The sequence below is a fragment of the Paenibacillus eucommiae genome, from assembly GCF_017874215.1.
Lineage (GTDB): Bacteria > Bacillota > Bacilli > Paenibacillales > NBRC-103111 > Paenibacillus_AI > Paenibacillus_AI eucommiae.
In genome coordinates this window covers 1-57671 of sequence record NZ_JAGGLB010000015.1, presented here as the reverse complement: position 1 = coordinate 57671, position 57671 = coordinate 1, and the positions used below count along the sequence as shown (strand labels likewise).

General features: G+C 43.4%; 54 protein-coding genes, 3 tRNA genes and 1 pseudogene (1 of these 58 running past the window's edge). 39 read left to right on the top strand and 19 right to left on the bottom strand.

What is annotated here, in order from left to right; all coding sequences use genetic code 11:
* From J2Z66_RS21060 to J2Z66_RS21045, 4 genes are all read left to right on the top strand, one after another.
* A protein-coding gene (locus J2Z66_RS21060; protein ID WP_209974035.1) for an ABC transporter substrate-binding protein crosses the window boundary here: on the top strand, window positions 1-108 show its final stretch. It extends 1383 nt beyond the left edge of the window; the window shows 108 of its 1491 coding nt (coding positions 1384-1491); its start codon lies off the left edge, out of view; the stop codon is at window positions 106-108.
* A 21-nt stretch (window positions 109-129) separates the two neighbouring features.
* Window positions 130-2265 carry a hypothetical protein gene (locus tag J2Z66_RS21055; RefSeq protein ID WP_209974032.1) on the top strand — a complete coding sequence of 712 codons (2136 nt, stop codon included), beginning with the start codon at window positions 130-132 and terminating at the stop codon, window positions 2263-2265.
* A 628-nt stretch (window positions 2266-2893) separates the two neighbouring features.
* Window positions 2894-2970 (top strand) — tRNA-Met (locus tag J2Z66_RS21050).
* A 17-nt stretch (window positions 2971-2987) separates the two neighbouring features.
* Window positions 2988-3061: transfer RNA gene (locus J2Z66_RS21045), tRNA-Ile, on the top strand.
* Between the two features lie 366 nt (window positions 3062-3427).
* On the opposite strand, the gene J2Z66_RS21040 is transcribed toward J2Z66_RS21045, so the two are convergent.
* Window positions 3428-4096: an SOS response-associated peptidase gene (locus tag J2Z66_RS21040; RefSeq protein ID WP_209974030.1), complete on the bottom strand. Its 669-nt coding sequence runs from the start codon at window positions 4094-4096 to the stop codon at window positions 3428-3430.
* Window positions 4097-4301: 205 nt separating this feature from the next.
* Here J2Z66_RS21040 and J2Z66_RS21035 point away from each other — a divergent pair, with 205 nt between their 5' ends.
* The 4 genes from J2Z66_RS21035 (at window position 4302) to J2Z66_RS21020 (ending at window position 7770) form a co-directional block, all read left to right on the top strand.
* The gene (locus J2Z66_RS21035) at window positions 4302-4919 is read left to right on the top strand and encodes an anti-sigma factor (protein ID WP_209974028.1); all 618 of its coding nucleotides are present in this window, start codon (window positions 4302-4304) and stop codon (window positions 4917-4919) included.
* Between the two features lie 100 nt (window positions 4920-5019).
* Window positions 5020-5946, top strand: a complete 927-nt coding sequence (locus J2Z66_RS21030; protein WP_209974026.1) for an alpha/beta hydrolase family protein — start codon at window positions 5020-5022, stop codon at window positions 5944-5946.
* Window positions 5947-6075: 129 nt separating this feature from the next.
* Window positions 6076-6252, top strand: coding sequence for a hypothetical protein (locus J2Z66_RS21025; protein WP_209974024.1), 177 nt, complete (start codon window positions 6076-6078; stop codon window positions 6250-6252).
* Between the two features lie 225 nt (window positions 6253-6477).
* Complete coding sequence (locus J2Z66_RS21020; RefSeq protein ID WP_209974021.1) at window positions 6478-7770, top strand: polysaccharide deacetylase family protein; 1293 nt, start codon at window positions 6478-6480, stop codon at window positions 7768-7770.
* A gap of 99 nt (window positions 7771-7869) precedes the next feature.
* On the opposite strand, the gene J2Z66_RS21015 is transcribed toward J2Z66_RS21020, so the two are convergent.
* Window positions 7870-8757, bottom strand: coding sequence for an AraC family transcriptional regulator (locus tag J2Z66_RS21015; RefSeq protein ID WP_209974019.1), 888 nt, complete (start codon window positions 8755-8757; stop codon window positions 7870-7872).
* A gap of 241 nt (window positions 8758-8998) precedes the next feature.
* Here J2Z66_RS21015 and J2Z66_RS21010 point away from each other — a divergent pair, with 241 nt between their 5' ends.
* On the top strand, window positions 8999-10258 hold the full coding sequence (locus J2Z66_RS21010) for a Gfo/Idh/MocA family protein (protein ID WP_209974016.1): 1260 nt from the start codon (window positions 8999-9001) through the stop codon (window positions 10256-10258).
* A 146-nt stretch (window positions 10259-10404) separates the two neighbouring features.
* On the opposite strand, the gene J2Z66_RS21005 is transcribed toward J2Z66_RS21010, so the two are convergent.
* Window positions 10405-11298, bottom strand: coding sequence for an AraC family transcriptional regulator (locus J2Z66_RS21005; RefSeq protein ID WP_209974015.1), 894 nt, complete (start codon window positions 11296-11298; stop codon window positions 10405-10407).
* Between the two features lie 628 nt (window positions 11299-11926).
* Here J2Z66_RS21005 and J2Z66_RS21000 point away from each other — a divergent pair.
* The 10 genes from J2Z66_RS21000 to J2Z66_RS20955 all read left to right on the top strand — a co-directional run bounded on the left by J2Z66_RS21000 (window position 11927) and on the right by J2Z66_RS20955 (window position 27944).
* The gene (locus tag J2Z66_RS21000; RefSeq protein ID WP_209974013.1) at window positions 11927-16687 is read left to right on the top strand and encodes a DUF4838 domain-containing protein; all 4761 of its coding nucleotides are present in this window, start codon (window positions 11927-11929) and stop codon (window positions 16685-16687) included.
* Between the two features lie 652 nt (window positions 16688-17339).
* Window positions 17340-18602, top strand: coding sequence for a Gfo/Idh/MocA family protein (locus J2Z66_RS20995; protein WP_312894683.1), 1263 nt, complete (start codon window positions 17340-17342; stop codon window positions 18600-18602).
* 2 nt (window positions 18603-18604) lie between these two features.
* Entirely contained in the window at window positions 18605-20023 is a 1419-nt protein-coding gene (locus J2Z66_RS20990; protein WP_209974011.1) for a N,N-dimethylformamidase beta subunit family domain-containing protein, read from the top strand.
* Window positions 20024-20073: 50 nt separating this feature from the next.
* The gene (locus J2Z66_RS20985) at window positions 20074-21687 is read left to right on the top strand and encodes an ABC transporter substrate-binding protein (RefSeq protein WP_245375724.1); all 1614 of its coding nucleotides are present in this window, start codon (window positions 20074-20076) and stop codon (window positions 21685-21687) included.
* A 156-nt stretch (window positions 21688-21843) separates the two neighbouring features.
* Window positions 21844-23862: an ABC transporter permease subunit gene (locus tag J2Z66_RS20980; RefSeq protein WP_209974007.1), complete on the top strand. Its 2019-nt coding sequence runs from the start codon at window positions 21844-21846 to the stop codon at window positions 23860-23862.
* A 118-nt stretch (window positions 23863-23980) separates the two neighbouring features.
* A complete protein-coding gene (locus tag J2Z66_RS20975) occupies window positions 23981-24811 on the top strand; it encodes a carbohydrate ABC transporter permease (RefSeq protein ID WP_209974005.1) in 831 nt (276 codons plus the stop codon).
* A 41-nt stretch (window positions 24812-24852) separates the two neighbouring features.
* A complete protein-coding gene (locus tag J2Z66_RS20970) occupies window positions 24853-25602 on the top strand; it encodes an SDR family NAD(P)-dependent oxidoreductase (RefSeq protein WP_209974004.1) in 750 nt (249 codons plus the stop codon).
* Between the two features lie 133 nt (window positions 25603-25735).
* Window positions 25736-26446: a YHYH domain-containing protein gene (locus J2Z66_RS20965; RefSeq protein ID WP_209974002.1), complete on the top strand. Its 711-nt coding sequence runs from the start codon at window positions 25736-25738 to the stop codon at window positions 26444-26446.
* A gap of 430 nt (window positions 26447-26876) precedes the next feature.
* Window positions 26877-27122, top strand: a complete 246-nt coding sequence (locus J2Z66_RS20960) for a YolD-like family protein (RefSeq protein WP_209974000.1) — start codon at window positions 26877-26879, stop codon at window positions 27120-27122.
* Between the two features lie 378 nt (window positions 27123-27500).
* Window positions 27501-27944, top strand: a complete 444-nt coding sequence (locus J2Z66_RS20955; RefSeq protein ID WP_209973998.1) for a J domain-containing protein — start codon at window positions 27501-27503, stop codon at window positions 27942-27944.
* A gap of 132 nt (window positions 27945-28076) precedes the next feature.
* On the opposite strand, the gene J2Z66_RS20950 is transcribed toward J2Z66_RS20955, so the two are convergent.
* A complete protein-coding gene (locus tag J2Z66_RS20950) occupies window positions 28077-28658 on the bottom strand; it encodes a TetR/AcrR family transcriptional regulator (RefSeq protein ID WP_209973996.1) in 582 nt (193 codons plus the stop codon).
* Window positions 28659-28865: 207 nt separating this feature from the next.
* Window positions 28866-29060 (bottom strand): DUF6199 family natural product biosynthesis protein, encoded by a 195-nt coding sequence (locus tag J2Z66_RS20945; protein ID WP_209973995.1) that lies wholly within the window; start codon window positions 29058-29060, stop codon window positions 28866-28868.
* Window positions 29061-29779: 719 nt separating this feature from the next.
* Between J2Z66_RS20945 and J2Z66_RS20940 the strand changes: the two genes are divergently transcribed.
* On the top strand, window positions 29780-29974 hold the full coding sequence (locus J2Z66_RS20940; RefSeq protein ID WP_209973993.1) for a hypothetical protein: 195 nt from the start codon (window positions 29780-29782) through the stop codon (window positions 29972-29974).
* Window positions 29975-30293: 319 nt separating this feature from the next.
* Window positions 30294-30366: transfer RNA gene (locus tag J2Z66_RS20935), tRNA-Val, on the top strand.
* Window positions 30367-30515: 149 nt separating this feature from the next.
* Here J2Z66_RS20935 and J2Z66_RS44125 read toward each other — a convergent pair.
* Window positions 30516-30749 (bottom strand): annotated as a pseudogene (locus J2Z66_RS44125) (tyrosine-type recombinase/integrase); the annotation flags it as partial.
* Window positions 30750-30800: 51 nt separating this feature from the next.
* Between J2Z66_RS44125 and J2Z66_RS20925 the strand changes: the two are divergent.
* The 3 genes from J2Z66_RS20925 (at window position 30801) to J2Z66_RS20920 (ending at window position 32278) form a co-directional block, all read left to right on the top strand.
* Window positions 30801-31235, top strand: coding sequence for a hypothetical protein (locus J2Z66_RS20925; RefSeq protein WP_209973991.1), 435 nt, complete (start codon window positions 30801-30803; stop codon window positions 31233-31235).
* Between the two features lie 358 nt (window positions 31236-31593).
* Window positions 31594-31719: a hypothetical protein gene (locus J2Z66_RS43500; RefSeq protein ID WP_281068870.1), complete on the top strand. Its 126-nt coding sequence runs from the start codon at window positions 31594-31596 to the stop codon at window positions 31717-31719.
* A 25-nt stretch (window positions 31720-31744) separates the two neighbouring features.
* Window positions 31745-32278 (top strand): hypothetical protein, encoded by a 534-nt coding sequence (locus J2Z66_RS20920; protein WP_209973989.1) that lies wholly within the window; start codon window positions 31745-31747, stop codon window positions 32276-32278.
* Between the two features lie 131 nt (window positions 32279-32409).
* Here J2Z66_RS20920 and J2Z66_RS43495 read toward each other — a convergent pair whose 3' ends face one another.
* Together J2Z66_RS43495 and J2Z66_RS43860 are read right to left on the bottom strand one after the other, a co-directional pair.
* Window positions 32410-32532, bottom strand: coding sequence for a hypothetical protein (locus tag J2Z66_RS43495; protein WP_281068869.1), 123 nt, complete (start codon window positions 32530-32532; stop codon window positions 32410-32412).
* A gap of 582 nt (window positions 32533-33114) precedes the next feature.
* On the bottom strand, window positions 33115-34302 hold the full coding sequence (locus J2Z66_RS43860; protein WP_312894681.1) for a DedA family protein: 1188 nt from the start codon (window positions 34300-34302) through the stop codon (window positions 33115-33117).
* A 226-nt stretch (window positions 34303-34528) separates the two neighbouring features.
* Here J2Z66_RS43860 and J2Z66_RS20905 point away from each other — a divergent pair, with 226 nt between their 5' ends.
* From J2Z66_RS20905 to J2Z66_RS20875, 7 genes are all read left to right on the top strand, one after another.
* Window positions 34529-35179: a carbohydrate-binding family 9-like protein gene (locus J2Z66_RS20905; RefSeq protein ID WP_209973987.1), complete on the top strand. Its 651-nt coding sequence runs from the start codon at window positions 34529-34531 to the stop codon at window positions 35177-35179.
* A 78-nt stretch (window positions 35180-35257) separates the two neighbouring features.
* The gene (locus tag J2Z66_RS20900) at window positions 35258-35650 is read left to right on the top strand and encodes a YhfM domain-containing protein (protein WP_209973985.1); all 393 of its coding nucleotides are present in this window, start codon (window positions 35258-35260) and stop codon (window positions 35648-35650) included.
* A 70-nt stretch (window positions 35651-35720) separates the two neighbouring features.
* Window positions 35721-36614, top strand: coding sequence for an AraC family transcriptional regulator (locus J2Z66_RS20895; RefSeq protein WP_209973983.1), 894 nt, complete (start codon window positions 35721-35723; stop codon window positions 36612-36614).
* Window positions 36615-36794: 180 nt separating this feature from the next.
* Window positions 36795-38309 (top strand): alpha-glucosidase/alpha-galactosidase, encoded by a 1515-nt coding sequence (locus tag J2Z66_RS20890; RefSeq protein WP_209973981.1) that lies wholly within the window; start codon window positions 36795-36797, stop codon window positions 38307-38309.
* Between the two features lie 221 nt (window positions 38310-38530).
* Window positions 38531-40411, top strand: a complete 1881-nt coding sequence (locus tag J2Z66_RS20885) for an MHYT domain-containing protein (protein WP_245375715.1) — start codon at window positions 38531-38533, stop codon at window positions 40409-40411.
* Between the two features lie 72 nt (window positions 40412-40483).
* Window positions 40484-41506 carry an aromatic acid exporter family protein gene (locus tag J2Z66_RS20880; RefSeq protein WP_209973979.1) on the top strand — a complete coding sequence of 341 codons (1023 nt, stop codon included), beginning with the start codon at window positions 40484-40486 and terminating at the stop codon, window positions 41504-41506.
* A 122-nt stretch (window positions 41507-41628) separates the two neighbouring features.
* A complete protein-coding gene (locus J2Z66_RS20875; RefSeq protein WP_209973977.1) occupies window positions 41629-41838 on the top strand; it encodes a hypothetical protein in 210 nt (69 codons plus the stop codon).
* A 14-nt stretch (window positions 41839-41852) separates the two neighbouring features.
* Here J2Z66_RS20875 and J2Z66_RS20870 read toward each other — a convergent pair whose 3' ends face one another.
* Entirely contained in the window at window positions 41853-42284 is a 432-nt protein-coding gene (locus tag J2Z66_RS20870; protein WP_209973975.1) for a universal stress protein, read from the bottom strand.
* 164 nt (window positions 42285-42448) lie between these two features.
* Here J2Z66_RS20870 and J2Z66_RS20865 point away from each other — a divergent pair, with 164 nt between their 5' ends.
* Together J2Z66_RS20865 and J2Z66_RS20860 are read left to right on the top strand one after the other, a co-directional pair.
* Entirely contained in the window at window positions 42449-43057 is a 609-nt protein-coding gene (locus tag J2Z66_RS20865) for a hypothetical protein (protein ID WP_209973973.1), read from the top strand.
* A gap of 197 nt (window positions 43058-43254) precedes the next feature.
* A complete protein-coding gene (locus J2Z66_RS20860) occupies window positions 43255-43440 on the top strand; it encodes a hypothetical protein (RefSeq protein WP_209973971.1) in 186 nt (61 codons plus the stop codon).
* 146 nt (window positions 43441-43586) lie between these two features.
* Here the strand turns inward: J2Z66_RS20860 and J2Z66_RS20855 are convergent, their stop codons facing one another.
* The 4 genes from J2Z66_RS20855 to J2Z66_RS20840 all read right to left on the bottom strand — a co-directional run bounded on the left by J2Z66_RS20855 (window position 43587) and on the right by J2Z66_RS20840 (window position 47006).
* On the bottom strand, window positions 43587-44027 hold the full coding sequence (locus J2Z66_RS20855) for a CBS domain-containing protein (protein ID WP_209973969.1): 441 nt from the start codon (window positions 44025-44027) through the stop codon (window positions 43587-43589).
* Window positions 44028-44169: 142 nt separating this feature from the next.
* A complete protein-coding gene (locus tag J2Z66_RS20850) occupies window positions 44170-45792 on the bottom strand; it encodes a sensor histidine kinase (protein WP_312894679.1) in 1623 nt (540 codons plus the stop codon).
* A 182-nt stretch (window positions 45793-45974) separates the two neighbouring features.
* Complete coding sequence (locus tag J2Z66_RS20845; RefSeq protein WP_209973967.1) at window positions 45975-46211, bottom strand: DUF3892 domain-containing protein; 237 nt, start codon at window positions 46209-46211, stop codon at window positions 45975-45977.
* A gap of 45 nt (window positions 46212-46256) precedes the next feature.
* Window positions 46257-47006, bottom strand: a complete 750-nt coding sequence (locus J2Z66_RS20840) for an MBL fold metallo-hydrolase (protein WP_209973966.1) — start codon at window positions 47004-47006, stop codon at window positions 46257-46259.
* 152 nt (window positions 47007-47158) lie between these two features.
* Between J2Z66_RS20840 and J2Z66_RS20835 the strand changes: the two genes are divergently transcribed.
* On the top strand, window positions 47159-47659 hold the full coding sequence (locus tag J2Z66_RS20835; RefSeq protein WP_312894678.1) for a CcdC family protein: 501 nt from the start codon (window positions 47159-47161) through the stop codon (window positions 47657-47659).
* 12 nt (window positions 47660-47671) lie between these two features.
* Here J2Z66_RS20835 and J2Z66_RS20830 read toward each other — a convergent pair whose 3' ends face one another.
* Entirely contained in the window at window positions 47672-47839 is a 168-nt protein-coding gene (locus tag J2Z66_RS20830) for an aspartyl-phosphate phosphatase Spo0E family protein (protein ID WP_209973964.1), read from the bottom strand.
* A gap of 122 nt (window positions 47840-47961) precedes the next feature.
* On the opposite strand from J2Z66_RS20830, the gene J2Z66_RS20825 reads away from it, so the two are divergent.
* From J2Z66_RS20825 to J2Z66_RS20815, 3 genes are all read left to right on the top strand, one after another.
* Entirely contained in the window at window positions 47962-48861 is a 900-nt protein-coding gene (locus tag J2Z66_RS20825) for an alpha/beta hydrolase (RefSeq protein ID WP_209973962.1), read from the top strand.
* A gap of 73 nt (window positions 48862-48934) precedes the next feature.
* Window positions 48935-49564: a stalk domain-containing protein gene (locus J2Z66_RS20820; RefSeq protein ID WP_209973960.1), complete on the top strand. Its 630-nt coding sequence runs from the start codon at window positions 48935-48937 to the stop codon at window positions 49562-49564.
* A gap of 123 nt (window positions 49565-49687) precedes the next feature.
* Window positions 49688-50002, top strand: coding sequence for a DUF1292 domain-containing protein (locus tag J2Z66_RS20815; RefSeq protein ID WP_209973958.1), 315 nt, complete (start codon window positions 49688-49690; stop codon window positions 50000-50002).
* A gap of 73 nt (window positions 50003-50075) precedes the next feature.
* Here the strand turns inward: J2Z66_RS20815 and J2Z66_RS20810 are convergent, their stop codons facing one another.
* Together J2Z66_RS20810 and J2Z66_RS20805 are read right to left on the bottom strand one after the other, a co-directional pair.
* Window positions 50076-50495, bottom strand: a complete 420-nt coding sequence (locus tag J2Z66_RS20810; protein ID WP_209973956.1) for a DUF1885 family protein — start codon at window positions 50493-50495, stop codon at window positions 50076-50078.
* 109 nt (window positions 50496-50604) lie between these two features.
* Window positions 50605-52074 carry an aminotransferase class I/II-fold pyridoxal phosphate-dependent enzyme gene (locus J2Z66_RS20805; protein ID WP_209973954.1) on the bottom strand — a complete coding sequence of 490 codons (1470 nt, stop codon included), beginning with the start codon at window positions 52072-52074 and terminating at the stop codon, window positions 50605-50607.
* Between the two features lie 190 nt (window positions 52075-52264).
* Here J2Z66_RS20805 and J2Z66_RS20800 point away from each other — a divergent pair, with 190 nt between their 5' ends.
* Both J2Z66_RS20800 and J2Z66_RS20795 read left to right on the top strand, forming a co-directional pair.
* A complete protein-coding gene (locus tag J2Z66_RS20800; RefSeq protein ID WP_209973951.1) occupies window positions 52265-53512 on the top strand; it encodes an MFS transporter in 1248 nt (415 codons plus the stop codon).
* Between the two features lie 31 nt (window positions 53513-53543).
* Entirely contained in the window at window positions 53544-54710 is a 1167-nt protein-coding gene (locus J2Z66_RS20795) for an MFS transporter (RefSeq protein WP_209973949.1), read from the top strand.
* 27 nt (window positions 54711-54737) lie between these two features.
* Here J2Z66_RS20795 and J2Z66_RS20790 read toward each other — a convergent pair whose 3' ends face one another.
* From J2Z66_RS20790 to J2Z66_RS20780, 3 genes are read right to left on the bottom strand one after another with little or no spacing between them, the layout of a single operon-like run.
* A complete protein-coding gene (locus tag J2Z66_RS20790; protein ID WP_209973947.1) occupies window positions 54738-55397 on the bottom strand; it encodes a TetR/AcrR family transcriptional regulator in 660 nt (219 codons plus the stop codon).
* Between the two features lie 30 nt (window positions 55398-55427).
* Window positions 55428-56462: an ABC transporter permease gene (locus J2Z66_RS20785; RefSeq protein WP_209973944.1), complete on the bottom strand. Its 1035-nt coding sequence runs from the start codon at window positions 56460-56462 to the stop codon at window positions 55428-55430.
* Entirely contained in the window at window positions 56459-57187 is a 729-nt protein-coding gene (locus J2Z66_RS20780) for an ABC transporter ATP-binding protein (RefSeq protein WP_209973942.1), read from the bottom strand. The genes J2Z66_RS20785 and J2Z66_RS20780 overlap by 4 nt, the downstream gene beginning before the upstream one ends.
* Window positions 57188-57671 lie beyond the last annotated feature (484 nt).

Below are 57671 nucleotides of genomic sequence, written 5' to 3'. Positions count from 1 at the left end.
AAGCTGTGGCAAACACAGGGTGATGCCATGCTGAAGCAAATGAGGGATAATCCGAACGGAGCGATAAATGGCGGTGGTGGCGGAGTTTCCACGGAGATAGCAAATTAACGTGAGAGGATTGAAAACAACATGAGAAATTTACGATGGATGAGACTAGCGGCGGTTGCCCTAACAGTCACATTAAGTGTGGGTTCATTAGCACCAACGTTTGCTGCTCCCGGGGTCGCAGTCAAAGCTTCGCCGATTGGCAAGGTTGCCATCACAGGGAACAGCTATTTTGATCTGAAGCAGATCCAGGTGATGCCTGAACAAAATGGCAAGCTAGCTACCTTTACGATAACAGTTCATAACAAGGGCAACAATGAACTATTGTTTATAGACTACTGGGTGCGATTAAAGAGCAAATCGGGCAATCAGTTCACAGTCAAGCTGCTTCCCTCAGATAAGGATAAGAATCGGGTATCCCCTGGATCAAGCACGGATATTACCTTTTATGCAACTGTCAATGAAAACACCAATCTACAAGACCTTGTTGTACAATTTATTAAATGGGATTTCAGCAAATCTAATTTCGAAACTGTGATTGGTGAAATCTCTGTGCCCGCAACCTATTCGAATGTTACCCCTGTCAATCGTGCCGCAATTATTTCTGTTGGCAAGACTGATATTCAAGCATCCGTAAAGAAGCTGGTAAGCACCAAAAACGAAAAATACCACGTTTCTACTGTTCATCTGGATCTGGAAAATGTTGGTTTGAATTCATTAACGCTTCCTAACTATTCATTCTCAATTCGTACGGCTGGGGGATTAATGTACCCGCTTGATGCCAAGGAAGCAAAGGATTTGATCATAAATCCCAAAGAAACGAAGGAAGTTAAGCTTACAGGTTCCATTCCCCTTGCGGTAGCTGCAGAGGGATGGCAGCTTGTGGTTACAGAGAGTCTCACCGAACCTAAAATGACGATGCTTGTTGCCACACTCCAGCTTCCTAAGGCTAGCCAGGAGCAGCAGCAAGGAGGGGGAGTTAAGGGTAAAGCTTATACCTTCACCAATAAAGACGGTGTCTACACGGCAATATTTAATGGTCTGTATCGTCTGCCTTGGGAAGATGATGATATCCTGACAGCCGATCTGACTTTATCCAATAAAGGAACCGGGTCGCTGCCTATTCCCAAGCTTACAGGTTATTTTATGCTGGATGGTGGGGTAAAGGTTGAAGCTAAGTTAATTCAAACTTCCAAGATTATTGCTTTGGGTGCGAACAGCGCTGTTAGCTTTCAATTTGCTGCGAAAATTCCATACACGTATGCATTCTCCAAGGCGAAGCTGGTGCTTCAGGAGAAAGAAGTTAGTGAGAAGGAAGGTGAAGCGGCAGTAACCAAGGATGTGCTGGATTTCTCCAGTAATTCAGAGGTGCAGGCTATTCCCTTCATAGATAATCAGCAATTTTATACACTTGACGATATCGGCCGCAAGGCGAAATTTACGACAAAGAGTGTAGCTACTTATACGGGTAAAACTTCAGATACCTATACGGCTCAAGTAGAAGTAGAAAATCTGGAGAAGCGGTTTACTGGAATTTCACGGTTAGTTGCTCATTTCCGTACACCGGATGGCACTATTTTTCCTGCAACGATTACTGAAATTAAAAATAAAATCAGTCCAAGCGGAAAAGCCTTGCTGAATGTTTGGGCTAATCTGCCTAAAGGCTATGAGACAGCAGAGATGCAGCTCCTGATGGGAGAAGCGATTACAGAAGGTAAACTTACTGAGGGAGAAGCTAAGCCTGATTCTTATGTAAAGCCGGTCGCATTCTGGCTGCCAGCTGAGAATAAAGAGGTCAAGGAAGTGCTTAAGGATGTCCAAGTGTTCCCTTATGCCATTTCTCTTAACCGGATCGGCACTTCTATTGTAGGTAATGAATTGACCCTTAAATTTAATTATGAGCTCACGAAAGATCTTTTAACTGAAACGAACACTGAGGGGCGTAAGCTGGTGCTTACCTTCGAAGACGCGGATGGTAATAAATCCTTCGAGAAATCGTATGAGGTTAAGGATTTCAATCCTTCCGAGGGAGAGCAAATAGACCCCAATAAGCTAATCATTGGCAAGCATGAGGAATTTAAAATCATTGTTCAGGACGAAGGTCTAATCTACAAGCAGCAATTCCTCAAAAAGTATAGTGTCAGCTTGTATGATGAATTCCAAGGACAACGCAAGCTGTTGGCCAGCCAAAAGCTTGATTGGTTTATTTATTCAGAGTAATAGGACCTACTATAGGTAAGGCCGCGGGAAAGCTTCTTATTCCCGCGGCCTTTTATTTATAGGAAGCGGGATTAAATAGGGTTTCCAAGTATCTTCAGCTGCAGTCTCAGCCCTTCAAAGCCCTTCTATGCCTGTTATTCTGCCTTCCTCAACCAAAGCCTGCCACCTTTACTCAATGTGCTCCGCGCGGCTGTAGGGCTGCTTAAACACGCATAAACGTACAATCCACACCGCGTGTTGACGTCTTACAATTGTCATTTAGCATGAAAACCTGATTATTTATGGTGTCGATGTGGTAAGAAGGCCATCTTTTGGATAAGATAGAAAAACCATTGTTGGATACCATTACAAATAAACGGAGTGAAAGCATATGCATTGGGTCTATTGGGCAAAACTCTATGAATCCAAATTTCAGGCAGGATGTTTGGCTAAGCGTATGGAAGAGGATTGGTGGATATATGGCTACGAAAGCCCTCACGAGGTAGAAGTCTTTAAATCAAAAAAAGGTCGCTTTGGAGTCAGGTACAGCCTCTGATGAAAGGTGATTATTGAAGTTGGAAATTTATGCTTGACTTTCAATATGGATATGGTGTATATTTATTTTTGTCGCTGTTGAAGGTGACTTCGTCGCGGGGTGGAGCAGCCCGGTAGCTCGTCGGGCTCATAACCCGAAGGCCGCAGGTTCAAATCCTGCCCCCGCAACCAAATTATCTTCTAAATATGGGCCCTTAGCTCAGTTGGTTAGAGCGGTCGGCTCATAACCGATTGGTCGGGGGTTCGAGTCCCTCAGGGCCCATACAAGAAAACCCTTATTTAGAAGGGTTTTTGTTATTTTTATAGACTTGTAGGATTGCATATTTCACAAAAGGTATTCGGATTCTCTTATGAGAAGTGTGCTTCATCATTCACGCCTTCACCCCGCTGGCAACAGGCTAGCGGGGATCTTCCGTTTACAATACTACCATGCAAACGTGCATAATATGATTACCAAGAGAATGTAAAGCACTAGGATTTCAGCAGTGTTTGTGCGATGAGAAAGTACATTTGACATACTTCCCACTCCTTTCATCGTAACTCTTAGTATTACATTACCAATATACACAAGTTTTTTAATATTGATTGGACGTTTGCAAGGGAATGGAGCACATTTTTTTAGATGAAGCTATAGAGGCTCTATGCACTCCTTAAAATCATGCTTAACGTTACCTACTTTTGCAGAAACAGGATAAGCGCTCATTTCATCTGCTGGGTAGGGCTGCAATAGCTCCAATAGCTGCTGCACATTCTGATTATTTCTTTGTAGCCAGAGTTGCTCAGCTTCTTGACGTAATATGACCGGCATTCTTTCATGAATGTCCTGCATGAGGCTATTTGGGGTTGTAGTAATGATCGTGCAGGTGCTGACTTTGTGTCCCTCTGGATTTATCCATGTATCATAAAGCCCGGCGAAAGAAAAGACCGACTCATTTTTGAGTACAATGCGCATAGGCTGCTTTGTATTTCCTTCTTTTTTCCATTCATAGAAGCCGTCGGCTGGAATGATACATCGTTTGCGGGAGACTAACTGTTTGAAGGATGCTTTTTCTAAGATGGTTTCTGCCCGGGCATTGATCATTTTAGAGCCGATTTTCGCATCCTTAGCCCAGGATGGCACTAATCCCCATTTCATTTGTCCAAGCCTATTCCTTTCTCCATCATGGATCACCGCCATTATTTCTTGCATCGGTGCAATATTATATCGCGGAATGATATGCTGGGGATTTGACAGATTAGCCAAATATCTTAGCATCAGTTCCTCTATAGTTACAATTAAAGTATAACGTCCGCACATCGCGTAACCTCCTTGATCAATAGTTCAATTTTCTTCATATATTCCTTCTTATATACTAAATTGTATCATAGCCATTTGCTATTGTGCTTGATACTAGTAGGTGTTCGTAAATTTGCAATATAGTTTATAATATAAGAACATAGAAGCTAGATGTAATTGGGTGCTGCAGTCGTGTCGGGAATGGATTATAGAAGGAGGGAATCAAATGGAGGAGCAGGATTTGAATGAGCGTAAGCGCAAGTCGAAAGAGTTATCCGAGCTAGATGAATCTATGGAGTCTGAGGAAGCTTTGGAAGAAGCTGTAGAAGAGGTTGTGGCCGAAATTAAAGCGCATACCTCTGCAAGGATCTACCCTGGCTTTCGCAATTGGAGCTTGGTCTCAGTGGCTATAGTTATGCTTATTCTAGGGGGCTATATGCTAGGTGAGCAGAATGGCAGATCTAAGGTTGCTGAAGATACAAGCGTCGCTGAGAGTGCTCAAATCCCTTGGGAGCTTCAAAAGAAGACCGAACTTCGCCTTGTTGATCCAAGTGTGTCAAAGGGGGCAGGCAACGTCTTACTTATGCAGCGGGGAGAAAGCACGCAAGTTGTTCTGCATGTAAGTGGTCTTCCTGCCACACAAAGCAGTGAGTCCTATCGGATGTGGATGGGCAATGAGGGCAAGTTCTGGAGCGGCGGCAGCTTTCTAGTCAACAAAGATGGCGAAGGCATGCTGCTGTATACATTAACTAATGGACAAGTATTTAGTTCGGTTAAGATTACTCTGGAGCCGGATAAGTCATCGAATCAACCGCAGGGACGTGAGCTGCTGATTGCCCCATAATAGAGAGCTGAGCGGATTTGCACACTCAAATAATGAAACTGGCAATAGTATCGCTAAGATTATAAAATATATAAGCGTGATCTAATCGAGGAGGAAACGTATGTCAAAACCATTTCGTCTCATGATGGATGAGGACCGTATCGTTAGAGGAGATTATTTTGCAGCGAGGACGCAGCCCGCTGTAGCTACAGTGGTGCTTTGTCATGGATTTAAAGGTTTCAAAGATTGGGGAATGTTTCCCCATGCTGCCGCTGAACTGGCGGATACATTCGATGTTATCACGATTAATTTTTCCTATAATGGCGTTGGGGAAGGCCTGCTTGATTTCACAGAATTAGAGAAATTTGCTGTGCAAACTTATTCGCGGGATCTGGAGGATTTAGGCACTGTGGTTCGGCTGATCCGTTCGGGGGCTTTCAGAAGCCACTTTGTACAAAATCAGGTTGTAGAAGGTATCGTGGAATTTCAAAAAGCTCAAATTGAGGAGCAGGATGAGCAAATTGTTCACGTGAACGAGGAAGCCAGGGAAGCACTGTTTCTAATAGGCCATAGCAGAGGCGCAGGCGTTTGCTATATTTATGCTTTAGATCATCCCGGTGAAATTGATGGCGTTATAAGCTGGAATGGGATTTCCGATGTCGATTTGCTCAATGAAGAGATGAAAAAAGAAATGAGAAATAGCGGAAGAGCTTTTACATATAATGGACGTACCAAGCAAAACATGCCGCTGGATGTTGAGATTCTGCAGGATATGGAAGCTAATCGGGAGAGGTTCGATCTTCAGGCAAGAATTGTTGGGGCTTCCTTCCCCATTGTTCTGATTCAAGGCACCGAAGACGGACGCTTTTTGCGTGAAGGCTCTGAACGATTAGTAGCGCTTAACCCGGAAATAGAATGGATACACATACAAGGCGGCAATCATACATTTGGTACTGTACACCCATTCCAGGGAGAAACGGAGCCGCTTCGCGAAGCCTTACAGAAGACGAGGTTGGCGATAACAAGAATTTTGTCATCCCAAATCTGATTATTAATCTTGAGAGTAATGAATAGATTCGAGTTATTCAAACACCCCCTCACTGTTACATACTTGAACCACAATGCGGTTATGGTTGATTTTGGGGTTTGAAACCGTAGCTCCGAGGGGTATGAATGAATGCAATATTTCATTTATCATAATGGAAAAAAGCTTAGCAAAGCTATGACTAAAGAGGAGGCCATTATGGAATTGTTTAATTTGAGAGGATCTTTTACAGATTTAAGTATATTAATAGTGGATGAGGAAACCGGGAAAATAAAAGGAGAAATTAAAAATAAAAAAAGAAAAAAGTAGTGGATTTTATTTTGAAGTTATATTTTTTTATTCCCCGTTTGTTAATCAAACCCACCTTGCATAAGTGCTGTCCGTGCCGCACATAGTACAATAACATTCATTTTACAAGTGTCCCTTTTAAGTCTCTGGAAAAGAATGAGTAAAACGAACCAAAGCGCACTTCAACATGTTATAATATAATCATACACCCTAAAGAGATTTTTTTATTATACTGGAGGGAAGACCGTGCGAGGAGTTATCTTAAGCTTTCTTACGATGTACATGTTTATTCCTTGGGTATTAACCCGTATGCTCGGTTTGGGGGTTTTCCATAAAGGCAAGACTCAACGAGAAGTGGCGTTCACGTTTGATGATGGCCCGGATCCTCGATACACACCTACGCTATTGGATATTTTAAACAAGCACAACGTGAAAGCAACTTTTTTTGTTCTTGGTTCCAAAGCAGAGAAGTATCCAGAAATTATTCAGCGAATTCATCAAGAGGGGCATCAAATTGGCATTCATAATTACTACCATCACTCCAATTGGCTAATGACTCCATGGGGAGTAAGACAAGGCCAGGTAAACCGCTCCGCGGATACGATTGAAGCCATAACCGGCACGCGTCCTGCTTATTATAGACCACCTTGGGGCATATTAAGTTTAGGAGACTTTTTTCTAAAAAAGGATTTTGTACTTGTTCTATGGTCATTGATGGCTTGGGATTGGAACAGTCGTGTCAGCAGCAAGCGATTAAGAAAGAAACTCAGTACAATTACAGATGGCTCGATCATCTTATTGCATGACAGTGGCGAGACACTAGGGGCTGACGAGAATGCTCCTGAGCTTATGTTGCGGGCATTGGATGAAGTGCTGCTTGATTTAAACAACCGAAAATTCAAATGTGTTCGAATTGATGAGATGATGGAGAACTCTAAGAAACCTAAGAAGGGGGAGCGAGCCTTAGGTATGAGTCGATTCAAACAGTTGCTCGTAGCCTCTTGGATGCTTTGGGAGCGTTGTTTCGTTAAATTGTTTCATTTAATGCCTGTCGATACAGAAAATCCGTTGCTGAAATTAAGGATAAAAGCATACACGGGAAATCAAAGCATAACATTAGAGGATGGCGAGGTTATCGCCAAAGGAGATCTTATAGCCGAGCTTCATTTCGATAATAAATTACTACTTAAATTAAGCAATAATTCGCCTTCTTCCGTTCATCTGGCCATTCAAATCATAAGAAAAACGGAACAACTAATGCCGCTTATTCGTTGGTTATTGCAAAATGACCCTAATTATAAAGATGTCAAAGGTTTATATGGAATTACTCTGATTCATAGAGGTGCGAGAAAGCTTGGTTTTTCGATTATTGATCTACCGCGGGGCATTTTTTCCTATTTAACACAATCCTATTTAAGGTTACTGCTATCTGTACTTCATCCCCAGGGCAAGAAACGATTAAAGCTAAAGACAGAACGGCTCGTTCCGAAAATCATTGCAATTTCCCGAAAAGAACTGATGAACCGTTATATTGCTTAATTCAAATATGTAAAAGAGAGCCATCTATCCTTAGCATTCACCGGCTAAGAGGGTGGCTCTTTTTAATGATGGGAATATGGTTCGTTTATCCTATATATGTTAAATTCTGGCTTTTACAGATTTAGCGTACTCTGAAGGAGTCATTCCTGTTTCCAGCTTGAAGCGGCGCGAAAAATAATGAACACTGCTGTAGCCGAGCATTTCTGCAATTTCGGTAAAGTTATGTTTTTCTTCGCGAATTAAGTGTTTTATTTCAAGGATTTTTAATTCGAGATAATATTGCTGTAAACCTAAGCCTGTTTGGCGGAGAAAAATATCTTTAATTTGTGATTTACCAAGGTTGACATGGCTGCACAAAGCTTCCAAAGAAAAGGGAAGGCCGATATGTTTTCTCATAAAAGACTTGATCTGAACGATAAGCTCATCTTCCTTATGCTCTCTGGAGGGAAAGGACAATTTGGAAGTCTGAGCAACGGTGAGTCTTCTGACCAACTGGATAAGCAAGCGTTCTAAACCAGTCTTGATCATTTGTTCCGCTCCGAATGGGGCGTCTGCTCTCCGCAGAACTCCGTTTGAGCTCTCGGGCTTTGTGTCAATCAGCGGCTGGAAGGCGGAAAACCCTTCTCTCACAACTTCTGTCAGCAGATTTCGTTCGCGGTCATTCAAGCTGATTACCCGATTTTCAAACACATTCATCGCTTGTGATAGGCATTCGAAGGAAATGTTGACAGCATTAGGCGCTAATTGATCTAGTGTTCGAGATGTATGGAACGTATCAGGCTTTAGTAACAAGAACTCTCCTTGACTCATGGTGAAATAATTATCGTAAGCGAAAACTTCCACCTTGCCTTTATCAACATACAGCATCTCCCAGAAGTCATGACTCTCTCCAGGAAAGGAGAAGGTTTTGGAATGTTCGTGGTAATAAAACGTATACAGATTTGAAATGATTAACGGTTCTTGAAAAGGGGACTTCTGATATGCCATTTTTCAGCCCTCCTTTATGATAGGGTGTTCTTTAGTAGGACTCGTAAATTTAATGCTAGCATAGCAAATCAGGATTAAGTTGTCGAGATGTTTACTTAACTAGGAACAGTAAATTCTTGTTCAAGGACAAGCAGGGATGCAAATAAATCGGCTGGCAAGGCAAAGCTTTAAATAAGTAATATCTATATAATTAGGGTCATCGTATATATTCGTATACATAACTTTAGGAAGGTGAATATTAATGCTTCAAGCAAAGGTTCAACGCAAGGTGCGGTTGGGTGTTATCGGCCTCGGAGAGCGGGGGCGTGGTCTGGTAAGTAATCTTTTGAGTATGGATGATGTTGAGGTAGCAGCAGTCTGCGATTCTTCGGAGGACAGATTGCAAATGACTATGGAGCTGGCAGAAGCTGCAGATCGTCAGAAACCGGAAGGTTATCGTGATTATAAAGCGCTTTTGGAACGTGACGATGTGGAAGGCGTCATTATTTCCACCGGCTGGACTAGTCATGTGGAAATCGCGATTGCTGCTATGAAGGCAGGGAAATATGTCGGGTCAGAGGTTGGAGGCGCGGCTTCTCTGGATGAATGCCTGGAGCTGGTGCGAACTTCAGAGGCAACAGGAGTACCTTGTATGCTGCTTGAGAACTGCTGTTACGGACGAGAGGAAATGACGTTATTCAATATGGTGAGAAAAGGTTTGTTTGGCCAGCTTGTTCACTGTCAGGGTGGCTACGAGCATGACCTTAGAGAAGAAATTGCCAAGGAGGGTGAGAACAGGTTTATTGATCATTATGTAAAAAGGAACGCGGACACGTACCCCACTCATGGACTGGGTCCTGTTGCCAAGTATCTAGGAATAAATAGAGGCAACCAGTTCCTGACACTAAGCTCGATGGCCTCGAAATCCCGGGGGCTCAAGCGATGGATGGAGCACAATTTGGATAAAGAGCATCCCTTGAGGGAAAGGGAGATTACCCAGGGCGATATTGTCACTACGATGATAAAATGTGCAAACGGAGAGACAATTCTTCTTGTGCTTGATACAACGCTGCCGCGTCCGTACTCCAGAAACGGAAGAGTTCAAGGAACAAACGGGATCTGGATAGAAAACAATCAGTCGATTTATATCGAAGGGAAAAGTGCCCATCACGCTTGGGAGCCTTTCGACAACTATCGTAGCGAATATGAGCATCCTCTTTGGAAAGAGTTCATACAGGATGGGGTTCAGGGCGGACATGGAGGCATGGATTACCTCTGTCTGCGTGCTTTTGTGGAGAGTATACAGTTACGCATAGAACCTCCGATAGACGTTTACGATATGGCTGCTTGGATGGCTGTGACGGTCCTATCGGAACAATCAATTGCTCTAGGAGGTCATCCTGTAAGCTTTCCTGACTTTACCAAAGGGAAGTGGACTCGTCGCTCTCAAGCTCCGTCAAGCAAATATTCGCTGGATCAGATTGATGAAACCATTTTCGCGGATTTAAGAAGTGGGAGCTGAAGATCCGTACAAAAAAGTTCCTGTATGCATAAAGAGCCATCTCTCAGAAGAAGCTTCTGCTGCTTCTGAGAGATGGCTCTTTTCATGAACAAATTATTAGCATAAATTTTGGGGTGAAGTCTAGGGAGAAAAATTCTCGATTTTATTCATTCATAAATTCTGGCTTTTACGGATTTTGCATACTCTGAAGGTGTCATTCCAGTTTCTAACTTGAAGCGGCGCGAAAAGTAATGAACACTGCTGTAGCCAAGCTTTTCGGCGATCTCGCTAAAGTTTAGCTTTTCTTCGCGGATCAATGATTTCACTGCATCGACTTTTAACTGGAGATAATGCTGTTGGAGACCAGTGCCTGTTCGGCGGAGAAAAATATCTTTGATCTGTGATTTTCCAAGGTTAACATGACTGCATAAGGACTCCAAAGAAAATGGAAGGTTAATATGTTCTTTCATGAAGGTTTTGATTTGAACGATGAGCTCATCTTCTTTATGTTCTCTGGAGGGAAAGGACAGTTTGGGAGTCTGAGCAACGGCTAGTCTCCTGATCAACTGGATAAACAGTTTTTCCAGACTGATTTTAATCATTTGCTCTGCACCGAAAGGAGCATCTGCTTTCCGCAAAACTCCGTTCAAACTTTCGGGTCTGGTTTCTGTATGCGTTTGGAAGGCAGAAAACCCTTCTTTCATTACTTCTGTAAGTATATTTCGTTCCTGGTCATTCAAGCTTATAACGCGATTCTCAAACACATTCATCGCTTCAGATAAGCATTCAAAGGAGATATTAATCATATTTGGAGCCATCTGATCGGCGGTTCGGGAAGTGTGGAACATATCAGGTTTAAAAAGCAAAAATTCTCCCTGATTCATGGTGAAATAAGTATCGTAAGCGAAAACCTCGACACGGCCCATATCCACATAAAGCATTTCCCAGAAGTTATGACTTTCACCGGGAAAGGAGAAGGTTTTGGAAAGCTCGTGATAATAAAACGTATACAAGTTGGAAATGATTAAAGCTTCTTGTAGGGGGGACTTCTGATATGCCATTTTCCAGCCCTCCTTCGTGATTAAATGGGGTTTCCATAGTATAATCCGTAAATTTAATGATAGCATAGCAAAACAGCATGAAGTTGTCGAGATGTTCACTTAATTTGCAGCAGCTTATTTAAAAGTTTATGAATAAGCAAAAATGCAAATAAATCGGCTGAGGGGGCAAAGCCTTAAACAAGCAATTTACCTATAATTAGGAATAAGCGTTTGATAATAGCGCTTACATTTTTTATGGTTCGGCAGGCTGTAGGTAAAGATGGAAAGTGCAAGATCCAAGATGTAACATCCAAGAGCCAACATCCAAGATGCAAGCTTCTTGAAGCAAGAAGCACGAGTGCAAGACACATGTGCAATAAGCAGAATGGAGGAGGGATGAAACGTCACGAAGGAAGTGAACAGTTAGATTATTCCCTGATCATTAGTTTGGCTAACTTTGGAGGTGTCCTATGGTTTTGAAAAAACAAAGTAAAAACATCTTTCTGTTATGTTTAATGTTTTGTCTTGTAATTTCTTCATATGGTTCAGCAATCTCCACCGTATTCGGTGCAGAGTCGGAACCGTTGGATTCATCTTTCGCAGTCCAGACACAGTTCTCCGATTTGGAGGGCCACTGGGCAGAACCATTTTGACAACATGGGGGGATTCGGGTCTTATCCAGGGCTATGCAGAGGGTACGTTTAAGCCGGATCAAACGGTGACCCGAGGTGAAACGGCTGCATTGATTAACCGCTCCTTTAATTTTAACGAAAAGACACAGATTGAATTTGCGGATCTATCTGCAGCCGACTGGGTTTACGAAGATGTTTCCAAAGCGGTAAAAGCAGGCTACATGGAGGGTTATACCGACGGTACAATCGGTTTCAAGAAAGCCATCAGCAGGCAAGAGGCCGCCGTAATTCTGGCTCGTCTGCTGCAATTAGATATCACATCAGAGAACGATGCTGCTAACGTGTTTAAGGATGTCAAGCAGATTGCATTGTGGAGCAAGGGGGCTATAGCCGCTGTTGCAGCCGCCCATATTATGGAGGGTTATGAGGATGGTAGCTTCAAGCCGCAAGCCTTGATCACACGTGCTGAAGTAATTGTTACCTTAGACCGGGCTTTAAAATCAAGAAAGGTAATAGTATACAATCAAGCAGGCACATACGGATCTGATACTGATGTCCAATCCATTAACGGTAATGTCGCCATCCATGTTTCCGGGGTGACACTGCAAAATATGAAGATAACAGGGAATTTATTGTTAGCCGAAGGCATCAAAGAGGGCGATGTGTTTCTTCAGAATGTGACTGTCCTCGGAACAACGACTATCAAAGGCGGGGGAATCAACAGCATCCACGTGGAAAACAGCGTGATGGCAACAGTCATTGTGGATAGAGCCTCGGGAATGGTAAGGATTGTAGTGAATGATAAGACGACCGTGGCAGAGGTGATTGTAAGGTCTTCGGTTATTTTAGAGCAATTGGGCTCGGATAGCGCAGCTCCGGTTAGCTTAATCAGGCTCATAGATGCACTTCCAGCAGGTTCGAAGGTCACATTACTTGGCCATTTCGGCAAAGTTGAAGCTGCTGCCAAAGGGATTAGTATCGAATTTCCACAAGGTGTGATAGATCAATTATCGGTTGCTGAACAAGCAAAGGATATAACCTTGAATATGGGGAAGGGAGCTAAGATTTTTTCCTTGGTTTTGAATGCAATTCTTAAAGTAAGGGGTCTTGGAGTCATCGAGAAAGCTACTTTGAACGAAAAAGCAAAGGGAACAACATTTGAGACCAAGCCACTGAAGCTGGAAGGTGCTGGTGTCCCTTCTGGAAATAGTGGAGGTAACGGGGGGAATAATGGTGGAAACAATGAAGGAAATAATGGAACGACCCCCCCTGTAAGTATAGCTTCAGTATCAGCAGTTAACGGGGCAATAAGTGTTACGTTTAACAGGGCTCCAGATGCTGTACCAACTATCGGTGATTTTACCGTACAGGAAGTCATGAACCTCACAAACATAAAGTCAGTCAAATCCATTGTTATTGAGTGGGATTCAAGCTCGAAAACAGCCACTTTAAAAGTGCCATCCGTTTCGACAAAGGAGTTTGAACAGTCTGTTGTATATCGGGTGAGTTATAAAGGTACAGAAGCCGTTGAAACAGATGCATTTATTATACCAGATGGTATTGTGATTGTAGAAAATGGGGAAGCACGTGCAGTCATTGTTATCCCCACAGCTGCTAGTGATCAAATTCGTGAATCTGCTAATAAGTTCAAGGAGTACGTAAAAAAATCTACAGGTGCTGACTTATCAACGAAAACGGCTGCAGAGATAGCTGGCATGGAACCATCCACGAACCAGGCTGTGAACATTTATATCGGCTTTAGCCGCATGGAAGACGAAACAGCTCATGATGGACTTCTGCAGGGATTGGATGGAGATGGATTTATCATCGATCCGCAAGAAGGAAATATTACGATTATTGGTCCCACATCTTGGGGTACTGAGTATGGCGTGTATGAGTTTTTGGAGCGATATGTTGGCGTTCGCTGGCTGATGCCGGGCCCGGATGGAGAGGATGTGCCGCAGCAGCAAACGATTGCCATCTCGCGGGAATTAATCCGTAACGCCCCCGCTGCGACATCTCGACAATTTTTCGGAACAGAAATTCAAAGCTCCTATGCCGAATGGGCCAGATACAACAGACTGCGTTCTAAGATTCGATTTCATCATAATCTGGACATTCTGTTCGATCCGAAACTTTTTTCCAATCGCCCAGATTTTTATCCTGATGGTATCGTTCCAACACATCCCTATGCCTGGCAGCCCTGTTTCTCGAATCCCGATACGATTACAGCAGCCATTAATAGAATAAATGAATATTTCGATCAGAACCCGGAGGAAATATCATTTCCATTAGGTATTAACGATAGTGAAAACTATTGTGAGAGTAATCCAAATCATCCGAATCATCCGCAGAAATTAAATTCTGTTGGCAAGCTGGATATGTCGGATATTTATTATAATTGGGTGAATAAAGTAGTGGAAGGCGTATTAAAGGTGCATCCGAACATTATCTTTGGACTGCTTGCGTATATGAATGTGTATGACCCCCCAACGTTCAAGCTTAATTCACACATCGTTCCCTACATTACGTTTGACCGAATGGCCTGGATCGATCCGACATTTGGAAATGCCGGTAAAGAACATATGGATAGCTGGCAGCAGGCCGCGACGAATCTGGGCTGGTATGAATATTTGTATGGCTGGCCGTACACACTTCCGCGTGTGTACCCGCAACTGATGGCGGATAATTATAAATACGCGAAAGATCACGGGGTTATCGGCCATATTGCGGAACTGAATCCGCACTTCGGCGAAGGACCCAAAAATTGGCTTTCGTCCAAACTGCAATGGGATCCGGATCAAAACGTCGATGTTCTCTTGGATGAATGGTATGTTCGGGCAGTAGGTCCGGAGTCTGCTCCGTATCTACAGCAGTACTATGAGCATTGGGAGAAATTTTGGACGACACGTGTACTTACAACGAATTGGTACAAACAATGGACTTCCTCGAACGATATGCCGCCATATCTAACCTTCTACGATTCCTCTTTCTTATCTGATGTGACAAAGGAAGAAATCGCAGATAGCCGGCACCTTATGGAACATGTTGTTGGCAAAGCGCAGACGGAGAAACAAAAAGCCCGTGCTGGAGTACTTATGCATGCATTCGAGTACTATGAGGCCTCAGCGCTTAGCTACCCACGGGAAAGTGGAGTAACACCTCCTGCAAATACGGAGCAGGCGCTCACACTGCTAGAAGATAGCATGCTCAGTATGGAATTGGCTCAGCGTAGAATCAGGCTGCTGGAGCAGTTTGCATCTGACCCTGTATTGATGCATCCGCCTGGTTATAAGAACCCTGAGTGGTCGGGACTAAGTAACAGCACGTTCACTGCATTGGTGGATTGGATCGGCAAGGAACCGGAAGGGGGAGCAGTGAGAGAGCGGCTTGCTCAGCTTGAAGCAACTAGCGCAATGTCTATCGTTCGTGACAATGCCCGATTGCTTCAGGCTATCGCGAATGGGGAACCCAATCTGTTTCCAAATGGCTCATTTGAATCGGGTGATGAGGCAGATCCGAAACTTGCCTCACCTTGGTGGTACTGGGGAATAGATAAACCTACGGAAGAAATACAGCGGACAGATACGTTTGCACATACAGGAAACTACAGTATTCGGTCGGCAGGACTATCACCCGGTGGGATAGCCTTAGATAATATCCAGCTTCCGCTCGGCAAATATGCGGTTATTTATTATTACTACATGCCGGCAGATGCAGAAACGACGGGGATGGTTTCATGGTTTCACAATGTGCTAGGCATGCAAGGCGGAGTTATTGCCAACTTGGAGGGTTCTCTACAATCTCCGTCTGCTACGAAAGGCAGATGGGTTGCCGCCAGCTATATCTTTGAGGTAACTGAGTACGCGTTTGGGCAGAAGGCGGGGGATCTGCAAATGGGTGTTAAACATTTGGGATTTGGACCTGGCGAACAATTGTATATCGACGATATAGCTTTATATAGATTGAGCGGGCCTCCTGAAATCACAACGGTTCAAGCCGGGAATGGCGAAATACGTGCCGTTCTTGATTCTGAGCCATCTCAGATGCCTATGATATCCGACTTTGCTGTTCAATGGAAGATTAACGGAGGCGAAGCGGTTTCGGTAACTCCAACAGCGCTGTCTTGGAATGCGGCTACCAGAACAGCATCGTTAGTTGTTCCAAACATTCCTGCTGGTGATAGTGACAAAACTGTCGTGGTAAGCATCGCCTTTAAGGGAACCGCTGCTGTTGAAGCCACACCTTATGTAGTGAATGCTGGCACTAGTGTGGAGAACTTGCTCCTGAATCCGTCATTCGAAATTGGAGATAGAGGCAATCTGATTGAAGTACCATCATGGACGTATTGGACGAATGCTATCGGTACGAAGAGCCGGACTAAAGAATTCGTAAGAACAGGTGAGTACAGTCTTGTCGCCAATGGTGTTTCCCCTGAGGGCGGATTTATCCAAGATATTTTCGTGGAACCTGGAATTTATGAGGCAGAGTTCTACTTTTATGTACCAGAAGATTCAGTAACGGAAGGAACCCTCCAGTTGTATCTCGAGATGAAGGATAAGGATCTCAAGCCAATCGGTGCAACTGCAACTGAGCCTGTATCTGCTGCTGCAGGTAAGGGAGGCTGGATAGCGCTTAGAAAGACATTTGAGATTACTGCAGCGTCAAACACGGTTCAGATCGGTTTTAATATTCCAACAACAAATTTCAAAACAGGAGAAAAGCTGTATATCGATGATGTTTCCTTGCGCAGATTGAGTGCTCCAGCTACCCAATAATCAAAGTAACTATTTTTCAGGCAACTTGTTAAAAATATTCCTAACGAAATGGCTGGCTGCCAACCTGAAGAGGATTGAGGCCAGCTATTTTTATGGTTTTATTAAAAAGTATAAGTTTAGGTGTGAGCCTGGTGTGAAAAATTCCTGATTACAGAGTGCAGCTTTACAGTGGAAAAGTAGACGGTGTGACCCTTCATCCTCCGGGGGAGTCAGAAAGGAAGCTCGGATTATCCTATTTCCACTTTCCCCTTTCCTCAGGAAAGCAACTGCTGCTGGCTGTCCGTTTGAGCTGGTTGTTTGTGCGATTGTAGCTAGAGAGAGGGAAGGGATGTGGGCGGAAGAGCGGAAGCGTCCGCCTTTAAAGATTTGTTCCAACCCCCAAATCCATTCCATTCAAGGGAACAAATCTTTAACAGCGGCTGGAGCCCACATCCCTTCCCTCCGTCATGCACCAACGCCATGAACACGCTCATCAAAGGACGCCGCAAGGCGGTTTTATTATAGAAAGGAGAAATCCAACAGCAAGAATGCAAATAAATCGGCTGACGGGGCAAAGCTTTCATTAAGCAATATCCCTATAATTAGGGTTAAGCGATTTGAATTAGAACGCTTCCAAAAATGAATGTACTTAACATCAGGAAGGTGAATATCAGTGGTACAAACAGAGGGTCAAAGTAAGGTGCGGTTGGGTGTTATTGGTCTTGGCGATCGAGGGCGCAGTTTGTTAAACAACCTTTTGAACATGGATGAAGTTGAAATAATGGCTGTCTGTGATTCTTATGAGGACAGAATGCAAATGACTATGGAGCTTGTAGAAGCAGCTGGCCGAAAGAGACCTGAAGCTCTGCGGGACTATAAAGATGTATTAGCACGCAACGATGTGGATGGGGTCATTATTTCCACAAGCTGGACTAGTCACATAGAAATTGCTATAGAAGCAATGAAAGCAGGTAAATATGTCGGTTCTGAGGTTGGGGGTGCAGCTTCATTGGAAGAGTGCCTGGAACTCGTTCGAACATCAGAGGCAACTGGAGTTCCGTGCATGCTGCTTGAGAACTGCTGCTACGGACGAGAGGAAATGACTTTGCTTAATATGGTGAAAAAAGGTATCTTCGGACAGCTAGTTCACTGCCAGGGTGGTTATGAGCATGATGTCAGGGAAGCCGTTGCCAAAGGAAGGGAGAACAGGAATGGTTGCATCGATCATTATGTGAAGAGGAATGCTGACACGTATCCCACCCACGGATTAGGTCCTGTGGCTAAGTACCTGGGAATAAACAGAGGAAATCAGTTCATGACATTAACCTCAATGGCGTCGAAATCCCAGGGTCTTAAGCAATGGATTAAACAAAATTTGGACAAAGAACATCCTATGGCGGAAATGGATATTGCCCAGGGCGATATTATCACCACGATGATTAAATGCGCAAATGGAGAGACGATCCTCCTTGTTCACGATACGACATTACCTCGACCTTACTCAAGAAATGGAAGGGTTCAAGGAACAAGCGGCATTTGGATGGAAGACAACCAGTCGATTTATATTGAAGGGAAAAGTGTGAATCACTCTTGGGAGCCTTTTGACAACTATCGTAGCGAATATGAGCATCCTCTTTGGAAAGAGTTTATCGAAAAAGGAGTTCAAGGTGGACATGGAGGGATGGATTACCTCTGCCTTCGAGCTTTTGTGGAGAGTATACAACTAGGAATTGAACCACCGATTGATGTTTACGATATGGCTGCTTGGAAAGCAGTAACCGTTCTTTCAGAGCAATCCATAGCGCTAGGAAGCCATCCTGTTAGTTTTCCGGACTTTACCAAAGGGAAATGGACCCATCGATCCCCGGCTCCGTCAAGTAAATATTCGCTGGACCAGATCGATGAAACAAATTTCAGAGATATATGGAGCAAATGAATATGAAAAATGTGACAGTTGAAGAAAATCGGCTTCAAGGCACGTTAGACTGGCAACTGACCAGGTTTCAATTTGATTATCCTGAAAGCCAGCAAGGATCCCCTCTAATTCGTGGATTGCGCTCGAAAGTCATCGAGGGATATGCATCGCGGACAAGTGTTTATCCAGGAGAAAGTATTGATTTTATGGTAAGTACGAATCCTGCCAGCAAGTTTCTAGTCGATATTTATAGACTTGGTTACTATGATGGCACTGGTGGTAGGCATATGGAGCAATTAGGTCCATTTGAAGGAAAAGTTCAACCTATGCCTATGGAAAGTATAGAGAGGCTTCGGGAGTGTAACTGGCAGCCTTCTGTCAGCTTGCAGATACCAAGCCATTGGGTTAGCGGCATTTATGTAACAAAGCTTACTTTGGATGCTGCTCAGCGTTCTCAGAGCTACATGATATTTGTAGTTAAGCAAAAACGAAGAAGTGAAATTCTTGTACAAGTAAGCGATTTGACCTGGCAAGCATATAACAAATGGCCGGGTATAAATTCGATTTATGACGATGGGACACCCGACCTCTGGTATGAGGGGACAAATGTACGGGTAAGCTTCGACCGTCCTTATTCAAAGTACTGCCAAATTGTAGATTCACCACATTCATGCGGCTCTGGAGAATTTCTATTATGGGAATTTCCTTTGACATTCTGGCTTGAATCAGAGGGCTATGAGGTTACTTATTGTTCCAATCTCGACTTGCATAGTGATCCCGATTTAATTAAAAATAGCAAAGTGTTTATATCCGCAGGTCATGATGAATATTGGACTGACAATATGTACAAGAATGCCAGCGCTGCCCTTGAGGCAGGAGTCAGCCTGCTCTTTCTATCTGGAAATGCGATGTACCATGAGATCATACCTTATCAGGATCAGGAAGGCGAAATTCCGTTTCGCTCCTTTGCCCGAAAAAAACGGCTGGCAGACGAACATCAGCTAATGGGAGCCAGTTCATTTGGATCTGGGTATGGAGATTGGACAGTAGTAAAGCCGGAGCATTGGGTATTCTCGGGAACCGGTATGAAGGCAGGTGACAGTATTCCTGGGTTAATAGGATGGGAATATCACGGTGCGCCATTTCCAGAAATTAAGGATCTTGAAATATTGGCCGAAAGTGATTTGATAGGTGTTCCTAATATTTCGGAAGGAGTTGATGCCAATGTAGGGGGAAATAATGGAAAACATGGCGCTGTCATTTACCCTGGCAAACAGGATAACTGGGTATTTAATGCAGGCACCATATGGTGGCCGGAAGGTTTAAGCAACCCACCAGGTCATATTCCTGCTAAGGGAGACTTTGGGTGCACGCAGGGCCCTGATCCCAGGGTACAACAAATCACCCGGAACTTGCTTAATCGTTGTCTTGGAAAGCAATAATGTCGTTTCTGTAAGTACTAAATCAATATGGGGGTATAACTGTGAAAAAGATGAGTTGTGTACTACTAGTTTTAATGTTCGCGATGAGTACTATTTTGGCTGCGTGCAGCAGCAAGTCTCCGGCGGTCTCTGAACCGCCAACTGAAACGGCCAAGCAAGGAGAGACTGCTAAACCGGACGCCACTCCCGGTGCGGAGACAGAGAAAAAGCAGTACAGTGGTGAAATCGTGATCTCACTGGATAACACAAGTGCAGAGGGCTTTGCCTCCCTACAGGAAGCCTATAAGAAGGTTCAGCCTGATGTGAAATTAGTGTGGGAACCCAAAGGGGGACCAGGTACTGATTATCCTAGTGTATTAGGAACGATGCTGGCAGCGGGCACGCCCCGGCCAGATGTTGTCGCTGGAGCCTACATGCCAACGTATGATAAATTTCTGAATTTTGATAAATACCGCTACCAAACGAATCCGTACACCGGAAACAAATGGGATGAAGATCTGGACTGGAATTTCTGGGTGGGTAAAAATGCAAAGGGTGAGCGTAGTGTGCTGCCAACGCAATCCGTTCATATTATGTGGTTTTATAACAAGGATATTTTCAACAAACTAAATCTGGTCCCTCCAACCAATTGGGATGAGATGGTAGAGGTGTCCAAGAAGATTAGCGATGCAGGCATTATCCCTATTGCTTCCAACTACGGCTATAAAGTACCGCTGTGGATGAACGAAATTTATATGGATCAATTTACGCGCAATTGGCATGATTTGGTCAGAGCGCAGCCAGGCGATTACAACTACGACGATGATGTAGACGGAACTTTTGTAGCTGATCCGAATGATCCATTCATTAATTTGAAGTATAACTTTAATCAAGCACGTTTCTACAGAGGAATCAAAGACGGAACGATTCGTTTTGACACGCCGGAAGTAGCAGAGCTGGTCACGAATATGGCGAAACTTTTCCCTAAATATGCCCAAAAAGATTTCTTTGTCAGCAGTGATGACTATCCTTTATTCCTTCAACAGAAAGCGGCTATGATTATTGATGGTACATGGAGCCTGCCGACAGTGAAGAAGGATATGGAAAATTTAAACGATCCGAAACGTCTAGAGGAACTACAAATTAAAGATTCTGGTGCGTTGAAGCCTTTTGAGTGGGGTACTTTTGAAAATCCTCCCATGGTTGGCTCTCTTGTCCAAGGACCTGTACGCAGCGTAGAATCAGCCACTGGGGAGTATATCAGTATTGTGGATAAAAACCAGGAGCAAAGCGACATGGTGCTGGATTTCGTGATGTTCTGGCTCTCCAAACCGGGGTATCAAGCATGGGTAGACGGTCAGGTGAAGGCTAACAAATTTAATCCAGGTGGCCCCATTATGATCAAAGGTGTCGAGGTTCCAGCCGATATTAAAGAGCTTTTTGGTCATGTAAAGATGTTAGGGAATGCAGAAATCGTGATGAATAATCTTTTGTTAACGAGAGTAGCAGACTTGGACAAGGTGAATTTTAATTTGTATAAGGAAGCGTTGGAAGGGAAAATAACCCCAGAAGAGTTTGGCAAAAAGCTGCAGGAATCCTGGACCAAAAATTTCGACGAAATAATTAAACAGGCTGGTTTGACAGCAGATAATATTGAACATCCAGATAGGGAGCCAGGGAAGTAGACTGTTTCCCCAATTATAATCACGGTGATTGAATCTTCCATTAATCAGTAAATTTAATCACTTAATTACTTAATCAAATAGGTCATTTGCTCAAAATGGCCTATTTGATTTCACTGTATAACAGCCTAGGATCGGAATCATGTGGAGGGGGAAGAAATGTCTAATCTAATGAAGGAACGCAGCTCATCGCCCAACAGAAAAGGCAGCCGGCGGTTAGGGATCGGAATCATTATTCTTATCCTGCTGGCGAGTTCGTTATATTTGGTGATGGATGCGTCAAAAGGCAGACCCTATGAGGTAGGCGGTTCCTTAAGCGGAGTGAAAATAATCAAGGCCGTAGAGCTGCAGGAGGGCACAACACTTGCGATAACGACTGACAGCAGACTACTCCTGCTTGATGGGACTCAAATTCAAATGGAAAAAGAAATAAAGGGTACAATCACAGACATCGCCGTATCAGCGGATCGCTCCCACATTTATGTGGGTACGAATGATCGGAATGTATTTGTATTAGATCCTTTACTGCAAGAGATCGGCAGCTTTCCGGTGAATGGTAAAGTGATCGGACTCGATGCAACGATAGATGGTGTTAAAGATGCTACTGATGGTAGGGATAGTGGTGGTGGCATTAACGTCGCTTATGGAATCGGCCAATATACGAATAAATTTTGGGTGGGGCAGTTTGATGAAGCGGGAAATGCCATATTCAAAACCAAAGTCGGCATCGATGTGACTACGATTACAACGGGTAAGGATGGTTCCTATTTTGGTACCGTGGATTCGAAGGTGGGGCTATTGTCTCCAGATGGAAAGGAGCTGTGGCGAACCAATTTAATTCAACCGATCACCCGGCTTAGCTTGAACGCCAACCAGGAATTGCTTGCAGGAGATGAAAGAGGGAATGTATCCCTGCTGTCCGCAAAGGGGAAGGTGATTTGGACGCAGCCTCTATCTGCGTATCCCATTACTATGCTGGATGAGGCTAAGCAATCCGGCCATATAATTGTAGGAGATAAGGATGGAAGCTTATTTATTCTTAATACAGGGGGGAATGTGCTTTATCAAGCTAATTTCAATAAAGGCGCTATCAGCAGTTTGATCCATAATAATGAGAAGGAGCTTATCGTGTTAACGGATCAAGGCAGGGATTTGACGATTAATCTCCATAAAGCACTGCAGGCAAACACCCAAAATAAGATCAAAACAGGCTTGATCATCATGGATCTTATCTTAGTACTCACTGCTATTGGAATCAGCATTTCATCGGTTCCTGCTTGGCGCAAGGCGGCTATTCAATTTGGACGAAGATTAAAGCGCTCAAGGACAGCCTATTTGCTGCTGCTGCCTTCCATCGCGCTTATTATTTTGTTTAATATTACGCCTACACTTATGGCGGTGTTTTATTCGTTTACTAACTTTAGCTTGAAGGAACCCCTTAAAGTAATTGGTTTGGCTAATTTTGTGAAATTAGGGTCGGATTCATTCTTTTGGGTCGGCATGTGGAACATGATCCTGATTATTGTGACATCCATTCTTAAAGAACTCACGATGCCGCTTCTTGCTGCAGAGCTTATCTTCTGGTTAAGAAGCAGCAAGTTAAAATATGTGTTTCGCACAGCTTTTGTAGTGCCCAGTATTGTGCCAGGAGTTGTGGTGGTTTTACTATGGAAAATGATGTATGAGCCCGAAACGGGTTTGATTAATCAGTTTTTAGGGGTACTTGGACTGGGCGCTTTACAGCATGCATGGCTGGGGGATGAAAACCTGGCTATCTGGAGTATTATCGCAGCCGGATTTCCGTTTATCAGCGTTTTCGCTTTTCTGATTTATTTTGGCGGTTTGATTGGGATCAGCAGGGATATTTATGATTCGTCCGCTATTGATGGCATCAATGCCTGGGGACGTTTTTGGAAAATTGATGTGCCACTCATTCGTCCGCAAATTAGGCTTATTTTATTTTTCACCTTCATTGGCAGCATACAAGGCTTTTCTAATATTTTCATATTTACGCGGGGAGGACCTGGAACAGCGACTTATGTGCCTGGCCTGCAAATGTACAATCAAATTTCGAGCGCCAACTTCGGCTACGCTTCGGCCATTGGTGTCGTACTGGCCATTCTGGTTCTGGCTGGCAGTATACTCAATGTTCGATTCTCGAAACAGGAAAGGGAGTGATTGGATGAGCAGGAGTTCCGGCAGTAGTTGGGGTGAGCGTTCTGGTAAAAGCTCTGATAAAAACTTGGATAAAAACTCGGATAACAATTTTGGCCGTAAAAGGGGCAGGAAGCTTTACATGAAATCAGCAGTAAGCTATGGCACGCTTGTTGTGCTGTTATTGCTTTCATTTATTCCTATTTTTATGATGATCTCGATGTCCCTGCGTGACAGCTTGATGATCTATGGGGATTTTTGGAGCTTGCCTTGGCCGCCTAAATGGGAAAACTATTCCTTTGCGTTAATTGATCTGACTGTACCGATCTTACGCACGATCTACCTCTGTGTGATCTCTATTGTGGGCATTATGGTTTTCGCTACTCTCAGTGGGTATGCTTTTGCCCGACTTACCTTTGTTGGCAGAAATCTATTGTTTTTTATAGTCGTTCTGATGATGACGGTTCCAGGAGTGCTGCTGCTGACACCCAACTTTATTTTGGCAGATTTCCTGCATTTGAAAAATAGCCTGGAAGGGTTAGCTGTGTTTTATATCGGTGGCGGGCAATTGTTTGCCATTTTCCTGTTAAGCACCTTTTTTCAGTCTCAGCCGGAGGAAATGTTTGAAGCTGCCAGGATGGAGGGGGCATCCGAGTTTCGCTGTGTATGGGCAATTGCCATCCCGCTAGCCCGCCCCATTCTGATCACGATCGGAATTATGAATTTCCTTTCGATTTATAACGATTTGATCTGGCCTATTCTACTAATCAGCACGCCGAATCTGCAGACGATCTCCATGGCACTTGCGAATTATGCTCCGAATGCGGGGAACGCTGTGGGGCAAATGTCCCGACCGGATCTTGGCATTATTACATCGGGGTATGCTTTCGCTTCGATACCGTTATTGTTTTTATTTACTTTTGGCATGAGATATTTTATTGAAGGGTTAACTTCAGGTTCGGTCAAGGCGTAATGGTTTATACATTTAGTTAACAGTGAAGGAAGGATGCATGTATGAAAAGATTTGAGGGACAAATCGTGATGGTAACGGGCGCGAGCCGGGGTATTGGCATGGCAACAGCTGAGCGTTTCGCTGCCGAAGGAGCACATGTGATCTTGCTTGCGAATAACGCCGATGAGCTGAAGCGAACCGCCGGGCAATTTGAGAATCAAGGATATCCCGTTCTCCCTTTATGTGTGGATATCTCTGATCCAAACCAGGTAGAAGATGCGATAGAACAAGCTGTTAGTATCTTGGGTCGTATCGACGTTCTAGTAAACAATGCAGGGATTGCCTGGGAAGAACCGTTTCTCGACATTACTGATGCGCATTGGCAGCAGATGATAAACGTTAATTTAAACGGAATGTTCTATGTAGCTCAGCGGGTATCCAGGCAGATGGTCAAACAGATGAGTGGCTGCATTTTGAATATGGGCTCAACTAACGGTTTAGCTGGTGAGGAAAATTATGCGCATTACAACGCATCCAAGGGTGGAGTGGTGCTGCTGACCAAAACGATGGCTTTAGAGCTGGGCCGCTATAACATTCGGGTGAATGCGGTTTGCCCTGGGTATATTCAGACACCACTGACAGAATCTATCGATGATGCGGAATTTGTGGGAAGCTATATTCGTAACAAAATACCACTCGGTAAGGTCGGTAAGGTAGAAGATGTGGCAGGTGTTTTTGCTTTTTTAGCGAGTGAGGATGCTGCTTTTATTACAGGTGAATCGATCGTGGTGGATGGTGGGCAGCTTGCTTAATTGTGTGCTGTGGGCAGTAACCGGGCAGTGGTTCGAGATCCATTTTCGATGATTAAAATATTAAACTATATGATCTTCCAAATTGTGCTATAATCCTCAAGGCATATATAACTATATTTGGAATATATTAACTATGAAGTGGAAAGTTTTGTGTAGTGCTCTGGCACTGGTCTTTTTGTTTGCGGCTGTTGCTTCTGCACATCCCGGAAGAACGGATGCTAACGGCGGGCATACCTGCCGCACTAATTGTGAGAAGTGGGGCTTGGAATATGGAGAGTACCATTACCACAATGGTGGCACAAGCAGCAAATCAAGTGGCAGCAAGAGCAGTAGCTCAAAGGGTAGTACAAGTGGAGGGTCGTCATCATCAACGAGCAAAGCTCCTGCGAGCAAACCCAAGCAAGAGAAAGTTAATCCATTACAAGCATCATTGCCTACTTATAAAATCACAATTAATGATACAGAAGTGGATAATGCCTATGCCAAATACCCTGTTCTACAGTATAAGAATATTACCTACTTTCCAATGACTTGGGAATATACGCAGGCTTTGGGTATAAAAGTAGATTGGAAAAAGGAGACCGGCTTTTCTATAGCAAAAACGGATGCCAAGGCATCTAATTTCACACAACAAAAAGATTCATATAACAGTTCCTCAGCTAATTATATATTCAAATATCCAGCTTACAATGTCACGATTAACGGGTCTTGGCTTGATAATTATAATGAGGAGTACCCGGTTATGGTTTATAAAGAAATCACTTATTTTCCCATGACCTGGAAATTCGCTGTTGATGAGCTTGGACTTACGATCAATTATGATTCAGCACAAGGTTTAGCATAAAGAAGTAAATCGTTACAGGCACCATTGGGTGCTTTTTTTCATTGTGCATCTTATCTGTTTAATCATATTTGAGGAATAAAAAGAATTTTCTGATTATTCACTTCTTTTCTGAGTCATAACTAGGAAATTATGGTTAATAAGTAGTGTCGAATACAAAAAAATAAACAGGTGGTGAATTCATGTATGAGTAATCAGCGCAAAAGACCCCCATTAGCCATTTACTTGGCTGCTTTAACGCTGACTGTTGCAATGACTAAAAATGAGAATAAAAACTGACTAATACGCCAGTTGCCGCACTCTACAAGGCAGCTGGCGTATTTCAATTTTCATTCTTAAAAATTCATCAAATTCATAAAAAAACTCTTGCCTGTTCTTATTTTGTTCGTGTATAATAAATACAAACAAACGTTCGAATTGGAGGGGTTAAAGCATGTTTAAAGATGCTGGAAGCAGACCAACTCGCGATGAGTTGGTGTTGGAGGAAATAGGGAATCAGCTAGTTGAGGCGAAGGAAGAGAACAGCGAAATGCTTATTACTGTCTGGGGATCAGATCCAGTCACAGGAAGGATTGTAGACATGGATGCGAGAACTCAGAGGGTTCATGTGCAAAAGCATGGGGAAATCACAAAAATTCCTTTCCTGGACATTATGAAGGTAGAGAGCCACAGATTATAGCCTTTCTTACATATAAATTTACACATAAATTTCAGTAAAAGCGGGAATTCTTTATCAAGAAACAGAAACCATTCTCTGCTAAGAAAGAGGTTTTTATGAAATTATTAATACCGGACCCAATTAAGAAAAAGCAGCAGCCCTCAAAATGTCATAAATGTATTTGGGGAAATTGGGATGGACTTATGCAATATTGCTCAAAGATCAAATGTGTAAGAGAGTGAGAAGAGTTTGAACACTTTCAAAGCATCTATCCTCGTGCTCTCATGTGCACTTTGATTATCATTGATTGTCATATAGCCTTTAAATTTTAATCGTAAAATTTGGCTGCATAATCTTCACTTCATTTGCAAACCATGTAAATGAAAAGGAGGGAAGATTATGCAGGATCGCAGAAAAGCATGTTTGATTTTAGGTATTCCGGAGGAAGCTACGAGTAAGGAGATTGAAGATCGTTACTTCATTTTGGTGAAAAGATACAAGAACCTTGCACAAGATGAGCAGCCGTCACCGGGAGAACCGATTTTTGCAACTATTAATGAAGCTTACCGTTTTTTAACCGGTTTTGTACCGATGCAGAAAATTCAAATGCGGGATCTGAAATGGAAGGAGAAATTTCAGCATATCCGGGAAAATTATATGATGGAAATAACTTATTTCGTAGTCATTGTTTTGTTTGTCTGTGCGGTTGGAACAGGAATCCATGAGATGTATAAAGCTGTACAGGCTGGGATAAAAGATCCCGGTGTGTATTCTCCAGCGGAAATACTACCACTTCCCATTTCAAAACATCAAACTAATAATGAAAATGTGACTCAAGAGTAGAAACACTAAATTATTGCATTTATGTATACGGACCTTAGGAACAAGCTATGCCTTAGGTCTGTTTTTTTATCTCACAGCTGCCGCGGTTTTGATTGTAATCGTCTTTATTGTGTTCAATCTTATTACGGATTATCAGTTGTTTAAGATAACGCTTTTTACCGTTGTCATCCAAATATCTTTGTAATCTAATTTGATTCCCATTAACATAAAGTTACTAATATTATCAATAACCAATGACAGCATATGAGCCTTTGCAACAGTATTGTCCGGAGATATTACACCAAGTGCCGCCCCCCTCGTTAACAAATCAGAGAAGCCGCTTAAGAAATCTTCTTGAATCTTGATTAATCTTTGATGATATTTTTCTTTACGGCTAACTGCAAGCAGAAATTCGTTCAACACTCGCAACACGTTAAAAGCCTCATCCTCTTTTGGAAGCATCTGTAATCCATTAGAAATTAATAATTGTTCAAAATTTTGCTGGGTATACTCTTCTATAGAGAAATATGCAGAAAAATTGTAATTTTTAAACGTTTCTTCAAACAGGAAATCAATCAGCACTTCTTTGGATGAAAAATGATAATAAATCGCAGGCTTAGATATGCCAACTTCCGAAGCTATCATGGAAAGGCTTGTTTTATCTATGCCAAGCTCGGCAACCAGCTTATAGGCGGCTTCCAGGATGTCCTGATAAGTATTGTTAGGGTTTGTCATTGATAACTCCTTTATGAGTAAGTCATGCTTTAATTTTACTTATCAGTAAGTAAAATTACAACAAAAAAATGCAAAAAAGACCAGATGATATCATCTGATCGTTAATTAAAAGGGTATAGAAAAAGTTTATCCTCCTTTATTATAAAACACAATATATAGTATGTAAAGTGCAAATAGTGGCAATATGTCGTTGTATTGCCGCCAAGCTCAGATTAAAGGGACGACGAAAATAAGAAAAACAATGAGGATAATAATACTGCTAATCCGGCTCATAAGCAGATAAGCGTCGCTAGGCTCAGAGTCACCTTTTACCATCCATCCATATCTCATATACCAGCCGAATCTAGGGAAGAAGATATTGAGAAGCGCTACAATGACAAAAAGAAAGTAGAAAATAACCACTTTGACCAACTCCTTTTTGTTTCAATACGATTGATAGATGTATTTGTTTCAAAGTAATTAATGTTTTAGTAAGCGGGAGCAGTGATCTCGCTGCCCCCCTGACAATAATACAGCTTTTACACGAGTCATACCCAAGATCACCTCTTTTCTACTTAAATTCTCTATTTAATGCACAGTCATTTATAATGTGCTAAAAAAGAATGCAGCGAAGTGATAAATGGGGGAAATCAACCTGAGTGCAGAACCATAAACCCACGCAATTCTATATAAATAAACATATACTATTCTATCAAAAGATAAAGCGAGGCTAAAAAAATGGCTGTGTATACGATGAGAAATACATGCAAAAAATATATGAATCGAACTGTTCAAATTAAGACGATTCATGGGAACTATATAGGAAAGATCGTTAAAGTAGATAACAGCAAAGTATATTTGAAAGTTTCATCACTTCATAAAAAAGGAAAGGCTCACACTTCATTTTTTCCCTTTATCATTCCACTCGTTTTATTTGACCTACTCGCGATTATATTATTAGATTCGAGAAGAAGAATATTATAAATTGTCACCCCATACATATGGGGTTTCTCTGCTTGCTTTTATCGAAAAAAAGCACCACAGCAGCTGCACATTTTCTTCGGATCAAAAAAGGTAATCCTCCATACTCGTCGAATAGTCTAATTACATGTACTGAATCTGATCAGGAAGCGAGGATTCAAATGAACGAAAAATATGCCATACGCGATGAACCTGGTAAAATGATGTTTGTCTTTTTCAAAAACAACCAATATTACGGCCATATCGTCAAAGAGCGCACAGACAAATCACCAGCTAAAATCGTTTTTGAAACCAAAAAATACGATTCATTATCACAGCTAAAGTCGGATTATCCCCCCCTAGAAAGTTCTGAGTAAAGTAATTCTTAATACTTAGAAGGAAAACCGATATCAGGAGGTTATGACGGTGAAGGAGCTCGTCGGGTATTGCAAAAAATGCGAAAAAGAGATTTATTGCATAGACGGCTTTCTTAATGGCTTGATCCAAGAGGATAGTTCTATGATTTGTTTTAAGTGTAATGAAGAAATGGAACCAATTAAAAGATAGCGATTGTGCATAGAAGCTGGTGCTAGTAGGACTATTTCCAGACAAAAATATCATTACAAATATTAAATATTATTTTAGTGTTGACATTTACAGATATTCTTGATATTATATTTCTTGTCCCCAAAAAACGACTTGTTAGCTCAGCTGGGAGAGCACTATCTTGACAGGGTAGGGGTCACTGGTTCGAGCCCAGTACAGGTCATACTTAAAAAGAGCCGAAACACCTTGATAGATAAGGGTTTCGGCTCTTTTTTTATTTGTTCATAAAAAATAATACAGCGGCATATGGAGCCGTGATACGAATTTGATACGAATCATATTTTTGAAATTGTGATACGAAAATAATAATTCTCAACTGCCATAAAAAGATTTGCCGAATGAATCAGCAACATCTATTTGTATATAAGGACGGATATGGGCGTAATTATCGATCATACGAGTATCTGACCACCCGAGGCGTTCGGCAATTGCTTGTGGTGTTTCTCTATTTTTTATTAGCATCGTAACGTGTGTATGTCTTAAGTCGTGAAACCGAATCTTTTTTAAATTTGGTCCAGTCGCCGCCTCATTTATCGTTTTTACGAGTCGTTCAAATGATCGGTTACATTACGCGGCGAAACTGGGGCTCCGAACTTAGTGCATATGACCAAATTCAATTTAGCACCTATATGGTTTGAGGAGAAGCTAGCCAGCGGATCTGCTGCCGCTGCGGTTCAAATGGATGGATTTACAACTCAAATTACAGTTAATGGTTTTGGCAGAGCAGCCAAGGCTTATATTATGTATCAAAAATCAGGAACTTCAACCATAAGAGGCCTGAATTCTTCTAACCCTGAAAAAAATTCACTAAGTGTAATAATTAATTCGACTGAACTAAGTAAAACCAGTGTATCCACTTTGATTCTTGCAGGTTCTTTACAACATGCTTGGTTACATCGGGAAGGGTATCGGCACCCAACAGGAAAATATACTTCCTATATGGCAGGAGAATCTAGCATGTGCTTAATGCGCAGTAATAAAGATAAATCTCCGAGTACGCACGATAACTCATATACGAAATGGTTAGATTAATCAAATGTACATTGCCGCCTTACGAGAGCCAGAGGGATACTGGTCGAACCGGACTTGTTCCGGTCGCGGAAATCCGCTAGTTTAAATAAAAAAAGAGCCCTGGAGATGCTTTCCCCAAGGCTCTTTTTGCCGATGCTTCCGGACAACACATTATGTATACGTTGATTCTAAGAATACTTGGTGTCACCGTTGTCAACATGAAATGGCTGCTTATCCTGCACATCCAGAAGGTTTTCCTGTCCAAGACACGTTTGGAAACTTTATGATCGCTGGGGACTATAAAGATTGGAATGTGTGGGGTAATTCACAGAATAAATTTTAGCAATATAGTAATATCTCATTAGGAGGTGAATGTGCAATGAAAAGAAAAGCCTTAATAATGACCATTTTATTCACACTATCCATAACATTAGTTTCTGGAACACCTTTATCTTTAAAAACTAAACACGATACAGCCAAAAATTCTGTTGGAAATATTCGATAATAGAAATATCTTAGTTGGCTCCCAATTGAGTCAACTTTTTGAACTGGATAGAGCTTTTTTACGAGAACATACAGGAAAAGTCCTAGGTATTGGTGATCTTGCAGATGAAGTTGAGAAATATTCCGTTTCTTTTGATAAACCAATTCGAAATAGTGTCTCGATTCCGACTTATGTGTCCGCAACGAAAAAGAGTGAAGGACTGTGCGAAGTGCCATCAACAACAATCGGAAGAACGGAAACTGAATTTGTTCCCGGAGCAACATATGAAGTAAACGCCTCATTCACAGTTTACGGAGAATTTGTTAATGAAAAAGCAGATGTTTGTTTTCCTTATCCCAAGAAAAACACCGGTCTTTCTTATGATGATGATTGGAGACCAGCCGAAGTGGAATTAATCCAGCTAGAACTTTATAAAAAAGTAACTCAGAAAAAATTACAAGTTGCAGATGAACGTATTGCTGCACCTGGAAAGTTTATGGAAACACCAATTCGAGCAATTGTTGGCTGGCGGGAAATTTCTCGTGAGCTTTCCACAAAACTAGGTTTGCCAATGTTATGATCATACATTAAGCCCCCGACCCATTTGTACCTGTTTAACAACTATAGGCTTTCCTCTAATCAGTTTCAGGGGGTAGAAGAAGATCCTTGGAAATATCCCCAAGGTTTTTCTACCAAAACTTCTGAACAGTGTCAGCAGTCCCACATTTCCGCCTCAGTCCATTCATGCATAAGCTCTGCTTTTACGACATCCGTTTTCACAATCCACTCATGCTCATTAGTGCCATCATATGGGTCTACCCAATCTAGCCGCACGGTGAATCCTCACGTTAATGATGTTTTTCATCGCTAAAAGAGGACGGATGGCCTCTGCGGGTGGTAAAAAGTGATTTTGAGCGATGTTTTTCATTGTTAAAGTAAGTAATTGGAGAGGGCCTGGTGCTTTTACGATGAAAACCATCGCTAAAGCACCAGGCCCTCTCAGATCTTCATCCCAGTGTCTTTGCCAGCCAGGAAACCACCTCAAATCAAGAGAAAACCCTTGTTGGCTGTTCGTTGAGCTTGGTGCTAGTATGAATTGTGCGATTGTAGCTAAAGGGAATGGCTGTGGGTGGAAGAGCGGCAGCGTCCGCATTTAAAGATTTGTTCCTACCTCCTCATCGATACCATTCAAGGGAACAAATCTTTAACAGCGGCTGGAGCCCACAGCCATTCCCTCCCCGAACCACCAACATTATGAACACGCTCCTTAAAGGACACCGCAAGGGACTGTTGACAAATTACCTTTTTGACGAAATTTATGTTTAAGAACCCGCTTAAACACTGGGTATCTAAAAATCATTTTTCGTAAAATTGGCTTTTGTCAACAGTCCCGCAAGGCGTCTTTCTCATAAATCATTAATTACTGATAGATTTCAAAGGAAATTTATCCTGCAAAGTCATTTTCGAAAGGACAAGCATCATTGGTTTTAGCTTCTTATTATGTTTAATTCGTTGGTTCCCCTCTGGATGTAAGGTCTGCAATAAGAAATTTAGATATACACTCGTGAAATCTCTGAACCATTTTGATTCCAAGTGGTGCAATTCAAAGCCTAATCCATGTGTGATGCCGCGATGAAGTAAGGTGACGCCAATTAAAGCTTTTACTTTAGCCAGCTCAGGGGTAGTTTGCAGGGCGGCGCTAATTTGTTTGATTGCCTCGCGCGACATTCGTGCAGTGGATAGCGCGGCACGATTCGAGCCGACGGAACGCAGCAGGCCTAATACCTGGCCATTGTCCAGATGCAATTCACCAATCCAGTCACCGGCACGAACCGTGGTTCCATCTTGGCAGGTTATGCTTTGTCCGCGGTGCCTAGTAACAAATACTTTGCAAATGCCATAGCGGAATATGTGCTTGCAGCGCCAACTTGAAAATAGATCAAAAGCTTTTTCCCAAAGCATCCAGAGCGATTGTAAAATAACTTTATAAAAGGAGAGGGAGGATCGCAACACTCTTCTCGTTTTACTATGCTTTCTCACAATAAGAACGCCTGCGATTCCAATGACAACACAGATTACAAGCTGGATGGAGTACCTGGATGCAGCGTGAAGGAGTTGTTCTATTTTCTCGCCGAATAGTAGGCCAACCATCGTATAGAATGCTACCCATAAGGCAGCCCCTATCTGATTATAGATGAAAAAGGTTCTAAACCTTAAGCCCAGAATGCCTGAAACATAGCCGGTGAAATGGCGGAGTCCAGGGATGAAATGACTGACGAGGATGATTTTATTTCCATATTTTTCGAACCATTTTGTAATTTTTAAAATATTTTTTGGCTTCAACAAGAAGTACTTCCCATATTTATCGAAAAAGGGAGTGCCTAGCTTTTTGCCTAATAGATAAGTAAGCATGGTCCCGCTAGTAGCACCGAAGTAGGAACAGAGAATAGCCCAAAACATATGTATATGACCTTGGACCACCATATGTCCACTTATGGCCATGGCAAGCTCTCCTGGAAATGGCAGCGCCAAGGATTCCGCAAATAAGCCTAGAAACAAAACAAAGTATCCATACTGATCAAAGAGACTGTTCATCCAATGCATAATTATGTGACTCCCTTACAGGCATTTTTATTAATTTAGTATAGCTGGATAGGGGTGATTAAATAACGGACCTTCGGTTAGTTTTGTATCTGGACTATGGTCGGGGACGAAACCGTGAAATGGGCTGGGATTCGCCCAAAAAACAGCTTTAAAAGGTAGATTGTTTTGTGTTACTATGAGTGAGTATATATCCTATAAAATATTGAAAAATAGAGGTGTCTATCCATTGGAAAAAGAGATTCAGTTGCCTACTTATGCTTGTGAATATAAAGAAAATTTGAAAGCTATCATTTCTTATGATGATCCGGTATGGGATCAATTGCCGGTTATGGACTTGGCAGAAACAACTTTTGGCACACCCGTGGAGGAATTTGCGACTGGTGTAAAGGCTTTTTGGACAGAGACTGCGCTGTATTTTCGCTTTTTTGGGAAAGACTCACATCTTGTAGCTTCGTATACAGAGCATGATGATCCGATCTATGAGGAAGATGTTGTCGAGGTATTTATTAGTGAAACAGGGGATATGGTCAGCTATAAGGAGTTCGAAGTAAGCCCGGCAAATGTTAAATTTGATGCGGCAATTATCAATGATCCTTCAAGATCTTTACAAGTAGATACGGGTTGGCATTTAGAAGGCTGGGAGACGAGTGTAGATTATTTTCCTGAGAAATCAGAAATTTACTATGTGTGGAAAATGCCCTTTGCCGGATTTATCGGAGGTGTGCCGCAGCCTGGAGCTTCTTGGCGAATCAACTGCTACCGTATTGACCGGGGAGCGGGCATAGATAAGCCTGATCTGTATATGTCCTGGTCGCCTACCGGAATTGTTGATTTTCATACTCCATATAGATTTGGCCATTTGCATTTTGTGAAATAAGCGCAACAAACCATTGTTTGTATCCGTCCGGTAGTAGAGGCGGTGATTCCAATCTTAAGAAATAGCGGTAGGCTGCTAATGCCTGTTTTGTTATTCGCTTTACTGCTCAGCTCCTGTTCTCGCAATCCAGATGCTATTCAACAAATTGATATTTCCCGGAATGTGGACTTTAGCTCTACGAATCTGCAATTTCTGGGGAAGCTGACAACTAAGAAGCAATTCGCCACATTTTTGAGTATTCTTGATTCTGCGAAGAAAATGACAGGAGAGGCCAGTTGGGCCGAACCTCCACAATATGAATTCACAGTTCGTTATGCGGATGAAAAGCAGCATGCTTACAAGTTCTGGATGAAAGACCAGTCGAGGACGTTCCTTGATATGGAAGTGGGCACTTCAACAGGCTTTATATACACGGAAGAGGCCAAAGAAGATCTGATTTCTTTAATGAAGCAAGCTGGTATCATCCCATAAAAGAAAAAACCTGATCTTCCTTATACCGGAAGGAAGGTTTTTTTCTTTAAGCTTAAACAGGAGGGTTCCCATGGACAGCAATAGCCTTTATCACAGCAAATTGATGGCAGGGGAATATCATCCCAAAGTAGTGGCTTATTATTTCAAGCAGTGGCACGGATATCAAATGCCTTTCCATTCCCATAATGCGGTTGAAATCATGTATGTGATTACTGGCGCCTGCCGAGTTGAAATGGAAAAAGAAAAGATCGTTTTGAAAAAAGGCGATTTTATTCTTATTGATGCCAATGTGTCGCACAGGATGCTTGTGGATGATGATATGCAATGCCGTATGTTAAATGTGGAATTTATTTTTCACCCACTGAAGAACGATACGTTCCCTTGTATGAAAGAGCTTGCTGCTGAGAACAGTGCACTGAAGACGCTTCTTGATAGGGAAAGTCCTTATATTGTGCTGAGAGAGCAGGGAGAGGTATACCAGACGCTGAAAAGCCTTGTGTTAGAGCTGGATGCCAAAGGGGAAGAGAAGGAGCTTATGGTAAAGCTGCTGCTTTCACAGCTGCTTATTCGGATATCGAGGCTGGTGGTGGAAGGCATCCATTCCAATATGCAGGAGGTTGGGGGCTACGTAAAAAAAATCATAGCTTATATGCATCATAATTATGACTGTGATATCAAGGTGAAGGATATTGCAGCCTCCGTTAATTTGCATCCGGGCTATCTGCATAGAATTTTCAAAGCGACCATGAACAACTCTGTTATGGACTACCTCACCCTGCTTAGAATTGAGAAGGCCAAGATGCTGCTTGCTCAAACAGACATACCTGTTATTGATATTTCAGGCTACATCGGCATTAATAGCAGGCAGTATTTCAGCACCATTTTTAAAAAGCAAACGGGAAAAACGCCTGTTCAGTTCAGGAAATCGGTGGAGGCTCTTCATTGGGGCTATAATGAACTGTAATCTCGAGCAAAAGAAGTTAGGATTTTATACATCCATCATGTAATAAAGTAACGATATTGATAACCCTCTCTGTTCTTAACTGCTACAATTTTATACAAGAGCTCCCGATTATAACCGTATCATGTAGTGGATGCTCACGAAGAACGTTTTGCCAGTGCGAAACAATGAGGAGGATTATCAATGTCGTTTAAGGTTGCATTTATTGGTGCCGGAAGTATTGGTTTTACAAGAGGACTTTTGCGAGATTTACTTGCTGTGCCGGAATTTCGGGATATACAGGTAGCATTTACCGATATCAATTCGCACAATCTGGAGATGGTTACCCAGCTTTGCCAGCGGGACATCGATGAGAACGGACTACAAATTAGCATTCAAGCTACTACAGACCGCAGAGAAGCTGTCAGAGATGCGAAGTATGTGTTTGTGGTCGTTCGGGTCGGAGGGCTCGAAGCGTTTCAGCATGATGTGGACATTCCGCTTAAGTACGGCGTGGACCAGTGTATTGGTGATACGCTGTGTGCGGGCGGTATCATGTATGGACAGCGCGGCATTGCTGCGATGCTGGATATTTGCAAGGATATCCGTGAGGTTGCAGATCCCGCTTGTTTAATGCTGAATTATGCCAATCCGATGGCGATGCTGACATGGGCTTGCAATAAGTACGGAGGGGTGCGGACGATCGGGCTCTGTCATGGTGTTCAGGGTGGTCATGCGCAAATCGCTCAAGCGTTTGGCTTAAAGCAAGAAGAAGTGGACATTGTATGCGCCGGAATTAATCATCAAACCTGGTATGTGCAAATCAAACACCGCGGCGAAGATTTGACCGGTAAATTGCTGGAAGCGTTTGAGCAGGACCCGGAATTTGTCCAAACGGAGAAGGTACGCCTTGATATGCTGAAACGTTTCGGATATTACAGTACAGAATCCAACGGACATTTAAGCGAGTATTTGCCTTGGTACCGCAAGCGTCCTCAGGAAATCCTTGAATGGATTGATCTTGGTGTGTGGATCAACGGCGAAACTGGAGGCTACCTCAGGGTGAGCACAGAAGGCCGTACCTGGTTCGAGAGCGATTTCCCGAACTGGATGAAGGATCCGGCGATGACTTATACAGAAGAATCACGCAGCGAAGAACATGGCTCCTATATTATTGAGGGACTGGAGACTGGCAGGGTGTACCGGGGACATTTTAATGTAATGAATAACGGCATTATTACCAACCTGCCTGATGACGCCATTATTGAAGCGCCAGGTTATGTAGATCGCAACGGGATTAATATGACACAGGTGGGCGACTTGCCTCTTGGCTGTGCAGCCGTGTGCAATGTGAGCATCTCTGTCCAGCGTCTGGCTGTTGAAGCCGCCGTGCATGGCGATGATATGCTGCTTCGTCAATCCATGATGATGGATCCGCTTGTGGGTGCCGTATGCAATCCGCCAGAGATCTGGCAAATGACGGATGAGCTTTTGGTTGCTCAAGCACCATGGCTGCCGCAGTATAGTGATGCTATCACCGCGGCAAGTAAGCGTCTTGCAGCTGGTAATCTAATTCCAACCAACGGCAATGAAGGGGCAGCGCGACTGAATATAAAGACGGTGGAAGAAATGCAGCAAAATCGGGAGCTAGCTAACAAAAATGCCGGAGCAGCGGATAAAGCCCAGGAGCGTCCGGCTGCAGCAAAAGCAACTCATTAAGGGAATAAACATCGATGGGCTAACAAATATCAGGGAAATACCTATGTGTATTCCCTGATATTTTCATGTTCAAAGACCCTCGAAAGTCCTTCATTTTTACTAAAACAACTACGTTCTCTGACGGCTCGTGAGTAAGTTAAGTTTGCAAAAAAGCAGGATTTTGCATATAGGGCGAGAAATGGTTACTATCCGATTCTTATTTATCAGGAATGGAAGTGAACATGTTGGAACTAATACCTAGCAGCTACAACTATTGTCTCGTGGTACTTTCAGTGATCATTTCCTTGTTTGTTTCTTACTGTACACTAGAAATTTGTGAGAAAGTCATTTCCTCGCGTGAACGGACCCGGTTGATTTTGATGATTTTGGCTTCTGTTGTCATGGGACTTGGCATATGGTCGGTACACTTTATTGGCATGCTGGCTTTTCATCTGCCAGATGGCGTGAATTATGATTTTACTATGCTGGTACTCTCCATGCTGCTGCCCATGGTCGGTGCGTGGGCTGCTTTTGCGGGGATCACAAGTGCAAATCTGACCATCACGCGGATGTTCCTATCGGGTTTATTCATGGGTCTTGCCATAGCAGGAATGCATTACACGGGCATGGCTTCCATGAGTATGCAGGGAGAGATCAGAATTGTTTATAATATTTACCTTGTGGCTGTTTCCATTCTGATTGCCTTCGGCATTTCATTTGGGGCGTTGTGGGTATCCTCCAGGCATCTAAGAGGGGCTGGCAGATGGGGCTTTGGTTTAAAGGCTGCAGCCATTATGTTTCTGGGCACTGCGATTACGGGCATGCATTACACAGGCATGTCAGCGGCACATATTTACTTGAATGATTCAGAGCTGAGCGATCCGCTGCGTATTTCAGGCATCAACAATTTACTGCTTGCTTTACTAATCGGAGCGGCGACGATATTTGTGCTGCTTTTGATCACGATCGGTCAATACATGGACCGCAATTTTGCATTCCGATTGGCAGAGTCCAACAAGAAAAGGTACGATTCCACCTTCGAGCACAATCCTGATCTGGTGTGCATGTTTGATATTGCAGGGAGGCTATTGCGCACAAATCCTGCAGCAGAGAGGATCACAGGCTATGACTCCCAGCAATTCGTGAGCAAGCCGTTTACCCAGTTTCTTAACCGCAGAGATATCGTGAAGATTAGATCTTGTTTTACAAAAGTAGTAGGGGGGCAGCCGCAAACGGTTGAATTTACGATCAAGCATAAGCGGGGTCATCCCGTTTATTTGAGTACAACGATTGTGCCGCTCACGTCAGAAGCAAATATCGTGGAAATATACACCATCTCCAAGGATATTACGGAACAGAAACGGGCTGAGCAGGAGCTGATTTTGGCTAAAGTGGAGGCGGAGCATGCCGCCAAGGTGAAAAGCGAGTTTTTGGCAATCATGAGTCATGAAATCCGTACCCCGCTTAACGGAGTAAATGCGATGTCGCAGCTGCTGCTGGATACTCCGCTAACCGATGAGCAGGTGGAATATGTCAAAATCATAAACAAGAGCGGAAACTCGCTGCTCTCTGTCATTAACGACGTTCTTGATTTCTCAAAGATGGAATCTGGTAAGACAGCCCTGCAAGAGGAACCTTTCGATCTTAACGAATGTCTAAATGAGACTGTGCAATTATTTGCCCTGCAAACGCAAGAAAAAAAACTTCACATTTCCTGTGAATGTGATCCCCGCCTGCCCGCGTTACTCGTGGGGGATGAAGTCAGACTAAGGCAGATCCTTATAAATCTGGTAGGCAATGCCGTCAAATTCACCGAGCAGGGGTTCGTGAAAGTTAATGTTGTGCAAGCTTCCAAGAAAGCAAATCAGATAGAGCTGGAATTCTCTGTTATAGATACGGGTCCAGGTATCCCTCGTGAGTGTATTCCACGGCTTTTTCAGCCTTTTTACCAGCTGGATTCCTCGCTTGCTCGCAAGCATGAAGGGACAGGGCTCGGACTCGCTATTTGCAAAAAGTTAGTGGAAATGATGGGGGGAACGATTTACGTATTACCGGCAGAGGGTCCGGGAGCGACTCTTGTTTTTACCATTCGTGTCCGTTATAAAGATGCTGTGAGCTTATAGAAGCTTTGCCAAACAGACCTGTTCCTGTGTAAAATGAGATAGAATCGTTATATAAATAAAGGAGTGGGATTTGTGACGTTGGGGGCTAGAGTCCTAAAAACAGGGATTGCGGTTACGCTATCTCTGTATATTAGCGAGCTTTTCGGATTCTCGCCAGCTGTAATCGCCGCCGTTGCGGCTATATTTGCCATGCAGCCTTCGATTTACCGTTCATGGCGTTATTTTCTGGAGCAGCTTCAGACCAATACGCTTGGTGCGATACTTGCTTTGCTTGCCGGATTGATTTTCACGAATCAGCCTATTATTGTGGGGCTTGTCTGTATTTTGGTCATTATGATTTGTTTGAAAATTAATATGGAAGAGACGATCGGGTTAACCTTGGTAACCGTTATTGCTGTGATGGAGGCTTCTGGGCAGTGGGATTTTGCATTAAACCGGTTTTTGCAAATATTGATAGGGATCGGATCCGCATTTCTGATTAACATTTTATTCTTCCCTCCTAAACCGAAGGTTCAACTGCTTGCTCAAATGCAGACTGTCTTTACGACCTTATCTTTGCTGCTCCGGACAGCAATTTCAGATGAAATCAAGGAGAAGATTTTTCGTGAAGAAAAAAAGAGCTTGGAAGAGGGTTTGAAATCACTCGAAGATAAATACAAGCTGCTTGAGGAAGAGCAGAAAAAAATGAAGCGTGCCAAATACAGCCATATTCGCAATCTTGTCGTGTATAAGCAGATGCTGCACAGCCTTCATAAGGGCCTGGAGATTCTCGAAGCCATTGAACAGCATTTCTTCCAGGCAGAGCGAACCCCGGAGATTAATGCTTATTTTGATCACCATCTGGAGCAATTAATCAAATATCATGAGCATGTACTGCTGAAATTCAATGATAAGCTCAAATCGGAAAGCTCAGATTTAACGAGAATGGAAGAAGCCAACGATACGTTTATGCAAATGTTTATGAGTCTGTACAAAGATTCAGGGGATGAAGTGTTCCGGCTGTCCATTGTGGCGTCCGTAGTGTATGATTACGGCTTTCAAACAACTAGACTGGATAAACTGGTTGAACAGTACAATAAAGGGCAGGAGGCGTGACTCAGGTGTGTCTTAGAGGGAGATAGCAAGATGAAGAAAGGGAGGGAACGAACTTGGAATTTGCAAGACTATACCTTGTCCTTATTATTCTTATAGTCCTAGCAGTGGGATGTATCCTTGTAATGAAATTTCAAAAGCCGCGCAAGCCAACCAATGTCTTGAAATTCCCGAAGCGTTCGGGAAAATCGCGTCAAATCCCCAAGCAAGCCTGCTCCTATTGTAAAAAGAAAGCTCCAGCGTTATCCTTCTATTCAGATCAAGGGAATAAAGTCATCGGAGTTTGCCGGGAATGCAAGCCGCAGGCAGAGCGTCTAGGCTTGCTGCGGCTTTAAGCATTTAGCAATGATTATTTAATGACGAGGACAGGAACTTTGGAATGCTGAACGACATTATGGCTGACGCTTCCAAGCACAAATTCACGGATACCGCCGAGCCCTCTGCTCCCCATTACGATCAGATCGCAGCTTTGTTCCCCGGCATAATCCAACAGATCAAACGCGGGCTGGCCTTGCTTAAGAACAATATTTGTATTTGGATGGGAGGCGACTGTATCCCGGGCTCCATCCATGAGCTTCTCAGCTTGCTCGTAGTATTCTTTATCATAGCTGGCTGGAGCTGGTATTAAAGCTTCGCCGATAACAAAAGCAGGGAATTGGTACACATGAACTACATGAAGCCGGGCAGATGGATTATCCGTAACCAAATTAAGCGCATAAGTGAGAGCCTTCTTCGATAAGTCAGAACCATCATAAGCAACAAGTACATTAGCAAATACCATCTTACACACCTCGTCTATTCATTATTTGGAGTTCAATGTTATTTTATCACAATAGGGGCAAACAAATCGAATTATAAAGCTTTCTCCTTCATTATGTTTATGTCTGATTGCAGATGCGCATATTAAATGTACCATCATTTAGAATGAGTAGTGGAGGAGCAGCAATGATAAAAACACAGGAATTAAAAACACAAATCAATGAGCTTACCAAACAAAACGACAAGGTATTACTTGAGATGGAGCAGGTCAAGAAGCTGCTGCAGAGCGCCGAGCTGGATCAAGCCAATACGAATCATAGCTCGTCTAACACATCCAATACCACGTCCAATACCACGTCGAACGACTCGTCTAATGCTTCGTCTAATGCCTCTTCATCGGGCGGTCAGGACGATTCTGCTTCCTGTAATCAGAATGACGGACAGCAGAACCAGAACCAGAACCAGAACCAGAACCAGAACCAGAACCAAAACCAGAACCAAAACCAGAACCAAAACCAAAGTCAGGGCCAGGGCAGCGGACAAGGGGATCAACAGAGCGGAGGCCAGGGGGCTTCAAATTCACAAAACCCGCAAAGCGGAGATGTGCCTCAACTAGCTAATGATTTGCTGCAAATCAAGGATCTTGTCGAAAAACTGGAACAAAAGACATCACAGTTTGTCGGCGGGCAATCAAATGGGACCTTAGCAGAAAAAGATGTGGTCAATTTAGTATTAATTTTGATGAATGGGATGGTAGATTGGGCGAGTGATTACGTTTCAAGCAAAAGCAAATAATCTGGATATTCGTAAAAAAAGCCGCCACTGGCGGCTTTTTGTCTATCCTCAAAAATAAATCCGGAGGCGCATTGTACGAGCTTTAAAAATTTATGAAATTTTAAAGCGATTCGACAATTTACACTTATTTACATACGAGGTAAAAACCTATAAAGTTAAGAGAGTAAGCTAAGAAAAAGATAAGGTGAGGTGGCTTAATGAAAGAGATTGGTATTTATAACATTATGGAGCAAATTGGAATATCACCGTCGCAAATTGAAAAATGGAATTGGCTTCAATCCAAGCAAAATGAAAGTGATTATGAACCCGATTCTGCCTCAATATTGCAGCTTGCAGATCCATCTCTCATCGACGCCCCATCAAGTCATGAGATTGCTTTTTAATAATGAATAGATAAGCAATCCATAGGATAAAACTTTTGAGCTAGATCCCCGTAAACGCATACATATATTTTTTGCTTTCCTCCCGAGGGAGGGTTCATGTGCATGAATGCGGGTTTCCTGTATTCATGCACATTTGAACAGCTAGATTATATAGTGGCTTTTGCTATATCATTCATTGCAGCGGATTTAAACATCTGCTTGGCACAATATTCAATAATGTCGCTTCTGCGGACAATTCCGATAAATTTATCAGAATCATCAACCACCGGGACAAAGTTTTGTACCTTAGCCAAATCTATCAAATCATCCATATTCGCATGGATATGGACTGGTTTATTATTCATTCGCAGGGGAACCTCCTGCAGCAGGTGACGATGGGCAAGCTCGAAGCCGATATGCTCGTTATTTTTTAGAAACCACAGCAAGTCCCCCTCTGTTACAGTCCCCAGATAATGTCCTTGTTCCGAAAGAATAGGTACTGCCGTGTAGCGGTGATACTCCATACGCTCCAATGTTTGTCTTAGAGTAGCATGTGGTGTTGTAGTAATGACTTCTTTTTTGGGAAGTAGAAAAAAAGCGATATTCATGAGTCCAAACTCCTTTGCAGCATATTTCTTCTCTAATTTGATTTCTCTATGATAGTGTCTAAATAGGTCTTCAGGTCTTCTCTCTACGTGTTCTCCTCTATTGTATCAAAAAAACCGAATAGAATCTAAGTCTATGTTTTGGTTAAATAAAAGCGGCGTGAATTAAATCCTGTTCCTCGTCTTTGGAAGCAAGCGGGAAAGTAATGGTGAACTTAGTTCCCTGATCAATAAAGCTTTCAACCTCGATAGTGCCTTGGTGATCTTGAACAATTTTGTGGCAAATCGAAAGACCAAGACCAGTGCCGCTATCCTTTGTTGTGAAAAAGGGATGGAAGATCTTTTCAAGTTGATCCGCGGGTATACCTTTTCCGGTATCGGCTATTTCCAGTACTGCATATTGATTCTGACGATTTAGCCGCAAGCTGATAACTCCATTTTCGGGCATCGCTTCGTAAGCATTTTTCACAATATTAAGCAGAAGCTGGACCATCTTATCCTGATCCATAACTACGTTTATTTGCTCTTGGGTGCATTCATAGAGGATTTCATGACCGAGCCTGGTTGCCTCTGATTCCGTTAATGAGATAACACGTTGAAAGCATTCATGAAGAGAGTGGACGCGAAATTGAGTCGCATGCGGCTTGGAGAATTGCAGGAATTCAGCGGTCAGATCACTCATCCGATTTATTTCATCCATAATAAGCGCATACCAATTCTCAATATTATAGCCGTTTGCTTTCGAAATCTGCAGAAATCCTTTTACAGTGGTGAGTGGATTACGAATTTCGTGAGCCATCCCAGATGCTAGCTCCCCGACTACACGCAGCTTTTCTGAGCGTAATAAATGCTCCTCGCGTTTGAGCCACATTTCCCTTTTCTTCATAAACAGATGATGCTCTGCAACGAGAATGATGCTATCCTTAGTGCTTCCGTCGTCCGGAAATTGAGCGATGCCGTAGGTGATTTGAATGCCTGTCAGCTTCGGAAGCTCGGAATCCAGCTGCTGGCGGGCTCGTACCATCTCTTTGTCGTTTTTCTCAAGCGGGATGGCCAGGGCGAATTCGTCACCACCATAGCGGGAAATAAAAAGATTCTCGGAGAACAAAATCTTGAGCAGCTCAGCTACCTGTTTGAGAATCAAATTTCCCGCCTGAAAGCCCTTTGTAGTATTCATGGATTTCAAATCGGTACAGTCAATCAAGATTAGCAAAAATGGCTTCTCTTGAACAACGAACTCCTCAAGCTTGCGATGAGATTCGTCATAATTGAACAGACCCGTCAGCGTATCGCGGGTGGAAAGAATCTTTTGCTCCCTTTTTAGCATTTCCGTTTGTTTAACCGTCGAGGAGAAAAATCGGGAAATTAAAATGACTGCCAGAAAATTGAATAATTGAAAAATAATGGACAGATGACTCGTTGTAGATAGCTCATTTTCAAGAATAGAAAATGAGATAAGTAAATAAGCGGTTGCATAGGCAAAAGATAAGCTCCAGGCTTTTGCTTTATTTTCTTCACTTAGAGTATCCTTGGCCATGACGAGCAGGTAGAGCGGCATGCACCAATTGAGCTGTGCCACGCCGTGTAAGCAGCAAAGCAGAAGTAATCGTACCCAAGGAGCCCATGCAGGGTGAATCTGAAGCCATTGACTGAGAATGAACATGATGCAGCAAACCACAAGCAGCGCTGTATGAACCGTGCTGTTCATTCCCCAAGAAAATAGAGTGAAAACGAAGGCGTAAGCGTATAAAATAGAATTTAGAACCACCACATCATCTCCTGAGTGCTTTAGGGCAAAGTGGGCTTATGCTACAGCATTTTACACCCATGTTTTAAGTTCTCTATTGATATGCAGAATCCCTGCATTTTCCTGAATTTATTGGAAGTTTTTCGGTGATTGGCAAAAAAAGAACCCGCAGAGCATGAATGCTCCGCGGGTTCGGGATCAAGTTAGAACGTTGGCAGGTTATCCAAATTGTTTGTAGGGTCCCCATCGGCATCCGAACGAAGATGTTCATCGCCATCACGCCCCTTAAAAACATTAACGTGTTCAATTTCTCCATTCTTGGCCATGGCTTGTGCCTGCTTGTAATCAACGACCTGGCCTGAAGATAACTGAAGCTCAACAATATCCCCGTCACCATTTTTTCTTACTGCGACAACTTGCGCTTTAGCATTATTTATCATGATAAGATCGCCTCCCGCACTTAGAATGTGCAGACAGGTATGGATTTATTCATCAAATGTGTAGATTTCATGCTGTTTGATGAAGGTCATAGAGCCCGTTTTACCGATATAGCTCTCCATATCATCATCGTAATGCATTAAATATATTTTGGATTGAGCTTCTTCCGGAAGTGTCAGCAGCTGTTCGAGGGAGGTATGAACCATGGCTTTTCCCTTAAGCTGGCAATCGTGCAAAAGATATGCGCATTGTCTCTTATTCAAAACCTCATGAAGCAGCAGATCAGGACTAAATTGTATATCGGCACTATAAAATATATAATTATTGATAAATAAGGAATAGCTTATTTTATTTGGGATATGTAAGGTTTGAATCAATTCTAGGGTAAGTCCTTCATGGACAACGGAGGGTACCCTTTCTTCGAGGAAAACAAGATCGAAGAAATCCGATAAGCCGAGCAAATTTTCTTCGATATTCTCAAGACCACCCTTAAGCGTGTTCTCCCAAAGCTTGTCTACCAGTAAGGGGGAAATGAACAGCTTTATTCTTTTGTGATAACTGTAATGAAGCCGAAAGGCCATTTCCTCAAGTCCGCCTACATGGTCGGCATGAATATGTGTAATCAGAATACCGTCAAGCTGATCAGGTGTAATATCCAATTCATGCAAGGACCTTGCAGCAGTGAAGCCGCAGTCAATAAGAATTTTAAAATCTGTAAGTAAGATCAGCGCATTTGTATTGTAATAAGCTTTGGCAAATGCACTGCCAGTTCCAAGCATTTGGATTTGAAAACTCATTCAGCTGCCCCCAGTTTTCGACAAAAGTCATACTTTTTCTAATGTAGCATGGGATGGCGCCATATTTCAACCATTATATGAGATCACTTTTGAACATAGGGGCCGCGATGGTATACTAATTTGGAAGATAGAAAGGAGGGAGTTATCTGATTGTGCCCACAACCTCGTACTTACATATGATATTATTGCTGGGATCACTTGGAGCTGCATTAGGCGTTACTTTCATTAGATTGCGTGCTGCCAACAAACCAGTAAATGTGATGAAAATTATTATGCCTCCTCTGGGCATGAGTACTGGCTTCCTAATGTTTCTGGCTCCGATGATGAGAATTCCTGTGAGTTGGGCGCTGTGCGCTTTTCTGGTAGGTTCTGTGGTATTCGCGTACCCGCTTATTCGGACTTCGAGATTTCATAGTATCAACGGCCACATTTACCTGCGCCGCTCGAAAGCGTTCGTATGGATATTGCTTCTGTTACTGGTTGTCCGGTTATCGCTTCATGAGTATATCGAATCTTATGTGACCACGTTTCAAACGGCTGCTATCTTCTTTATCCTGGCTTTCGGCATGCTGCTGCCCTGGCGTATCTCCATGTATATCCAGTTTAGAAAACTGCAAGCTCATACAGAGATCCCTATTCCCAAGAACGGCTAATACTTGACATGTTCAGCTGAACTTCCCGTTTTTCATTTGCTTCACAATAAGATGATCCAGCTTTTCACTAATTTCCAGCACTTTGGGATGGCGAAAGTTGTACTTATACTGTGCCGCCGCGGACTCCAGTTTTCGTTTGAGACAATTAATTTCCAGATCGAACTTAATTTGACGAGACATGGCATGGAGTCCTCCTAAATTTATGATTATATGCTATTAGTTTACATGATTTACCTAAAAAATGGTACCCTAATTTCAACTCCTGTCGAATAAAGTAGAAACCTTGGAGGGGGAGGAAAAGGATGATTTGGCTCGTTACATGCACACTTCTTGTTTTGCTGCTTGGAATGCTGGGAATTTCTTTGTATGTAGGTTGGAACCTAACCCATCCGGCAAGGCGCCTGCTTGAAGAATCCCCAAGTTTATATGGAATAGCCTATGACAATATGGAATTCCACAGCAGAACAAAGGATGTTTTACTGAAAGGCTGGTTTTTGCCTTGCGCGTTGAATTCCACTCATTCTGAGCCGAAAATGACACTTATTCTTTCGCATGGCTATGCGGGAAATCGTCTAGAGAAAGGGCTGCCAGCCTTGGCACTGGCTAAATCGCTTGTTGCGAATGGCTTCCACGTGTTGATGTTTGATTTTCGCAATTCTGGAGAATCAGAAGGACGATTGACGACAATAGGGATGCTTGAAAAGCAGGATCTGCTCGGCGCTATCGATTGGGTTAAGGAGCACCAGCCTGGAAAGATCGGTCTTATTGGCTTTTCTATGGGTGCTACAACCTCGCTGCTTGCTGCTGCAGAAGAACCTGAAATCGTCGGTGTGGTGGCAGACAGTCCCTTCAGCCAGCTTAAGCCTTACCTACACAAAAATTTGTCTGTATGGTCACGCCTTCCCCACTTCCCTTTTACTCCTCTGATTATGGCTATATTACCCGTTTTGACAGGAATTGACACACGCCAAGTTGATGCATTTGCAGCATGTGAACGAATTCATCCCAGACCGTTATTGTTTATACACAGCCGCGATGATCAGGCCATTCCATACACGCAAAGTGAGCGGATGTGGAGCCAGCACAAGGGTAGTTTTGAGTTTTGGCAAACTGCTAATGTAGGGCATGTAGGAACCTATCATTCTTACCCGGATGAATATACTTCCAGAGTTCTCGGTTTTTTTAATAACTTGCTCATTTAACGCAACTCTTCAGTATCTCTGGAGTATAAATTAGCGGACATGAATATTACTCACAGGGCTGGAGGTCAAGAGAATGAAGGTTCAAAGGTTGTTTACTTTGATGCTGGTATTTTTCGTTTTAAGCACGGCTACGGTATTAGCATCATCGATTTGGGGGGATTTTGAAGGGTATAGTAAAGCAAGGGTTATGGTGAACGGTGACGTTCAGCAATTTAGCGATTCGGAGGTGCCGGCGTTTATCGTAAACGGCAGTACGGTTCTACCGCTTCGTAGTCTTGCAGATTCACTGCAGAGCTTGGTTAAATGGGACAACTCCAACAAGACGGTTTCTTTATTTAAGCCAAATGTGCATATGATTACTGTGGAAAAGATCGATATTGATGGAAAGTCCTATCAATTGAAGCAACCTTTCGGGGAAGTCAAACAGGGCAAGAAAATCGATTTCGATGTTTTTACACAGGTGGATAATTTAAAGGCGAATATTTCATCGGTCAAGATTTCTGTTAAATCACCAAGTGGCAGCGATGCTGTTGCAGCAGTAGAGAAGGCAATCACAAAACAAACAGAGGCATTCTGGCTGCCAGTCCGTTTTAGCGGGGTATCTTTTGAGGAATCAGGCATTTATAATGTGACATTTGCTATGAAGCTGGAAGGCAGTAATGAATACAGCGTGGTGTCTGAGAAACAAATCGTAGCTAAATAGATATCAGGAAGCAGAAATGACATTTAGTTGGCTCAGAAGGATAGCTCATAAGGGTTTGACCTCTTTCCGTGAACATGTTAGGATATGTTTGAAAACAATTTTTTACGAAAAGAGGTTCTACCAGTGAGCGATCATAAGCATGATGATCATGTCCATGGCCCAGACTGTGACCATGATCATGAACATGGAGAAGACGTATTTGTCGTAACCGACGAGAATGGTGAAGAACATGAAATGGTCATGGTATACACCTTTGAATCAGAGGATCAAGCATACGCCGTACTTTTGGATCGTAATGATCCGGATGCAGACGGGGTTATTTTTCGCATTGAGGAAGAGAATGAGGAAGCTTTCCTGGTTAATATCGAAGATGAAGCCGAGTGGGAGCGCGTTGTCAGCATCTACAATGATGCCGTAGCTCAAGAATCCGAAGAATAAGAGTGATACATAAACGGCAAATAAAGAGCCCTTGCAGAATGTGAAGTTCTGCAGGGGCTCTTTGTGTACTCTATCATTTTCTAGGGTTGAAATACATAATTCTACCATTAAACAAATGCAGCTCTGCTTTAAGCTGTTTCCCCAGATGCTTGCATAATTCATTGCCCTTGGACTTATCGCCATGGGTGGCATCATCAGGAAGAACAACTTGGACAAAATGCTGATCCGTTTCGTTTACCTGCTTCTTTCCGACTCCAAATACGATGTATTTGTAGAGCGGGTTGGTGCCCTTGAGATAGAACCATTGATTATCCGCCTCAGGCTTTGTTTCGATCGTATAGGGAAATCCTGCTTCATCGTATTCCCAGCCGAGCTGCTCGGCGGTTTTGGAAAGCTGGTCCCGATAGTGCAGCAGCTTCTCCTTCAGCTCGTCCAAGCTTAACGCAGGGACGGCGGAACCTGTTACCAATTTGATATACGCGCTTTGACCCATATTGTTTCTTAAGCACCTCCAACCAGCACATTTTCAACAACATCATAGCATCAGAAGCGTGGTTTTACAATGTTTTTGAGTGCGGGCTGTAAGAAGGCCAGAAGCGGACTTAGAAGATCGCGCGCGTTTCAACGATAACTTTTACATTCTGAACGCTGCGGTCCTCGGGTCCCTTTACAGGAAGTCCAACCTCGACATGCTCCACAATATAGTCGATGAGCTCTTGTGTAATAACCTCTCCCGGCAAAAGAATTGGAATGCCAGGCGGGTACACATAAATGAACTCGGCAATGATGCGGTCAGCGGCGTCTTTGAACGGCAGCGTCTCTGTTTCTCCATAAAAAGCGTCACGTGGAGATATAGTCAGCTGAGGGATAGCAGGGACCTTAATAACTACATCATTGACATTTTTGATATTATAATTCTGCTCGGAGAGCTCCTTTAAAGCTTTAAGCAGCGCATCCACATTACTTTGGGTATCTCCAGGTGTCACGAGGCACAGGATGTTATACATATCGCTAAGCTCAATTTCAATATTGTAGTGATCCCTAAGCCAGTTTTCCACTTCATAGCCGGTAACTCCGAGTTTTCTCACATGCACACATATTTTGGTCGGGTCATAATCAAAGGTAGCCTCAGAGCCAAGAATTTCTTCTCCAAAGCAATAAAGCCCGGGTATTTCATTAATTTGCTTTCTTGTATACCGGGCAAGCTTAAGTGCTTGCTCAGCCAGCTCGTAGCCGTTAAGTGCTAAATGGCGTCTAGCGGTGTCCAAGGAACCAAGTAAAATATAGGACGTTGAGGTTGTCGTCAGCATGCTGATGATGGTCTGGATCCGTTTGGAATTAACTCTGCCGCCCCTTACATTCAGCACAGAGCTTTGCGTCATGGAGCCTCCCAGCTTATGCACGCTTGTAGCTGCCATATCAGCGCCTGCCTGCATAGCGGAAATCGGCATTTGATCGTGAAAATGAATCAGTGAGCCGTGTGCTTCATCAACGAGCACAGGCATGTTATAGCTGTGCACCAAATCCACGATTTCTTGTAAATTGGCGCAGACTCCAAAGTAAGTAGGGTTGATGACGAGTACAGCTTTGGCATCGGGATGTATCTCGAGTGCTCTGCGGACAGAGCTCGTAGTAATTCCATGATCGATTCCCAGGTTTTTATCACGAACGGGTGAAATGAACACAGGCTTGGCGCCAACGAAAATGATCGCCGCCATCACCGATTTATGCACATTGCGCGGAATGATTATTTTGTCTCCCTCTGAGCAGACGGTCATAATCATAGTCATTATAGCGCCACTTGTTCCTTGTACCGAGAAGAACGTATGGTCCGCGCCAAAGGCATCAGCAGCTAGCTGCTGCGCTTCCTCGATAATGCCCATAGGTTGATGGAGGTCATCAAGCGGTGCTATATTAATAAGATCGATGGAAAGGGCATTGTCTCCAATAAAGGAACGAAATTCCGGATCCATTCCAACACCCTTCTTATGTCCTGGAATATGAAATTGAATTGGATTCTGCTTCGCATGACGAAGCAGAGCGGAGAACAGGGGCGTGTTATGATGATCCACCTGAGCATCTCTTCCCTTCTGTAGTGGATTTGTTGAGCGATAAAGCAAACAAACTGAGTATATCAAACTAGGGCCTGGATGCAAGTGAATTTTTTAAAAATAGTTTGTAGATTTCCGGGAAAAGATAATATTTGGGAACAAAAGTGATCGAAGATTAACAAATTTATCAATCCGTGTGGAGGTCGCTGTTATGGAATGGCTGCATAAATGGAAAGACAAACCGATGCTTTCCCCCTTTGTTTTGAAATTATTGTTTATTATGTTTGTCGTGGAATTCGTAAAAGGAGCTTTATTATTAACCATTCTGCCCGTTTATATGAAAACGACGCTCGGAGCCTCCGCTTTCATCATAGGCTGGACGCTCGCTGCCCAATACATTGGAGATAATGTACTGCGCACACCTGTAGGCTGGATCATCGATAAAATCGGTTACCGGATCACGATGCTTAGCGGTGTTCTTTTAACTTTCATATCCGTCGTTATTGTGGCCACCAGCTCTCAGTACATGGGGATCATTGTCGCTTGTGCTCTGCTTGGTCTTGGGACTGCGCCGCTATGGCCATGTGTAATAACAGGTACAACAGAAATGGCCGGAGATAAGCCAAAGGGGACAAGCATGAGTGTTGTCTATATGTCCTGGCTGCTGGGAGTCGGGCTTGGGCCGGTCGTTATTAACTTTTTTATCATTGGGGCTGATTATCACATTGCTTTTCGCTTGTTGATTGGCTGTATGACGGCTGTCATTCTCGTTGCTTTGTTTCTTCCAAGAAGACCATCGGTTACCTCGGAAGTGAAGGATGTCAGGAGAGAGAGAGTAAAGGGGGCAACGGACAGATTCAGCAGAATGATGACCTATTTAAGGGAAGTGAAGCGCTCCATGTCGTTTAGTCCGCTTTTATTTCCTGCCATGTTTGCCCAGACCTTTGCACTAGGCATCCTGACTCCTATCCTGACCTTGTATGCGAAGGATGTGCTGAAGCTTTCTTCTTCTGAGTACAGTCTGTTCCTTGTAGTAGGGGGTGGAGTAACGGTTGCTTTACTAATACCTGTTGGAAGGCTGGTGGATCGTTTGGGTGTTCACTGGTTTCTGACGATTGGCTTTGCGCTCAGCGCTATCACATTACTCGTATTCACCTATGTATCTTCAAAGGGTGCTTTGTTCGGACTAGTTGCTGTCTTGGGCGCAGGGTATGCGCTAATTATCCCTTCCTGGAATGGATTGATAGCATCAGTAATCCCTAAGGAGAAAAGGGGAGCGGTCTGGGGCTTCTTTCTTACCATTGAGGGGCTAGGAATGATTATTGGACCGATTGTATCGGGGAAGCTCTGGGACGTGTATGGACCGCATGCGCCATTTATAGCCAGTGGTACTGTTTTGGTTGCTTTGCTCATTTTGCAGGCTTTTATTTCCACCGGGAAAAAAGTTGTGGTACGATAACAGAAATAACGGATTTGGAGGAACGAAAGAGTTGAATAAACAAATTGGGGTCATCATGCTGCTGCTTATGACCATATTTATTGGTTTTGGTATTATTATTCCTATTATTCCGGAGGTCGTAATTGGGGTAGGGGCCAAATTTCATAATGCGCTGCTGTTATCCGTCTATTCTGCGGCATCCTTCTTAATGTCTCCTATCTGGGGTTCGCTCTCAGATCGAATAGGCAGAAGACCGATTATTATGATAGGCTTGTTAGGCTTTAGCCTTAGCTTTCTTATTTTCGGCCTAGCGGGTGGAGAGCTGTGGATTATGTACGCAGCCAGAATATTGGGTGGCTTGTTCTCCGGGGCAGCTACTGCTTGTGCGGTCGCATACGTTGCTGATATTACGACAGATGAGAACCGGACGAAGGGTATGGGACTTGTCGGGATGTCGATTGGTCTTGGTTTTATATTTGGTCCGGCGCTTGGAGGGATCTTAAGCAAATGGGGAACGGAGCTGCCTTTTTTTGTAGCTTCAGGACTTGCGTTTGTGACGTTTTTATTTGCTCTCGCTGCGCTTACTGAATCATTGCCACCAGAGAAGCGTTCGAAACAGCAAGCGGTTAAAACATCCAGATGGGCTGCGTTCGCAGGCTCTCTAAAGTATTTGTACGTGCTTTCCTTTTTTGTTTCGTTTACACTTGCCGGACTGGAGGCCACGCTGCAGTTTTTTCAAATGGAGAAGATCGGGATCACCTCTTACGAGATGGGCTTGATGTTCCTCGTTAGCGGAATTGTGGGAGCTCTTATTCAGGGCGGGGTTGTCAGGAGATTAGTGAAGAAGGGCGCTGAGCAGCGAGTCATAGCGATTGGGCTGGTACTTTCATCTGCAGGCTTTTTCCTGCTCCTGTTTTCTTCGAGTCTGGTTACCGCGGCCATCTATCTCTCCGTATTCTCGGCAGGAAACGCGCTTATACGGCCTTGTGTGACCTCTCTGATCACTCAGAGAACCAAAGTGGGTCAAGGGGTCGCAACAGGCCTGAGCTCATCTATGGACAGTCTGGGACGCATTGCCGGTCCCCTTCTTGGCGGGGCTGTGTTTACTCTCTACAGCGGACTTCCCTTCATCATCGGAGGCATCCTTAGCCTGGCGGCAATACTGCTGCTGTCCAGGTTCGTCTTGCTGGATCGCAAGAGCCTAGCTGAGGCTGCGTAAGTGTAATACATGCTTAGGCCAAGCTCCTTAACCTCTAGGAGCAAGGCCGTGCATGATGAAGTCGATCGTATATTCAATCTCTTGCTCGTCATTCCAATCTGCCTCTGGCAGAAAAAGGAGGCGGATGAGAATGAGCCCGATTGCAGACGAGGCAATGAAACGAATTGCCGTTTCCGTCGGCAGCTCTATCATCTTGCCTTGGACTTGGAAATGCTTCACAATTTTAGTCGCTCTAAGCAGTACCTGTTTGGCAACTATTTCCTTGAATTGCTGCTGCAGCTCCGGGTGAAATGGAATTTCGTGCAGTAGTATTTTAATTACTGACAAATTTTTTTGAGCAAAATTCATGCGGTTATGAATGACCGCTCTTAGGAAATCCTCTACTTCAGGATAATCGGCTTCCAGTACTTTAACGAAATCCTTCAGCGCGAAGGGCGTAATCAGGCGGGTCATAATAGGGGCTACAATGGAGAGCAGCAGCTCTTTTTTTGTTTTGTAGTGCCGGAAAATCGTGCCTTCAGCAACGCCTGCTTTTTGAGCGATTTCGCTGGTGGATGAGCCTGCGAACCCCTTTGACGAAAAAACCTCTACAGCTGCCTGGACGATTTTGATTTGTTTATGTGTCATTTTTTCAGCGTCATCGTTCATTTTAATCAATTCAGCCAGCCACTCATCTACTTCAGACATCTGCTGAAGCCTCCTTACCTTTTTTTCTCATTATATCTTGCGGTACTTTCTTAATGCTACTATGTTAAGCCCCATGAACACTAAAGAGAAGGCGAGGAGCACGAACACATCGAAAGCGATATCGTTCCAGCCGCCTCCTCTGATCATAATGCTGCGCAGGGCATCCGCTCCGTATTTCAGCGGCATGACTGCTGATACCCAGCGCAGCCAGACAGCCATCGAGTCGAGACTGAACAAACCTGAGAAGAATACCTGAGGGACGATAACGAGCGGGATAAATTGAATCATCTGAAATTCATTATTGGCAAAAGCCGAGATCAGCGTGCCGAGCGTTAGCGCTGCAAGCGCAAGCAGTAGTGTGATCAGCAGAACGTACGCAAAGGAGCCGACCATCATCATTCCCAGTATGCGGGTAGCGAACCAGGCGATAAGCGCGGATTGGAGCAGAGTGAAGATTCCGAATCCAAGCACATAACCAACGACAATTTCCCATCGCCTAAGCGGGGTGGCAAGCAGACGTTCCAGTGTGCCGCCGGTTCTCTCCCTGAGAAAGGATATGCCAGAAAGCAAGAAAACAAAGAAGAAGACGAAAAATCCAATCAGAACCGGACCAAAGTTGTCGAAGGCGGCCATTTCTTCTGATCCATGAAGATAACTGACGATAGGCTGTGGCAGCTTTTCCGCCCCCGTTGCGAAGGACTGCAGCGCTTTTTGCCATACCAGTATAACAGCTTTGTTCCTGGCAGGATCGCTCCCCTCCAATTTCAATTGCGGCTGAGGCGATTCTACAGCCTTGCTGATGACGGCATCCAGCCGGCCTGCGCTTAACTCCTCTTCAGCCTTCGTGAGGTCGTAAACAGCAACTTCGACCCCCTGACTGCGCAAAGCGCTTACGACTGCGTCGGGTATTTCGACGGCACCAAATTTTGGCGTATACGTATCTCCATTAAACACAAGCGACATCAAATAAAGGATAAGCATAGGGGCAACGAACATCATGGCCAATGTTCTTTTGTCATGGAATAATTGCTTTAAAATACGAATGATTACAGCGCGGACTCTCATAGCTGCACACTTCCATAGTGAAGAAAGGCTTCTTCGATTGTTGAACTGGCCGTAGCTTGCTTCAGCTCATCAGGTGTCCCAACGGCGATAAGCTTGCCTTCCCTGATCATACCGAGCCTGTGGCACTTATCCGCTTCATCCATCACATGAGTGGTTACTACTATCGTGATGCCTTGCGAGCTCAGTCTTTCGAGCTCCTGCCAAATCGATTTTCTCAAGAGCGGATCGATGCCAACGGTCGGTTCATCAAGAATGAGGATGTCCGGATGATGGAGAAGCGATGCGGCTAGAGATAGCCTGCGCTTCATGCCGCCCGAATAGCTGGCAATTTGTTTGTTCATATGGGGAGTGAGATCTACAAGCTCCATAACCTCATGAATTCGCTGCTTCCGCAAAGCCCCTTTGAGGCCAAAAAGCGTAGCAAAAAAATCAAGATTTTCCTTGGCTGTCAGTTCCGAATACAGTGCTTCGGCTTGAGCCATGTATCCGATTTTTGAAAGCATATCCAATCTCGGCATCCGCTTCTCCTGGACGTATACCTCGCCCGTCGAAGGATCATCAATGCCGGCGATCATCCGGATCAGCGTAGTTTTACCGGAACCGGAGGGACCAAGCAAACCAAAAATCTGCGCTACAGGCACATGCAGGGTAATATCGTGAAGCACGTTGCTGCTGCCGAAATTTTTGCTAACCTGTTCTACTCGAATGGATGCTGGATGGGCCATAAGATAGAAACCTCCTTGACAAATTATAAAGTGAGTAATCACTCACTTAGTATATAGAATTATCTTACTCTGATTCCTTCTTTATGTGAAGTGAGTAATCACTTTTTTTATAAAAAAGTTGTTTAAGTTTTTTAGGGATGAGGGGAATAAGGGGATAGGGAAGAGCGATGGCAGTGCCCGCCTCCTCCGAATTTTGAGCGTGAGCTTCACTTAACGATGTTTTTCATCGTTAAATCAAGTGTTCCAGGTCAATCCGTCACGTTAATGATGATTTTCATCGTTAAAAGAGCTCGGATGGCCTCCTATGGGTCGATAACAGGGATTTAACGATGTTTTTCATCGTTAAAGTAAGGATGTGGACCCGGCCCTGGGCGTTTAACGATGAAAAACAGTTACTACTTAGGTACCTTAAAGAAATTTTGGTGAAATAAAAGGATTCAGGGTACATCATGTGAAATAAGTTAATCAACAAATCTACAAGGAG

Excerpts from the sequence above, each read along its gene's own strand:
- J2Z66_RS21055 (WP_209974032.1), top strand. The coding sequence starts at position 130 with ATGAGAAATTTACGATGGATGAGACTAGCGGCGGTTGCCCTAACAGTC.
- J2Z66_RS21040 (WP_209974030.1), bottom strand. The coding sequence starts at position 4,096 with ATGTGCGGACGTTATACTTTAATTGTAACTATAGAGGAACTGATGCTA.
- J2Z66_RS21035 (WP_209974028.1), top strand. The coding sequence starts at position 4,302 with ATGGAGGAGCAGGATTTGAATGAGCGTAAGCGCAAGTCGAAAGAGTTA.
- J2Z66_RS21030 (WP_209974026.1), top strand. The coding sequence starts at position 5,020 with ATGTCAAAACCATTTCGTCTCATGATGGATGAGGACCGTATCGTTAGA.
- J2Z66_RS21025 (WP_209974024.1), top strand. The coding sequence starts at position 6,076 with ATGCAATATTTCATTTATCATAATGGAAAAAAGCTTAGCAAAGCTATG.
- J2Z66_RS21015 (WP_209974019.1), bottom strand. The coding sequence starts at position 8,757 with ATGGCATATCAGAAGTCCCCTTTTCAAGAACCGTTAATCATTTCAAAT.
- J2Z66_RS21010 (WP_209974016.1), top strand. The coding sequence starts at position 8,999 with ATGCTTCAAGCAAAGGTTCAACGCAAGGTGCGGTTGGGTGTTATCGGC.
- J2Z66_RS21005 (WP_209974015.1), bottom strand. The coding sequence starts at position 11,298 with ATGGCATATCAGAAGTCCCCCCTACAAGAAGCTTTAATCATTTCCAAC.
- J2Z66_RS20990 (WP_209974011.1), top strand. The coding sequence starts at position 18,605 with ATGAAAAATGTGACAGTTGAAGAAAATCGGCTTCAAGGCACGTTAGAC.
- J2Z66_RS20985 (WP_245375724.1), top strand. The coding sequence starts at position 20,074 with ATGAGTTGTGTACTACTAGTTTTAATGTTCGCGATGAGTACTATTTTG.
- J2Z66_RS20980 (WP_209974007.1), top strand. The coding sequence starts at position 21,844 with ATGTCTAATCTAATGAAGGAACGCAGCTCATCGCCCAACAGAAAAGGC.
- J2Z66_RS20975 (WP_209974005.1), top strand. The coding sequence starts at position 23,981 with ATGAAATCAGCAGTAAGCTATGGCACGCTTGTTGTGCTGTTATTGCTT.
- J2Z66_RS20970 (WP_209974004.1), top strand. The coding sequence starts at position 24,853 with ATGAAAAGATTTGAGGGACAAATCGTGATGGTAACGGGCGCGAGCCGG.
- J2Z66_RS20965 (WP_209974002.1), top strand. The coding sequence starts at position 25,736 with ATGAAGTGGAAAGTTTTGTGTAGTGCTCTGGCACTGGTCTTTTTGTTT.
- J2Z66_RS20960 (WP_209974000.1), top strand. The coding sequence starts at position 26,877 with ATGTTTAAAGATGCTGGAAGCAGACCAACTCGCGATGAGTTGGTGTTG.
- J2Z66_RS20955 (WP_209973998.1), top strand. The coding sequence starts at position 27,501 with ATGCAGGATCGCAGAAAAGCATGTTTGATTTTAGGTATTCCGGAGGAA.
- J2Z66_RS20950 (WP_209973996.1), bottom strand. The coding sequence starts at position 28,658 with ATGACAAACCCTAACAATACTTATCAGGACATCCTGGAAGCCGCCTAT.
- J2Z66_RS20940 (WP_209973993.1), top strand. The coding sequence starts at position 29,780 with ATGAACGAAAAATATGCCATACGCGATGAACCTGGTAAAATGATGTTT.
- J2Z66_RS43500 (WP_281068870.1), top strand. The coding sequence starts at position 31,594 with ATGAAAAGAAAAGCCTTAATAATGACCATTTTATTCACACTATCCATA.
- J2Z66_RS43860 (WP_312894681.1), bottom strand. The coding sequence starts at position 34,302 with ATGCATTGGATGAACAGTCTCTTTGATCAGTATGGATACTTTGTTTTG.
- J2Z66_RS20900 (WP_209973985.1), top strand. The coding sequence starts at position 35,258 with ATGCCTGTTTTGTTATTCGCTTTACTGCTCAGCTCCTGTTCTCGCAAT.
- J2Z66_RS20895 (WP_209973983.1), top strand. The coding sequence starts at position 35,721 with ATGGACAGCAATAGCCTTTATCACAGCAAATTGATGGCAGGGGAATAT.
- J2Z66_RS20890 (WP_209973981.1), top strand. The coding sequence starts at position 36,795 with ATGTCGTTTAAGGTTGCATTTATTGGTGCCGGAAGTATTGGTTTTACA.
- J2Z66_RS20885 (WP_245375715.1), top strand. The coding sequence starts at position 38,531 with ATGTTGGAACTAATACCTAGCAGCTACAACTATTGTCTCGTGGTACTT.
- J2Z66_RS20875 (WP_209973977.1), top strand. The coding sequence starts at position 41,629 with ATGAAATTTCAAAAGCCGCGCAAGCCAACCAATGTCTTGAAATTCCCG.
- J2Z66_RS20870 (WP_209973975.1), bottom strand. The coding sequence starts at position 42,284 with ATGGTATTTGCTAATGTACTTGTTGCTTATGATGGTTCTGACTTATCG.
- J2Z66_RS20865 (WP_209973973.1), top strand. The coding sequence starts at position 42,449 with ATGATAAAAACACAGGAATTAAAAACACAAATCAATGAGCTTACCAAA.
- J2Z66_RS20860 (WP_209973971.1), top strand. The coding sequence starts at position 43,255 with ATGAAAGAGATTGGTATTTATAACATTATGGAGCAAATTGGAATATCA.
- J2Z66_RS20855 (WP_209973969.1), bottom strand. The coding sequence starts at position 44,027 with ATGAATATCGCTTTTTTTCTACTTCCCAAAAAAGAAGTCATTACTACA.
- J2Z66_RS20845 (WP_209973967.1), bottom strand. The coding sequence starts at position 46,211 with ATGATAAATAATGCTAAAGCGCAAGTTGTCGCAGTAAGAAAAAATGGT.
- J2Z66_RS20840 (WP_209973966.1), bottom strand. The coding sequence starts at position 47,006 with ATGAGTTTTCAAATCCAAATGCTTGGAACTGGCAGTGCATTTGCCAAA.
- J2Z66_RS20830 (WP_209973964.1), bottom strand. The coding sequence starts at position 47,839 with ATGTCTCGTCAAATTAAGTTCGATCTGGAAATTAATTGTCTCAAACGA.
- J2Z66_RS20825 (WP_209973962.1), top strand. The coding sequence starts at position 47,962 with ATGATTTGGCTCGTTACATGCACACTTCTTGTTTTGCTGCTTGGAATG.
- J2Z66_RS20820 (WP_209973960.1), top strand. The coding sequence starts at position 48,935 with ATGAAGGTTCAAAGGTTGTTTACTTTGATGCTGGTATTTTTCGTTTTA.
- J2Z66_RS20810 (WP_209973956.1), bottom strand. The coding sequence starts at position 50,495 with ATGGGTCAAAGCGCGTATATCAAATTGGTAACAGGTTCCGCCGTCCCT.
- J2Z66_RS20800 (WP_209973951.1), top strand. The coding sequence starts at position 52,265 with ATGGAATGGCTGCATAAATGGAAAGACAAACCGATGCTTTCCCCCTTT.
- J2Z66_RS20790 (WP_209973947.1), bottom strand. The coding sequence starts at position 55,397 with ATGTCTGAAGTAGATGAGTGGCTGGCTGAATTGATTAAAATGAACGAT.
- J2Z66_RS20785 (WP_209973944.1), bottom strand. The coding sequence starts at position 56,462 with ATGAGAGTCCGCGCTGTAATCATTCGTATTTTAAAGCAATTATTCCAT.
- J2Z66_RS20780 (WP_209973942.1), bottom strand. The coding sequence starts at position 57,187 with ATGGCCCATCCAGCATCCATTCGAGTAGAACAGGTTAGCAAAAATTTC.